General features: G+C 47.1%; 54 protein-coding genes, 1 pseudogene and 1 riboswitch (1 of these 56 running past the window's edge). Of the genes and pseudogenes, 11 read left to right on the top strand and 44 right to left on the bottom strand.

The genetic code is table 11. The annotated features are described in order from the left end of the window. Nucleotides 1-113 precede the first annotated feature (113 nt). From H525_RS0116080 to H525_RS0116105, 6 genes are all read right to left on the bottom strand, one after another. The gene (locus tag H525_RS0116080) at nt 114-311 is read right to left on the bottom strand and encodes a YezD family protein (protein ID WP_027417010.1); all 198 of its coding nucleotides are present in this window, start codon (nt 309-311) and stop codon (nt 114-116) included. Continuing rightward, complete coding sequence (locus tag H525_RS0116085; protein ID WP_027417011.1) at nt 304-747, bottom strand: RrF2 family transcriptional regulator; 444 nt, start codon at nt 745-747, stop codon at nt 304-306. The genes H525_RS0116080 and H525_RS0116085 overlap by 8 nt, the downstream gene beginning before the upstream one ends. Before the next feature lie 335 nt (nt 748-1,082). Further along, complete coding sequence (locus tag H525_RS0116090) at nt 1,083-2,957, bottom strand: bifunctional homocysteine S-methyltransferase/methylenetetrahydrofolate reductase (RefSeq protein WP_027417012.1); 1,875 nt, start codon at nt 2,955-2,957, stop codon at nt 1,083-1,085. Nucleotides 2,958-2,977: 20 nt separating this feature from the next. Further along, complete coding sequence (metH, locus tag H525_RS0116095) at nt 2,978-6,406, bottom strand: methionine synthase (protein WP_027417013.1); 3,429 nt, start codon at nt 6,404-6,406, stop codon at nt 2,978-2,980. Nucleotides 6,407-6,562: 156 nt separating this feature from the next. Continuing rightward, nucleotides 6,563-6,670: riboswitch (SAM riboswitch) on the bottom strand. Between the two features lie 155 nt (nt 6,671-6,825). Then, complete coding sequence (locus tag H525_RS0116100; protein WP_027417014.1) at nt 6,826-7,140, bottom strand: hypothetical protein; 315 nt, start codon at nt 7,138-7,140, stop codon at nt 6,826-6,828. Between the two features lie 56 nt (nt 7,141-7,196). After that, nucleotides 7,197-7,949: an IclR family transcriptional regulator gene (locus H525_RS0116105; protein ID WP_035101596.1), complete on the bottom strand. Its 753-nt coding sequence runs from the start codon at nt 7,947-7,949 to the stop codon at nt 7,197-7,199. A 223-nt stretch (nt 7,950-8,172) separates the two neighbouring features. Here H525_RS0116105 and acnA point away from each other — a divergent pair, with 223 nt between their 5' ends. Next, nucleotides 8,173-10,896 (top strand): aconitate hydratase AcnA, encoded by a 2,724-nt coding sequence (gene acnA / locus H525_RS0116110; RefSeq protein ID WP_027417016.1) that lies wholly within the window; start codon nt 8,173-8,175, stop codon nt 10,894-10,896. Nucleotides 10,897-11,274: 378 nt separating this feature from the next. Here acnA and H525_RS0116115 read toward each other — a convergent pair whose 3' ends face one another. Then, a complete protein-coding gene (locus H525_RS0116115; RefSeq protein WP_155837362.1) occupies nt 11,275-11,754 on the bottom strand; it encodes a hypothetical protein in 480 nt (159 codons plus the stop codon). Nucleotides 11,755-11,856: 102 nt separating this feature from the next. Between H525_RS0116115 and H525_RS0116120 the strand changes: the two genes are divergently transcribed. Continuing rightward, complete coding sequence (locus H525_RS0116120) at nt 11,857-12,837, top strand: NAD(P)H-quinone oxidoreductase (RefSeq protein ID WP_027417018.1); 981 nt, start codon at nt 11,857-11,859, stop codon at nt 12,835-12,837. Between the two features lie 94 nt (nt 12,838-12,931). Here the strand turns inward: H525_RS0116120 and H525_RS0116125 are convergent, their stop codons facing one another. Continuing rightward, the gene (locus H525_RS0116125) at nt 12,932-13,135 is read right to left on the bottom strand and encodes a hypothetical protein (RefSeq protein WP_027417019.1); all 204 of its coding nucleotides are present in this window, start codon (nt 13,133-13,135) and stop codon (nt 12,932-12,934) included. Between the two features lie 177 nt (nt 13,136-13,312). Continuing rightward, nucleotides 13,313-14,752, bottom strand: coding sequence for an NAD-dependent malic enzyme (locus H525_RS24455; protein WP_051331102.1), 1,440 nt, complete (start codon nt 14,750-14,752; stop codon nt 13,313-13,315). 230 nt (nt 14,753-14,982) lie between these two features. Here H525_RS24455 and dapD point away from each other — a divergent pair, with 230 nt between their 5' ends. Next, nucleotides 14,983-15,693, top strand: a complete 711-nt coding sequence (gene dapD / locus H525_RS0116135; protein WP_027417020.1) for a 2,3,4,5-tetrahydropyridine-2,6-dicarboxylate N-acetyltransferase — start codon at nt 14,983-14,985, stop codon at nt 15,691-15,693. Nucleotides 15,694-15,701: 8 nt separating this feature from the next. After that, a complete protein-coding gene (locus tag H525_RS0116140) occupies nt 15,702-16,838 on the top strand; it encodes an N-acetyldiaminopimelate deacetylase (RefSeq protein ID WP_027417021.1) in 1,137 nt (378 codons plus the stop codon). A gap of 369 nt (nt 16,839-17,207) precedes the next feature. On the opposite strand, the gene H525_RS25760 is transcribed toward H525_RS0116140, so the two are convergent. Further along, nucleotides 17,208-19,610 (bottom strand): 5'-nucleotidase C-terminal domain-containing protein, encoded by a 2,403-nt coding sequence (locus H525_RS25760; protein ID WP_051331103.1) that lies wholly within the window; start codon nt 19,608-19,610, stop codon nt 17,208-17,210. 227 nt (nt 19,611-19,837) lie between these two features. On the opposite strand from H525_RS25760, the gene H525_RS0116150 reads away from it, so the two are divergent. After that, entirely contained in the window at nt 19,838-20,995 is a 1,158-nt protein-coding gene (locus H525_RS0116150) for an aminotransferase A (RefSeq protein WP_027417022.1), read from the top strand. 183 nt (nt 20,996-21,178) lie between these two features. After that, nucleotides 21,179-21,313: a hypothetical protein gene (locus tag H525_RS29055; RefSeq protein ID WP_281172630.1), complete on the top strand. Its 135-nt coding sequence runs from the start codon at nt 21,179-21,181 to the stop codon at nt 21,311-21,313. A 170-nt stretch (nt 21,314-21,483) separates the two neighbouring features. On the opposite strand, the gene H525_RS0116155 is transcribed toward H525_RS29055, so the two are convergent. The 4 genes and pseudogenes from H525_RS0116155 to H525_RS29195 all read right to left on the bottom strand — a co-directional run. Beyond that, entirely contained in the window at nt 21,484-22,953 is a 1,470-nt protein-coding gene (locus tag H525_RS0116155) for an alkaline phosphatase family protein (protein WP_027417023.1), read from the bottom strand. Nucleotides 22,954-23,196: 243 nt separating this feature from the next. Continuing rightward, entirely contained in the window at nt 23,197-24,834 is a 1,638-nt protein-coding gene (locus H525_RS0116160; RefSeq protein WP_035101599.1) for a 2-hydroxyglutaryl-CoA dehydratase, read from the bottom strand. Nucleotides 24,835-24,876: 42 nt separating this feature from the next. Beyond that, the gene (locus H525_RS0116165; protein WP_027417025.1) at nt 24,877-28,371 is read right to left on the bottom strand and encodes a BadF/BadG/BcrA/BcrD ATPase family protein; all 3,495 of its coding nucleotides are present in this window, start codon (nt 28,369-28,371) and stop codon (nt 24,877-24,879) included. Nucleotides 28,372-28,466: 95 nt separating this feature from the next. Continuing rightward, a pseudogene (locus H525_RS29195) lies at nt 28,467-29,153 on the bottom strand (sensor histidine kinase); the annotation flags it as partial. 323 nt (nt 29,154-29,476) lie between these two features. On the opposite strand from H525_RS29195, the gene H525_RS0116175 reads away from it, so the two are divergent. Further along, nucleotides 29,477-29,758 carry a hypothetical protein gene (locus H525_RS0116175; protein ID WP_027417027.1) on the top strand — a complete coding sequence of 94 codons (282 nt, stop codon included), beginning with the start codon at nt 29,477-29,479 and terminating at the stop codon, nt 29,756-29,758. 80 nt (nt 29,759-29,838) lie between these two features. On the opposite strand, the gene H525_RS0116180 is transcribed toward H525_RS0116175, so the two are convergent. The 6 genes from H525_RS0116180 to paaX form a co-directional block, all read right to left on the bottom strand. Beyond that, a complete protein-coding gene (locus H525_RS0116180; protein ID WP_027417028.1) occupies nt 29,839-31,281 on the bottom strand; it encodes an NAD-dependent succinate-semialdehyde dehydrogenase in 1,443 nt (480 codons plus the stop codon). Nucleotides 31,282-31,317: 36 nt separating this feature from the next. After that, a complete protein-coding gene (gene paaD, locus H525_RS0116185; protein ID WP_245590501.1) occupies nt 31,318-31,809 on the bottom strand; it encodes a 1,2-phenylacetyl-CoA epoxidase subunit PaaD in 492 nt (163 codons plus the stop codon). 16 nt (nt 31,810-31,825) lie between these two features. Beyond that, nucleotides 31,826-32,653: a 1,2-phenylacetyl-CoA epoxidase subunit PaaC gene (gene paaC / locus H525_RS0116190; RefSeq protein WP_027417030.1), complete on the bottom strand. Its 828-nt coding sequence runs from the start codon at nt 32,651-32,653 to the stop codon at nt 31,826-31,828. Nucleotides 32,654-32,669: 16 nt separating this feature from the next. Next, a complete protein-coding gene (gene paaB, locus H525_RS0116195) occupies nt 32,670-33,002 on the bottom strand; it encodes a 1,2-phenylacetyl-CoA epoxidase subunit PaaB (protein WP_027417031.1) in 333 nt (110 codons plus the stop codon). 12 nt (nt 33,003-33,014) lie between these two features. Next, complete coding sequence (gene paaA, locus H525_RS0116200) at nt 33,015-33,953, bottom strand: 1,2-phenylacetyl-CoA epoxidase subunit PaaA (RefSeq protein WP_035101686.1); 939 nt, start codon at nt 33,951-33,953, stop codon at nt 33,015-33,017. Nucleotides 33,954-34,372: 419 nt separating this feature from the next. Then, nucleotides 34,373-35,200, bottom strand: coding sequence for a phenylacetic acid degradation operon negative regulatory protein PaaX (paaX, locus tag H525_RS0116205; protein ID WP_027417033.1), 828 nt, complete (start codon nt 35,198-35,200; stop codon nt 34,373-34,375). 199 nt (nt 35,201-35,399) lie between these two features. Here paaX and H525_RS0116210 point away from each other — a divergent pair, with 199 nt between their 5' ends. Beyond that, on the top strand, nt 35,400-35,702 hold the full coding sequence (locus H525_RS0116210) for a hypothetical protein (protein WP_027417034.1): 303 nt from the start codon (nt 35,400-35,402) through the stop codon (nt 35,700-35,702). A gap of 101 nt (nt 35,703-35,803) precedes the next feature. Continuing rightward, nucleotides 35,804-35,938, top strand: coding sequence for a hypothetical protein (locus H525_RS29060; RefSeq protein WP_281172632.1), 135 nt, complete (start codon nt 35,804-35,806; stop codon nt 35,936-35,938). A 121-nt stretch (nt 35,939-36,059) separates the two neighbouring features. Here the strand turns inward: H525_RS29060 and H525_RS0116215 are convergent, their stop codons facing one another. The 19 genes from H525_RS0116215 to H525_RS29205 all read right to left on the bottom strand — a co-directional run bounded on the left by H525_RS0116215 (nt 36,060) and on the right by H525_RS29205 (nt 50,677). Continuing rightward, nucleotides 36,060-36,473, bottom strand: coding sequence for a thioesterase family protein (locus tag H525_RS0116215; RefSeq protein WP_027417035.1), 414 nt, complete (start codon nt 36,471-36,473; stop codon nt 36,060-36,062). 4 nt (nt 36,474-36,477) lie between these two features. Continuing rightward, entirely contained in the window at nt 36,478-37,677 is a 1,200-nt protein-coding gene (locus tag H525_RS0116220; RefSeq protein WP_027417036.1) for a thiolase family protein, read from the bottom strand. A 21-nt stretch (nt 37,678-37,698) separates the two neighbouring features. Further along, nucleotides 37,699-38,898 (bottom strand): thiolase family protein, encoded by a 1,200-nt coding sequence (locus tag H525_RS0116225; RefSeq protein ID WP_027417037.1) that lies wholly within the window; start codon nt 38,896-38,898, stop codon nt 37,699-37,701. Further along, the gene (locus H525_RS0116230; RefSeq protein ID WP_027417038.1) at nt 38,895-39,650 is read right to left on the bottom strand and encodes a 3-hydroxyacyl-CoA dehydrogenase family protein; all 756 of its coding nucleotides are present in this window, start codon (nt 39,648-39,650) and stop codon (nt 38,895-38,897) included. The genes H525_RS0116225 and H525_RS0116230 overlap by 4 nt, the downstream gene beginning before the upstream one ends. Next, entirely contained in the window at nt 39,634-40,491 is an 858-nt protein-coding gene (locus H525_RS0116235; protein WP_027417039.1) for a 3-hydroxyacyl-CoA dehydrogenase family protein, read from the bottom strand. Before H525_RS0116235 ends, H525_RS0116230 begins: the two co-directional genes overlap by 17 nt. 15 nt (nt 40,492-40,506) lie before the next feature. Next, complete coding sequence (locus H525_RS0116240; RefSeq protein ID WP_027417040.1) at nt 40,507-41,289, bottom strand: enoyl-CoA hydratase-related protein; 783 nt, start codon at nt 41,287-41,289, stop codon at nt 40,507-40,509. 11 nt (nt 41,290-41,300) lie between these two features. Continuing rightward, nucleotides 41,301-42,074, bottom strand: a complete 774-nt coding sequence (locus tag H525_RS0116245; protein WP_027417041.1) for an enoyl-CoA hydratase-related protein — start codon at nt 42,072-42,074, stop codon at nt 41,301-41,303. 23 nt (nt 42,075-42,097) lie between these two features. Next, on the bottom strand, nt 42,098-43,423 hold the full coding sequence (gene paaK, locus H525_RS0116250) for a phenylacetate--CoA ligase PaaK (protein WP_027417042.1): 1,326 nt from the start codon (nt 43,421-43,423) through the stop codon (nt 42,098-42,100). 44 nt (nt 43,424-43,467) lie between these two features. Further along, a complete protein-coding gene (locus tag H525_RS0116255; RefSeq protein ID WP_027417043.1) occupies nt 43,468-44,253 on the bottom strand; it encodes an enoyl-CoA hydratase-related protein in 786 nt (261 codons plus the stop codon). Between the two features lie 26 nt (nt 44,254-44,279). After that, a complete protein-coding gene (locus H525_RS0116260) occupies nt 44,280-44,672 on the bottom strand; it encodes a PaaI family thioesterase (RefSeq protein ID WP_027417044.1) in 393 nt (130 codons plus the stop codon). Between the two features lie 83 nt (nt 44,673-44,755). Beyond that, nucleotides 44,756-45,205: a hotdog fold thioesterase gene (locus H525_RS0116265; protein ID WP_027417045.1), complete on the bottom strand. Its 450-nt coding sequence runs from the start codon at nt 45,203-45,205 to the stop codon at nt 44,756-44,758. A 9-nt stretch (nt 45,206-45,214) separates the two neighbouring features. Continuing rightward, nucleotides 45,215-45,514, bottom strand: a complete 300-nt coding sequence (locus tag H525_RS0116270; protein WP_027417046.1) for an EthD family reductase — start codon at nt 45,512-45,514, stop codon at nt 45,215-45,217. A 289-nt stretch (nt 45,515-45,803) separates the two neighbouring features. Continuing rightward, nucleotides 45,804-47,246, bottom strand: coding sequence for an NAD-dependent succinate-semialdehyde dehydrogenase (locus H525_RS0116275; protein ID WP_027417047.1), 1,443 nt, complete (start codon nt 47,244-47,246; stop codon nt 45,804-45,806). A 67-nt stretch (nt 47,247-47,313) separates the two neighbouring features. Further along, nucleotides 47,314-47,802, bottom strand: a complete 489-nt coding sequence (paaD, locus tag H525_RS0116280; RefSeq protein WP_027417048.1) for a 1,2-phenylacetyl-CoA epoxidase subunit PaaD — start codon at nt 47,800-47,802, stop codon at nt 47,314-47,316. A 15-nt stretch (nt 47,803-47,817) separates the two neighbouring features. Continuing rightward, a complete protein-coding gene (gene paaC, locus H525_RS0116285; RefSeq protein ID WP_035101608.1) occupies nt 47,818-48,645 on the bottom strand; it encodes a 1,2-phenylacetyl-CoA epoxidase subunit PaaC in 828 nt (275 codons plus the stop codon). A 26-nt stretch (nt 48,646-48,671) separates the two neighbouring features. Continuing rightward, complete coding sequence (locus tag H525_RS0116290; protein WP_027417050.1) at nt 48,672-48,992, bottom strand: phenylacetate-CoA oxygenase; 321 nt, start codon at nt 48,990-48,992, stop codon at nt 48,672-48,674. A 3-nt stretch (nt 48,993-48,995) separates the two neighbouring features. After that, nucleotides 48,996-49,979: a 1,2-phenylacetyl-CoA epoxidase subunit PaaA gene (gene paaA, locus H525_RS0116295; protein WP_027417051.1), complete on the bottom strand. Its 984-nt coding sequence runs from the start codon at nt 49,977-49,979 to the stop codon at nt 48,996-48,998. 71 nt (nt 49,980-50,050) lie between these two features. Then, nucleotides 50,051-50,350, bottom strand: a complete 300-nt coding sequence (locus tag H525_RS29200) for a hypothetical protein (protein ID WP_027417052.1) — start codon at nt 50,348-50,350, stop codon at nt 50,051-50,053. A gap of 51 nt (nt 50,351-50,401) precedes the next feature. Continuing rightward, complete coding sequence (locus H525_RS29205) at nt 50,402-50,677, bottom strand: hypothetical protein (protein WP_342664295.1); 276 nt, start codon at nt 50,675-50,677, stop codon at nt 50,402-50,404. 84 nt (nt 50,678-50,761) lie between these two features. On the opposite strand from H525_RS29205, the gene H525_RS29670 reads away from it, so the two are divergent. Together H525_RS29670 and H525_RS0116315 are read left to right on the top strand one after the other, a co-directional pair. Beyond that, the gene (locus H525_RS29670; protein WP_155837364.1) at nt 50,762-50,911 is read left to right on the top strand and encodes a hypothetical protein; all 150 of its coding nucleotides are present in this window, start codon (nt 50,762-50,764) and stop codon (nt 50,909-50,911) included. Continuing rightward, nucleotides 50,893-51,219, top strand: coding sequence for a hypothetical protein (locus H525_RS0116315; protein ID WP_027417054.1), 327 nt, complete (start codon nt 50,893-50,895; stop codon nt 51,217-51,219). Before H525_RS29670 ends, H525_RS0116315 begins: the two co-directional genes overlap by 19 nt. Here H525_RS0116315 and H525_RS0116320 read toward each other — a convergent pair. The 5 genes from H525_RS0116320 to H525_RS24465 form a co-directional block, all read right to left on the bottom strand. Next, complete coding sequence (locus H525_RS0116320) at nt 51,191-52,375, bottom strand: MFS transporter (protein ID WP_027417055.1); 1,185 nt, start codon at nt 52,373-52,375, stop codon at nt 51,191-51,193. The genes H525_RS0116315 and H525_RS0116320 overlap by 29 nt on opposite strands. Before the next feature lie 133 nt (nt 52,376-52,508). After that, entirely contained in the window at nt 52,509-53,984 is a 1,476-nt protein-coding gene (locus H525_RS0116325) for an aldehyde dehydrogenase family protein (RefSeq protein WP_027417056.1), read from the bottom strand. 131 nt (nt 53,985-54,115) lie between these two features. After that, complete coding sequence (gene speB, locus H525_RS0116330; protein WP_027417057.1) at nt 54,116-55,105, bottom strand: agmatinase; 990 nt, start codon at nt 55,103-55,105, stop codon at nt 54,116-54,118. Between the two features lie 214 nt (nt 55,106-55,319). Next, a complete protein-coding gene (locus H525_RS0116335) occupies nt 55,320-56,741 on the bottom strand; it encodes a sigma-54 interaction domain-containing protein (protein ID WP_027417058.1) in 1,422 nt (473 codons plus the stop codon). Nucleotides 56,742-56,858: 117 nt separating this feature from the next. Further along, nucleotides 56,859-57,671, bottom strand: the 3' portion of a protein-coding gene (locus H525_RS24465; protein ID WP_051331105.1) for a carbon-nitrogen hydrolase family protein. 12 nt of this gene lie beyond the right edge of the window; only the last 813 of its 825 coding nucleotides appear in the window; its start codon lies beyond the right edge, outside the window; the stop codon is at nt 56,859-56,861.

Below are 57,671 nucleotides of genomic sequence, written 5' to 3' on the forward strand. Positions count from 1 at the left end.
ACTGTAAAGCAACATATACTTTCTTTAACGATAAAAAAGGCTCCAGGTTCATCCGTATACCTGAAAGGTATACAAACAAACGTGGAGCCTTCGGCTGTCCGATCGGCTTCTTCTTATTTTTTCTTTTGGGACGGGAACGATGAAATCCGGGATGAAGGAGTTTTGGCTTCCAATGGGAACCGGCTTTTTACCGTTTTTTCCATCTGGGTAATTTTCGAATCGTGAATGGTTATAACCAGCGATCCATATTGGATGTCCTCCAATGCTTCCAGAATCATTTGAACTTCCGGATCATCCCGATGTTTACACATACGTAACTCCTCCAATCCTTTGCATTTCCAGATTTCCCGTTAATAAATCCCCCAGTGTGGTATTATCCAGCACTTGTGCGATGGTATCGCGTATTAAACCCCACAGAGGTTTGAGTAAACAGTTCTGTTCCAGGGGACAAGATTCATAAGAGGTTAAACTAACACATCCCATCGGTGCAAGCGGACCTTCCAGCTTACGGACTACTTCCCCAATGCAAATTTCCTCGGGCTGCTTACGCAAGGTGTATCCGCCTTGTGCACCACGCTTACTTTTGACAAAGCCGTGCATCTTTAACTGGAGAAGGATTTGTTCAAGATAATGAACAGGAACTAAAGTCTGTGCTGCAATCTCACTAATGGGAATGACCTGGTCATTATGCCGGCCCAATACGATGAGAGCACGCAGCGAATACTCCCCTCTGCTTGAAATCTTCATCATTCTCCCCCCTTCTCGACAATCTTGAGTGGTTTACTCAACAACACTCGACTATGCTTTAGCCTATGCCATAAGCATTGATTCTGTTCCTCGGTTTTTTCAAAATTAAGTTTAATAAAATCCTAACTAAACCACTCGGGAATGTCAACAAAAAATTCAAAAAATAAAACACTATAAAAACCATCAACCAGGCAGTTTGAATGTCTCTCCAAATTTATATAAATTGAAAACAGCAGTTGAACGAAAACCGATCGTCCCATCATGAAAAGCAGCATCCTGAATAGTCCCACACAGGAATGCTGCTTTTTACTCGTGCTTTCTCTTCTCCCTCTTCTCTACCGCGCGATGGACGCATGTAAAGACACGGCTGATCTCTCGTGTACATAGCGGGTTAATTCAGCCGTCATCTCATAATATGAGAATGGGGTAATTAAATAGATGCCTTTAAAATATTCCATGGCTGCGTCAAGAAGCTCCCGGGCAATGGCTACCCCTTCCGCGCGGGCCGCGGGGCCGCTTCCTACTTCACGCATGCGGGCACGCGCCATATCGGACAGTTTGATGCCAGGAACTTCATTATGGAGAAACTCCGCATTTCGCAAACCTGTTAATGGCATGATTCCGATAAAAATCGGAATAGAAAGATGCCGTGTCCCCTGATAAATCTGCTCAATCGTTTCCTCATCGTAGACAGGCTGGGTCATAATAAAATCTGCGCCGGCCTCCACTTTCTTCTCCAGACGCCGAATCGCCGCGTCGAATTGGCGGACATGCGGGTTAAATGCTGCGCCGACGATAAAATTCGCCCGCTGTTTGAGAGGTTTTCCCGAGAAGGTAAATCCCTCATTCAATTGCTTGATCATCCGGATTAAATCAAAGGAAGACACATCAAACACCGAACTGGCCCCGGGCAAATCACCGAACCGTGCCGGGTCTCCCGTAACGACCAGCACCTGATGCATACCGAGCGCGTGAAGCCCCATCAGGTGGGATTGCTGCCCGATTAAATTGCGGTCGCGGCAGGCGATATGGAGCAGCGGTTCCACACCCAATCGATTTTTGATGATGGAGCCGAGGGCCATGTTGCTCATCCGCGTGGTGGCTAGTGAATTGTCAGCCATTGTCACGGCATCCGCACCTGCCTCCTGCAGAGCGGCCGAACCCCTGACAAAATTCTCAATATCCAGCTCTTTCGGCGGATCAAATTCGACAATCACCGTATGGCGTTGGGCAACGGTATCGAGAATCCCCCGGTTCTCCATTTCCCGTTCAGAAACGGCAAGCGGAACGGAAATCGTCTCCTGTATTTCGCCTTCTTCCGGGTTGATCCGTGGCAGCGGATCCAGCCCTTCAAGCGCATCCGCCATGGCCCGAATATGGGCGGGTGTCGTCCCGCAGCAGCCGCCAATCAGGCGTGCTCCTTGTTCGCGAAAATGGAGAGCGGAGTCCGCAAAATATTGCGGAATGGATTTATACGCATATTCCCCATCCGACAGCCCGAGGCGGCCCGCGTTGGGGAAGACGGACAGCGGAATGTCTTCCGGAACGACAACGTTCTCAATTGAGCGCAAAATCTCCGTCGGTCCCATCCGACAATTCATGCCAACAACATCTGCACCGGCTTCCTGTAATGCCTTAAACGCCTGGCTTAACGTATAGCCGTCACGTGTACGCCCGACATCAATCGCGGCAATCTGGGCTACGATTGGAATATCAGAAAGCGGGCGGATCACCTGAAGCGCCAGCAGCAGTTCATCGAGGTCCAGAAAAGTCTCCAGGAGAATCGCATCAGGGTTCGCACTAAGCAAACCGAGCGCCTGTTCTTCAAATTGTTCACGATAGCCGTTCATTTTACTATCGCGGACTCTTCCTGCGTTAATCGAGCCGATGCCTCCAACGATATAAGCATCTTCTCCTACTGCGCGCCGCGCGATTTGTACGGCTGCCCGGTTGATGCGTGCGGTTTTATCTTCAAGCCCGTGCTTGGCAAGCGCCTGGCGGTGAGCGCCAAACGTATTCGTCTGGATGAAGCGGGCGCCGGCTTTGTAATAGCTTCGATGGACGGAGGCGATTAAATCCGGATTCGATAGATTTAATTCTTCATAACAGATTCCAATCGGTACTCCTTGCTGATACAGCCAGGTTGCCATCGCGCCATCGCCGATCACCAGGTGGTCGGCAAGGTATGCTTTTAAATTTTCCTTTTTCATTTTCACTCCCCCTGACTCTATCAATCCGCGTTAAAATATCTTGCTTCCGGATGAGAGAATACCATAGCGGATACAGAGGCTTCCGGTTCCATCATGCAGCCCTCTGTCAGTACGACTCCGATATCTTCCGGATTCATCAGGCTAAACAGCAGCTCCTGATCCTCCAGGTTCGGGCATGCCGGGTAGCCAAACGATACCCGTATTCCCTGATAGCGCGCGCCAAATCGTTCGAGCATGGTCATGTCAGCCGGATCCGGGAATCCCCATCCATCCCGAATCATATGGTGGATGCGTTCCGCATAAGCTTCCGCCAGTTCAAGCGCCAGAGCCTGCAGCACGTGGGACCGGAGATAATCCCCTTTGTTCTTCCATTCTTCCGCTTTCTCACGGATTCCCTGCCCTGCAGTGACAACGAGAAAAGCAATATAGTCCATAACGCCGCTGTCAATCGGCTTGACAAAGTCGGCGAGGCAGAGATAAGGTTCCTCTTTCTGACGCGGGAATGTAAAAGTTTTAATAATTTTGCTGTGGTCGTTCGGATCATAAATATATACATCGTTATCTTTGGACTGGGCCGGGAAGAAGCGGTACATGCCGTGGGCTTTAATTAAACCGGTCGTTTTCGCTTCCTCAATCAATCCATCAATAACTTCTTTAAGTTCAACTGTTTTCGGATCTCCTTCTGCGAGAAGTTTATCGACATTTCCGCGTACACCAAGGTGTTTGCCAATCAGCATCCGCAGATTTAAATACGGCTGCAGATACGAAAGCGGGTAATCGGTAAAAATATGGCGTTCCAAATCGGGCGCTATATATAACGGTGTATCAACGCTTATCGCAGAGCGCTTCGATTTGGATGAAGCGGTTTCCTTTTCATCCTCCGCCTTTGTCTTTGCCTCCAGCTGTGCCTGACGGATTTCCTGCAGCTTCTGTACGAGCCGTTCATTTTCCTCCGGATTCGTAATCTTATTTGCCAGATCCAGGCCGTCCATCGCATCTTTCGCATAGAGCACCAGCCCCTCATATTCAGGCGTAATGCGGGTTTCAGTAAATTTACGAGTGAGGGCCGCACCTCCGACCATAATCGGAGCCTCAATTCCTGCCGCGCGTAAGTCCTGCGCCGTTGTCACCATCTGCTGGGCTGATTTAACGAGAAGCCCTGACAATCCGATCATATCCGGCTTTTCTTCGCGGTAAGCCTGAATAAGCTGTTCCGGCGGCACTTTAATGCCGAGGTTAATAATTTTATAGCCGTTGTTCGAGAGAATGATTTCAACCAGATTTTTTCCGATATCGTGCACGTCGCCTTTTACCGTGGCCAGAAGAACCTTTCCTTTTGTGGCGGTTTCCGTCTTTTCCATAAACGTTTCCAGGTAAGCGACAGATGCTTTCATGACTTCCGCACTTTGCAGCACTTCGGCCACGATCAGCTGGTTATCGTTGAAAAGGCGCCCAACCTCGGCCATGCCGTCCATCAGCGGACCGTTGATGATTTCAAGTGGGGAATATTTCTCGAGCGCCAACTGCAGGTCGGGAATCAACCCCTCCTTCGTGCCTTCCACAACATAATAACCAAGGCGTTCCTCCAGCGTGAGGTTAAGCACTTCTTCCGATTTCTTTTCTACTTTTTTCTCGCGGTAAAAGGCTGTAAAGGAAGCGAGATTTTCATCATTCGTATGAAACAGGAGATCCTCGGCCATCTTCTTCTCTTCGTCAGGGATCGATGCGTAACGCTCTAATTTCTCCGTGTTTACAATCGCGTAGTCGAGGCCGGCCTTTGTACAATGGTACAAGTAGACGGCATTGAGCACTTCACGGCCCGTCGCAGGCAACCCGAATGAAACGTTGCTGACACCGAGAATCGTCTGGCACTGCGGGAACTCTTCCTTAATCAGTCGGATGCCTTCCACCGTTTCCTTGGCTGAACCGATATAAGCTTCATCCCCTGTTCCTACCGGGAACACAAGCGGGTCAAAAATAATATCATGCGGGTCAAGCTTGTGTTTGTTGACGAGTAAATCATAGGAACGTTTGGCTATCTCAAGCTTGCGTTCCGCGGTTACACCCATTCCTGCTTCATCGATTGTTCCGACGACAACGGCGCTGCCGAACCGCTTAATCAACGGCAGCACTTCTTCAAACCGCTTTTCCCCGTCTTCGAGATTAATTGAATTGATAATGGCTTTGCCCTGGGAATACGTAAGAGCAAGTTCGATGACCGATGCGTCGGTCGAATCAATCATGAGCGGCACTTTTACCTTTTTCGCAACAAACTTTAAAAACTCTTCCATATCCTTTTTTTCGTCGCGATCCGGGTCGGCAAGGCATATATCAATCACGTGGGCCCCCCGTTTAACCTGGGCGCGCGCAATTTCAGATGCTTCTTCATACTGACCGTCCGCAATCAACGTCCGGAATTTTTTGGAACCGATAACGTTCGTCCTCTCTCCAACAAATAACGGGCGGTTATCCTTTTCCAAATAAACCGGTTCAATCCCCGATACTGCATGGCCATGCTGTTCGGCTGACTGGCGGGGTGGGATATCTTTTAACGCCTCGCTTATCGCCCGGATATGGTCAGGCGTCGTACCGCAGCATCCGCCGGCAATATTAATCCAGCCTTTTTCTGCGAATGCTGCTAATTTCACGGCAAGCCCCTGCGGCGATTCATGGTAATGCCCGTCTTCGTCCGGCAGACCTGCATTCGGATAGCAGCTAACGGCACAGGAGGCCAACCCGGAAAGAGTGCGTATATGGTCGCGCATAAATTCCGGCCCGGTCGCGCAATTGAGCCCGATCGAAATCGGTTTCAGATGTTCCAGAGAAAGGTAGAAAGCTTCTATGTTTTGCCCGGCAAGGGTCGTTCCCATCGGTTCAATCGTGCCTGAAATCATCACCGGAACCTTGCGGCCAAGCTTCTCAAACGCTTTGTTGATACCGATTCCCCCCGCTTTTACATTCAGCGTATCCTGCGAGGTTTCAAGGAGAAGCACGTCGACTCCCCCCTCAATAAGCCCTACTGCCTGTTCATAGTAGGACTCAACCAGTTCTGTGAACGTTGTCCCACCGGTGACAGACAATGTTTTCGTTGTAGGTCCCATTGATCCGGCAACATAGCGGGGCCATTCTTCCGTAGAATACTTGTCGGCCGCTTCCCGTGCCAGGCGGGCCGCCTCTCTGTTGATTTCCAGTGCTTTATCCTGCAGGTCATATTCAGCGAGAACAATCGATGTGGCACCAAAGGTGTTTGTTTCAATAATGTCGGAGCCTGCCTCCAGGTAGGTTTCATGAATGCTTCGGATTACATCGGGGCGTGTAAGGTTTAACATTTCATTGCACCCTTCATACTGCTCGCCGCCAAAATCTTCAGCCGTTAAATTGGCCTGCTGGAGCATCGTCCCCATCGCGCCGTCCAATACGAGGATTTTTTTCTGTAATTGTGTCTCCATGGGAGTTTTTATAAAGGTTGCGGTTTCGCTCATCTGTTTCGTTCCCTTCCTGGCTGTTACGCCCTTTTCTTTCACATATAAATTTCTTGCGTATAAGTATAAAAGGCCTTCCCTTATCAGGAAGGCCTTATCATCGAGGTAAGACTGTAGCACACGATCTTATCTCTCAGGAAAACCTTCTCCTGCTGGAATTGGCACCGTTGCATGTGTATGCCGGTTGCCGGGCGTCATCGGGCCAGTCCCTCAGCCTGCTCTTGATAAGAAAAATAATTCTTTTATTTTTTATAATTATTAATCATCCGACCTGCATAGTCAATAGGAAGTTCTCCATAAAAGTGTCCGAAAATTTTTTACCGTATATCTGAGCAAGCAGCTTCCGGCTGCACAGGAAAGCCTCTCATTTGAATTGAACGAGAAAGTCACTGCTCGGCAAATTCATCAAATTTTACATGGTAGATAAAATTCATCCCACTTGCGGAATGTTTGATTTCCACCTCGGATACATCTTCGACTGCCGGTTTTAAATCGATCAAAACTTCACTTTTTTCCTGTATTTTTTTCTCTTCGTACAAGTGAATCAGCCATGCGAGTGCTTCTTCCGTCAAAGGCAGCCCGACAACCTGGTTGCCATCAGCCGGAACATGTACGAGCTTTTGATTATCCACAAAGGAACGTACGGTGTCTTGAAGCACATCCAGCTGTGCCGGAGATAAATAAATTTTGTATTCAGCCATGCCTATCGATCCTCTCTGCTCTCAAGTGTTCTTCCTTATTGCGGTTCCCGCTTGCATCACTTAATCATTTTGCCCATTCTTTTTGCAGCTTCCATTACCTCGGGAGCAATTTCCTTCATTTTATCCTGGGTTAAACGATTGTAAGGTCCGGATACGGAAAGAGCTGCCACTAACTCCCCTCTCCTGTTAAAAAGCGGAACGGAAACAGCGGCGGCTCCTTCTTCCCGTTCTCCTATACTGGTTGCATAGCCATTACTCCTAATTTCCTCCAGCTGGTCGATATACGTCTGCCGGTCAATATAAGGAGGCCATTCCGGGTCGTCCAACACCTTTTCCCTCACTTGCGCATCCGCATAAGCAACAAGTACTTTACTGGACGCCCCTACGTATAACGGAAGCCTGGCTCCGATGGGCGCCACCCTCCGAATGGTCTGGGTACTCTCAGCCGCCTGAATGCGTACACGTTCATTTCCATTACGGATATACAGACTAATTGTTTCACCCAATAGGTCACGCAGGCGAATCATCTCCGGCAGCAGCAGTGTAGCCGGGTCATCTTCCTGCGTTAAATTCGCCGATAACTCCCATACTCGAAAACCAAGGCGGTATTTTTCTGTTTCCGGATGGCGGGTTAAGAAGCCTCGTCCTTCCAGGGAAGCGAGCAGGCGGTATACCGTGCTTTTATTCAATCCTACTTTTTGTGAAATGGCTGTCAGCGTCAACTCTTTCGCATCTGTAAAGCAGAGCAGAATATCCAGGGCCCTGTCAACTGCCCGCACTGTATTTTTATTTTCTGAGTTATCTGTCATTACCATCACCCTCTGTGGAAAACTTGGCTAGTATTTCATTGTGTGAAACCAAGTTGCAGTATTTCACATTATACCTCCTTTAAAGCTATCAGTAAACATGGACCCGACTTTTAAAAAAAACAAAAAATCTATTGAACGTTTACTGCTAAAGGAAGTATAATAGTATCGAGAAGAGAAACTGAGTTTCACTCAATGAAACAATAACTGTACGGGAGGGTACCATATGGCTAAGAAAGATGCTTATTCAGTGCGCTCCAACCTGAAAGTTGGAGATAAATCTTACGCGTACTATTCATTGAAAAGCCTCGAGGATAAAGGACTAGGCCCGATTTCAAAGCTGCCTTTTTCTATTAAAGTGTTGCTTGAAGCCGCCGTTCGCCAGTTTGATGGCGTGGCCGTTACAGAAGAACATGTAAAACAACTGGCAACATGGTCAGAAGGCCGTGATGCAAACCAGGAAGTGCCTTTCACTCCTGCGCGTATCGTCCTGCAAGACTTCACCGGTGTACCTGCAGTCGTTGACCTTGCTGCAATGCGCCTTGCGATGAAGAGCATGGGTGGAAACCCTGAGCGGATTAACCCGCTTGTTCCGGTTGACCTCGTCATTGACCACTCTGTCATGGTTGATGATTACGGCAACCCTAACGCGCTTGAAAACAACATGAAGCTGGAATTCCAGCGCAATGAAGAACGCTATCGTTTCCTTCGCTGGGCACAAACCGCTTTTGATAACTTCCGTGCCGTTCCGCCGGATACAGGTATCGTTCACCAGGTAAACCTTGAGTACCTTGCCTCCGTTGCCGCAACAAAAGAAGTTGACGGAGAAACCGTCGTATTCCCGGATTCTCTGGTAGGTACGGACTCACACACTACGATGATTAACGGGATTGGTGTTGTCGGATGGGGAGTTGGCGGTATCGAAGCCGAAGCCGGAATGCTTGGACAGCCTCTCTACTTCGTAACACCTGAAGTTGTCGGTTTCAAATTAACCGGAAAACTCACTGAAGGGGCAACGGCAACCGACCTCGCGCTGACTGTTGTAAACATTCTTCGCAAAAAAGGTGTAGTCGGCAAATTCGTAGAATTCTTTGGCCCCGGACTTTCCGCTATCACGGTTGAAGACCGTGCCACAGTAGCTAACATGGCTCCTGAATACGGCGCAACTATGGGCTTCTTCCCTGTTGACAGCGAAACGCTGAACTTCCTCCGTGCTACAGGCCGCAGCGAAGAACAGGTTGCTCTTGTTGAAGCGTACTATAAAACACAGGGGATCTTCCGTGAAGACAACACGCCGGATCCTGTGTTCTCTGAAACAATCGAACTCGATCTTTCTACCGTTGTTCCAACGCTTGCCGGCCCGAAACGCCCGCAGGATCGCATCGAACTTACTTCTATGAAAAAAGTCTTTAACGATGCGCTTCGCATTCCGGTCGACAAAAACGGATTCGGCTTAACGGATGAACAAATCGAGAAAAAAGTTCCGATTGCCCATAAAAACGGTAAAAAATCCGAACTTTCGACAGGTGCCGTTGTCATCGCAGCTATCACAAGCTGTACAAACACTTCCAATCCAAGTGTAATGCTTGGCGCAGGACTGGTGGCAAAGAAAGCCGTTGAAAAAGGACTTGTTAAACCTGAATATGTAAAAACAAGCTTGACTCCTGGTTCCCGTGTCGTAACCCAGTACCTGCAAGACGCCGGGTTAATCGAATCGCTTGAAAAATTAGGCTTCTACGTAGCCGGTTACGGTTGTGCTACATGTATCGGTAACAGCGGTCCGCTTCCTGAAGAAGTAGGAAACGCCATTACTGAGAATGATATGACTGTTGCAGCGGTTCTGAGCGGAAATCGTAACTTCGAAGGCCGTGTCCACCCATTAGTGAAAGCCAACTACCTGGCTTCTCCGCCGCTCGTTGTTGCTTACGCGCTGGCTGGTACGGTGAATATTGACCTGACAACAGAGCCAATCGGCTATGATCAAAGTAATCAGCCGGTATATCTGAAAGATATCTGGCCGACCAACGAAGAAATTAAACAAGCGATCGCCAAAGCGCTTCGTCCTGAAGTGTTCGCTAAAGAATATGGCAATGTATTGACTTCCAACCCGCGCTGGAATGCGATTCAATTCCCGGAAGGACAGCTTTATGAGTGGGATGAAAAATCAACTTATATCGCCGAACCTCCATTCTTCAGCGGCCTGACAGCTGAAGCGGGCAACATTAAAGAAATTGAAGGCGCAAAAACACTTGCATACCTCGGAGATTCCGTAACAACCGACCACATCTCCCCTGCAGGTAACATTGCTCCAACAAGCCCGGCAGGCCTGTACCTTACAGAACACGGCGTAGCACGTGCCGACTTCAACTCGTACGGTTCCCGCCGTGGTAACCATGAAGTTATGATGCGCGGTACATTTGCGAATATTCGTATCCGCAACAAGATGGCTCCTGGTACAGAAGGCGGCGTAACCACTTACCTGCCGACAGGTGAAATAATGCCAATCTATGATGCAGCGATGAAGTATCAAGAGTCCGGCACACCTCTCGTGATTATTGCGGGTAAAGAATACGGTACCGGAAGCTCCCGTGACTGGGCTGCGAAAGGAACATTCCTCCTTGGAGTGAAAGCCGTTATCGCTGAAAGCTTTGAACGTATCCACCGCAGCAACCTTGTAGGTATGGGTGTACTCCCGCTGCAATTTGTGGAAGGTACAAACGGGGAAACGCTTGGTATCACAGGTACCGAAACATTTGATATCTTCGGTTTAAGCAACGATATTAAACCGGGGCAAACAACGAAAGTAACCGCAACCCGTCCAGACGGTTCCACATTTGAATTCGATGTCATCATTCGCCTTGACAGTGTTGTTGACGTGGAATACTATCGCAATGGTGGTATCCTGCAAACTGTGCTCCGCCAGCTTGCCTCTGAAAAAGCTGGAGTATAATATAACTCGGTATAACATGTGACATAATTTTAAGATGGGGCTGTCTCAAAGTAGTTTTTTTACTGGGGGACAGCCCCTTGCACTTATTTTAGCAGGACTATCGAATAATATACAGGTATGACGCCGACCAGGACACGGTAAGAGTTGATAGTATCGGACCGCGGATAAAAGAGAGACCTCGGCCCGACCATGACCCGTATAGCAAGGCGGAAAAGCGAATAATTCAGCGTCAATAAGAAAAGAAGGAATCTGTCCCAATCCCCCATGATTAGAAAATGGCTTTTGGCACCGCCTCATCTTTTTTTCAATTAATGCTCTATTTACGAAGAACAACTATCAAACGACTGTCTTTACAGGCTTAATATTGGAGAATTGAATTTATCTTCGTTCCTCCCACACCTCATCGATTTTCTTCAACAAATTACGGATGGTCTCATCATCAAACTTCTGCTCTTTTTTAAAGTTGCTTACCAGGGAAAGGAAAGCTTGCCGTTTTTCGTCGTCTTCCTCTTCCTCCTCCACAGCAGCCGGATCAAACCAGACATACGGGTCCATATTACTCCCGCGCAAATACGTATGCTTCCAGTTGTCAGGATATGCGTATTCCTTTTCACCCAGAATGATGGCCAATACATCATCATTATCAACCGGCAGGAAATGGTCAAACACTTCTTCCACCCCGCCTTCCATTAGATGAATATGCCGCTGTGTATAGCGAACAAAATGCTCTCCCGTTGTCGCATCCTTTACCACCGCATACATTTCGTTTTCATCTTCCTGTAACGGTTTAACCTGTTCGATCCTTTTCTCAATTTCTTCATGTGGGACTATCTTCAGTTCAGTAATTGAAGTATTCATGTTTGTCGTCCTTTCTTTCATCCTTCTCCTTAATACGATATCATAATAAAGAAGAATCATCGAATTTTAAAGCGTGCCACACGTGACAGGAGGTAAAAAAACTTGAAAGCTGTACTTGTCGAGGAAGCAACAAAAACGCTTTATATTGGGGAAGCGGAAATCCCTGCGCCGGGAGAAGATGAACTGCTGGTCGATGTCAGGGCCACCGCATTAAACCGGGCTGACTTATTACAAAAACGAGGCCTGTATCCTCCTCCGGCAGGCGCGTCATCCATTATCGGCCTCGAAATGGCTGGGATGGTAGCCGCCGTGGGAAACAAGGTTCAAGGGTGGAAAAAAGGCGATCGGATTTGCGCGCTGCTCCCCGGCGGCGGCTATGCCGAGCGTGTAACGATTCCTGCCCAGATGGCCATTCCCATCCCTGAAAATTTATCATTTGAAGAAGCGGCTGCGATTCCAGAAGTATTTCTCACCGCCTATCTAAACCTGTTTGTTCTCGGGGGGTTAAAACCGGAACACACGGTTCTCATTCACGCGGGAGCAAGCGGGGTTGGCACAGCGGCTATTCAACTTGTCCGGGAAGCAGGGGCGCGTTCCATCGTCACGGCTGGTTCAGAAGAAAAAAGAAAGAAGTGTCTCGAATTAGGCGCTGACATCACGATCGACTACAAGGAAGGGCCTTTTGCGCCAAAAGTAAAGGAAGCAACAAATGGAACGGGTGTCAATATTATTCTGGATTTTATCGGGGCGAGCTACTGGGAGCAGAATATTTCTTCGCTCGCTACTGATGGAAGGTTAATTATTATCGGAACGATGGGAGGGGCCAAAGCGGAGTCGATAAATCTTGGGCTTCTGCTCTCCCGACGCCTGCAGGTTATCGGGACGGCGCTTCGCACCAGGTCGGTGGAGGATAAAATTAAGCTAACGAAAGAATTTAGCGAATTTGCTCTTCCGCGTTTTGCCGACGGGCGGTTGAAGCCTGTGATCGATTCTGTGTTTGACTGGGAACATGTAAACGATGCGCATGCCTATATGGAGCAAAACAAGAATATAGGAAAAATTGTTCTCCGTGTACACAACTAGGCAAAACGACGGAAAGGGGGCACAGCCCCCTCCCCCTGATTACGGTCCACTCTTGCATATCCTGCTCAGTTTGCATATTAGATGATTGATGGTTTTACATGACTTTAATCTCTTGACGAATAGCCGTTTGGGGTGTAGCGATAACGAGAGAATCGAGAACACGAATCCAGCCTTGTTCCGCACAAACATTGGCTTCTGTCATAATAATTTCTGCAGGTGCATTCATTAAAACAGCAAGTTCCTCCATGTCGACTCTTCCTTTTTCCCAGATAACGCTCAAGAATTGTGTTCTAAACATGTCGCTCCCCCTTCGCTTATTACGAGATAAAATCATTATACACCGATTTGAAAGAATATTTTGTCTATTTAAGTCGACAATCTAATAAAATTATTGTAGATTCGCCGTACATTCTTTCTTTTTTAGAACAAAGACAGCCGTTCCACAATTTCGAAACGACTGTCTTATCATTATCCTTTACAACCACTCGTTGTCGTCCGCCTCTTTTCGGTTGCGGGGAACTTTACGTGCAACGCCCGATTTGACGGCAGCCTTAATAACGGCTTCCTTCACCCGTTTCACTACCTGGTTGTTAAATACGCTCGGGATTATGTACTGCTCATTCAATTGGCTATCTGTAATAATCGAAGCGATCGCATGCGCAGCCGCTACTTTCATTTCTTCATTAATATCGGTTGCCCGGCAATCAAAAGCTCCGCGGAAGATCCCCGGAAAACAGAGCACATTGTTAATCTGATTCGGGTAATCCGACCTTCCTGTGGCAAGCACACGTACAACACCTATCGCCTCTTCCGGATCAATTTCCGGTTGAGGATTCGCCATGGCAAAAACAATCGGGTCTTTTGCCATGGTACGGATACTGTCCCTTGTTAAAATGTTCCCCCTGGAAACGCCGATAAACACATCCGCATCCACCAAGGCATCCTCAAGAGGGCCTTCGATATTATCCGGATTTGTAATCGAAGCAATTTCCTGCCAAACGGGATTTGTATAGGTCTGGGAACGTGAAAGAATTCCGTCTTTATCTGTCCCAATCACATGCCGCGCTCCGGCACTTAACAGAATTTTTGTGCATGCCACCCCGGCCGCACCCATTCCGGTTACGACAATTTTACATTCTTCAATTTTTTTGCCGACAATTTTCAACGCATTGAGCAGACCCGCCAGAATGACGACTGCTGTGCCGTGCTGGTCATCATGGAAAACGGGGATGTCGAGCCGCTCACGCAGCGCTCTTTCAATCTCAAAACAGCGCGGCGCCGAAATATCTTCAAGGTTAATTCCGCCAAAACCGGGAGCCAAACGAACAATCGTATCGATAATTTCCTGCGTATCTTTCGTATCCAGGCAGATCGGGAAGGCATCCACATTCGCTAACTGCTTAAATAGCATGGCTTTCCCCTCCATAACCGGCATGGCAGCATAAGGACCAATATCACCCAATCCCAACACGGCTGTCCCATCGCTGATAATGGCTACCGTATTTCGCTTAATCGTTAATTTATAAGCGTTCTCTCGTTCCTCAGCAATGGCCTCACATATCCGTGCAACACCCGGCGTGTATACGCGTGAAAGGTCATCGCGGTTCTGAATCGGCCGTTTGGATTTAATTTCAACTTTTCCACCAATATGTACCAAGAACGTTCGGTCAGATACCGTAAGTACTTTTACGCCTGGTATCCTGCCGATATTTTTTATAATTTCGTCAGTCTGGCTCTGATTTCTCGCATTAATCGTAATGTCCCGGACTGAGATTTCATTGGATGATTCAATGACGTCGATGGCTACGATATCGCCTTCCGCCTCACTTACCGCCGCAGCAATATCAACAAAGTTCGCCTGCTGCGTTTCCATTTCCAATCGCAGAATCACACTAATACCCGAAGATGTTTTCATAACAGTACCTCTCTTTATTAAAAAATAATATAATTATGCTGACTATATAAATATTTATAATTATACCTTATCACTTTTGATTACAAAAAGGCAGATACACACATAAAAAGAATATACATGATTTTAACCGGTAACGCTAACTTTGAGCTTTCATGATTCAACTGCGGGGCAACGAATGATATAATGCAATCATGAGCACTTTAGTGTAGTAATGAAGGGAGAAAACATCAATGAATCAAATGAATGCCAATCAAATTATTGAATTTATTCAAAAAAGCGAAAAGAAAACCCCGGTGAAAGTACATATTAAAGGGAACATTGAGGGAATAGAATTTGGCGCGAATACAAAATCCTTTGTTACCGGCAATGTCGGCATACTGTTCGGTGACTGGAAAGAAATCCAGCCCGTTCTTGAAGCAAACCGGGATAAAATTGAAGATTTTGTCTTAGAAAATGACCGTAGAAATTCCGCCATTCCCCTTTTAGATATGACAAATATTCAAGCCCGCATCGAGCCAGGCGCGATTATTCGTGATCAGGTAACGATTGGAAACAATGCCGTCATTATGATGGGGGCCATGATTAATATCGGAGCCGTGATTGGTGAAGGCACAATGATTGATATGAACGCAGTAGTAGGCGGACGCGGCACAATCGGCAAGAATTGCCACATCGGCGCCGGCGCAGTCGTAGCAGGTGTCATTGAACCGCCATCAGCCACCCCGGTCATCATCGAAGACGATGTGGTCGTTGGAGCTAATGCCGTCATCCTCGAAGGTATTCGTGTAGGCAAAGGTTCAGTTGTCGCTGCCGGTGCTGTCGTCATTGAAGACGTTCCGGAAAATGTCGTCGTTGCCGGTACACCTGCCCGCATTATTAAAAGAATTGATGAGAAGACAAAGTCGAAAACGGAAATTAAACAAGAGCTCCGTCAATTATAAGGTGTCTTATGACAGAAACCGTGAACCATTCTTTTGTTGAAATTCGCCGAAGTCTGCACCAGATTCCTGAGCCTGGCTTTGCCGAGTTTAAAACCCAGCAGTTCCTTCTGGATTATCTCGCTTCCCTGCCACAGGAACGAATGGAGATTAAAACATGGCGCACAGGAATTCTTGTAAAAATCAAGGGAACTGACCCACGCAAACGTATCGGATATCGGGCGGATATGGACGGGCTTCCCATCAATGAAGAAACCACGTACGATTTCAGGTCCGCCCATCCGGGCTATATGCACGCTTGCGGACATGACATGCACATGGCCATCGGTCTTGGCGTGCTCACTTATTTTGTGGAAAACAAGGTGAAAGATGACCTTATTTTCATTTTCCAACCCGCTGAGGAAGGCCCGGGCGGTGCCCTTCCGATGATGCAGAGCGAGGAATTTGCTTCCTGGAAACCGGACTGTATCTTTGCCCTTCATGTGGCACCGGAATATCCGGTAGGTACGATTGCAACAAGGCCAGGCATCTTATTTGCTAATACATCCGAGCTGTTTATCGATTTAACCGGCAAAGGAGGCCATGCAGCCTTTCCGCACACAGCAAACGATATGATTGTGGCCGCCGCGCATCTGGCTACCCAGCTTCAAAGTATTGTTTCACGCAATATCGACCCGCTGGATTCAGGCGTAGTAACCATTGGAAAAATTGAAGCCGGGACGAAACAAAATATCATTGCTGAAAAGGCTCGTTTGGAAGGCACAATCCGTACCCTTTCAGCCGAGTCTATGCAAAAAATTAAATCCCGGATCGAAGCGCTTGTCCACGGCATTGAAACGGGTTTTGAATGCAGTGCGGTGATTGATTACGGCTCGAATTACTGCCAAGTTTATAATGAAGAGACCTTAACGGGCGAATTTATGAATTGGGTGCGGGAAAACAATGTTGTGAATCTAATCGAGTGCAAAGAAGCGATGACCGGGGAAGACTTCGGATATTTCCTTGCTGACATTCCCGGCTTTATGTTCTGGTTAGGCGTAGACACTCCGTACGGGCTGCACCACGCAAAGATTGAGCCGAGCGAGCAGGCCATTCCCGTGGCCATTGATTTACTAACCCGTTATCTGTCGTGGAAGGCTAATTCGTAACTTGTAAAAAAGTAAACACAAAACAAAAGGGCGCGAGATGCATCGAATCGGTTTATATTTGCAAAGTTTCCCTTGCAGGAAGCAGAGGTGTCCGTGCTCCTCTTTTTTGTTAAGCTGGATCGGTGCCCTGCTCGCCTCGTTTATTATTAGTATTGTAAAGAAAACTTGGCTAGCACCAAGCCAAAGGCGCAGACGATAGCCTTAGTTGCCCTTATGCGTGTAAGAAAGTTATGCTTTCTTATACGTTAAAAAATGCAGGTAAACTTCTGTAAAAACTTTGACTTCGTGGTATCCCTCAAAAAAATTAACGAACGAGAGGCTGCCCTCCAGTATGAAAAATTAATTTTTCGAAATTCTTTTTCGGATTTCCTACTGAGAAACTTTTTGAAATCGATTTTGACCGGACGGATATAGCGGACTGTGCGCTTTGACGTAATCGATGAACGCATCGAGGTCAAGTACGCCGCTGTCTACTTTTTTCAATCCTTTAAGCGAGGCAAATCCGTCTCCGCCTCCCCGGCAGAAATCGTTCACCGCAATCGTGTACGCTTCATCATCGTGAATGGGCGTTCCATTCTGTTTTTTCATGTCTATTACCTTTTGGCCGATTGGCTTACTGTCATCATACGCGTACGTAAAGCCCGCAATCTGGCCGATGCGTGTCATTCCGTTTGCCTGCCACTGCTGATTGAGAAGTGCGCGCAGGTCTTTCCCGGTTAATGACAATTTTACAAGAATGTTGCCAAAAGGCTGAACACTAAAGAGCTTTCCATACGTTATATCTCCCGCTTTGATATCGTCGCGAATTCCACCGCTGTTCATAAAAGCGAAATCCGCATTCATTCCTTCTTTCATCGCGTCAGCAATCACATCGCCTAATGCGGATTCACCATTCTCGTTTACCGTTCTGGTGATATCGGCAGCCGCCGTTCCGATTTTTGCATTGCTGATCGGCGCGATTTTCTCCACGTATCCATTTACCATTCTCGCCACTTCTGCATCCGGTGTCATTCCCTCATGCTTCACATCTACGATAGTAGCCGTCACGCTGACGGCATCGTCTGTTTTTTTGTTGATTTTTACGTCCACATCATCAAACGCAGTTCCATATGAGTATGCCTCCACCACTTTAATCTTCTTTTTAGGGTTCTGATTATTTTGTACGTCAACGTTTAAAAGACCGTGGTTGTGACCGCCAAAAATGACATCCACCTCGGGATCAACGGCCTTTGCAAGGTCGATCACTTCCCCGCTTGCGGTATCACCTGAACCATAACCCGGATCGTGGGCCAGTACAACAATCGTGTAAACCCCCTGTTTTTTAAGCTCGTCTACGGCTTTGTTAACGGCTGGAGCCTGGTCAACAAATTTTAGTCCTTTAATGCCTTCCTGCTTGACAATGTTCGGCGTTTCATTCGTCATCACACCGATAAAGCCGATTTTCGTGCCATGGATTTCTTTTACTACATAAGGAGGAAGAAATGGCTTGCCTGTCGCTTCGTCAATTACGTTCGCACATACATAAGGGAAAGGGGCGCCGCCAAACTTTTCACCTGTTTTCGGGTTGACACCTCCTTGAATAAGTCGAAGGGCTTCATCTTTGCCATGGTCAAACTCATGGTTTCCTAACGTACCAACGGCAAAGCCCATCTTGTTTAAAAATTCAATGGTAGGTTCATCCTGCAGTAGGGAGGATTCCAGATTGCTTGCCCCTACGGCATCACCCGCGTGAACGAGCAGCGTATTCGGATTTTGTTGGGCGAGCTGTTTTAAATAGGCCGCAAGGTAGCTTGCACCGCCAACGACGGAACCGTCTTTATTTGTTTTGCTGTAATCCAGATGACCGTGAAAATCGTTAATGCCAAGCAATTGAACGTCAACGGTGTCTTCCTTTATATCCTTCTTTGCTTCCGTTTTCCCTTCATATTTCGTACCCTTGATTTGCTGTTCGGCATACCATTTCTGTGCGTTCGTCACAATTTGAATCGAAGGGTCATCCTGTACAAGGGCGAAAAAGCTATTGATCGGTGCTGTTGTCTTGCCAACCGGACCTCGAATATATTGCAACGTAGCTTCATGTTCGGCTTTTACCGCGTTCAGCACATCCGCGTCAGGCGTTACCAGAGCTTTTTTGGAAGTGCTATCATACACCGGAAGCACGTTTGACCGGGAAGCCGCAACCTTCCAATTTCCGTTTTCCTTTTTCAACGTTAAATCAATGACACCGAGCGCTTTTCCGAAAGAAGCGGCTTCAACAGCAGCTACTCCATTAACGGTTCCCTTGGCAGAATCCACACCAGGCGCCTGAAAAGTCGGGTCGGCAGACGGAAACGTTAAATGAGCATGCCCAAAAAGAATGGCGTCAATCCCGGGAACCTGGCTTAAATAATAAGCGGTATTCTCATCCATACCTTTTCGGTCCGTCTTATCAAACCCTGAATGGTCAAGAGCAATGATAAGATCTGCGCCTTTCGCCTTCATTTCAGGTATATATTTCTTTGCTGTCTCAACAATATCTTTTGCCGTGACTTTCCCTTCCAGATTAGCTTTGTCCCACTGCATAATTTGCGGAGGTACGAATCCGATGACACCAATTTTAAGAGTTTGTTCCTGTCCATTTTCATCTTTAAAAGTCTTCGTAATCATCTTGTAAGGTTCCCATCGATTCTGGTCCGCATAGACGAAAGAAATAGCAGCCGGAGAAAAAAACAGACCGAAAGCAAGGGAAGAAGCAAGCAATTGATTTAACGTCTTACGAAAGGAATCATTCATGACAACACCGACCCTTCTTACTAAGATTCATATCCACTATTTACTACTTTAGGTAAGATTTATTGATTTCATGTTAATAAATGTTTATGTACATGTAAAGATTACTTTTGGACATTTACAGTAAAATCTACGTGACGATGTTTTAGCTCGTATTTTTAAAATTTAATAGTAAAATAGGTGAGAAAGAATAGCTGTTGACTAGATAGCAGGAAAGGATGAGAGGCAGAATGGAGCATCTGATCAACCCTAATGTTCGCACGATACAAGTTTCTGGGATCCGAAAGTTTTTTAATATGGTATCCCATTATCCGGATGCGATTTCCTTAACGATTGGCCAGCCGGATTTCCCAACGCCGGAACATATTAAACAATACGCAAAAGAAGCGATTGACAGCAACAGGACGACCTATACGCCAAACGCAGGCCTGATGGAATTGCGGCAGGCTGCTGCAAATTTTGTCTCACAAAAATATTGCCTGTCCTATCGTCCTGAAGACGAAATCATCACGACAAACGGTGCGAGTGAAGCCATTGATATTGCCCTGCGAACAATCCTGACGGAAGGGTGCGAGGTTCTGCTGCCGGGACCGGTCTATCCTGGATATGAACCCATTATTAAACTATGCGGCGCTGTGCCGGTCTACGTGGACACGAGAGAAACCAATTTCAAAATTAGCGCTGAATTGCTTGCAAAGTACATAACGGAGAAAACACGCTGTATTATTCTCCCTTATCCGTCCAATCCTACCGGCTGTACGCTTGACCGCCAGGACATCACGGCTATCGCAGCCTTGTTGAAAGGCAAAGAAATCTTCGTGATCTCGGACGAAATTTACAGTGAACTCATATATGACGGAGAGCATGTTTCCATTGCTTCGATTCCGGATATGAGAGAAAAGACGATCGTGATTAACGGCCTGTCTAAGTCACACTCGATGACCGGCTGGCGTATCGGCTTTACATTTGCCCCTGCGTATATTACAAACCAGATGGTCAAGGTTCACCAGTATAACGCCACCTGCGCGAGTTCCATCAGCCAGTATGCGGCCATTGAGGCTTTGACAGCAGGCATCAATGACGCGGAAAAAATGCGGGAAGAGTACAGAAAAAGAAGAGATTATGTGTATAACCGGCTGCTCGCCATAGGCATGGATGTGGTAAAGCCAAGCGGAGCCTTCTACCTGTTTCCATCGATTAAAAAATGGAACCGGAAATCTTTTGAATTTGCTTTGCAGCTTCTCGAAACAGAACGGGTGGCTGTCGTTCCCGGCGATGCCTTCTCGGAGTATGGGGAAGGATATCTTCGCATTTCGTATGCGTATTCGATGGAAGTTTTGGAGGAAGGGCTCAATCGGATAGAACGCTTCCTGAAAGCAGGGGTGTAAAAAAGAGCGTGTGAGATGCATCGGGTCGTTCTTTTTTGCAGAGTTTTCCCTTGTGTGGAAGCGTCAACTGTCCGTGTTATGTAAGAAAAACTCGCGGGCGTTGCCGCTCGTCCTTTTTCTGCAGGGAAGCGAACGGCCGCTTAGTGACCGGAAGTCGGACCGACAAAACATCCGGGTACCTCAATGATGGAGACAATTGTCGGTCTGATCGACCTTCCGGCCACACGCTCCACATCGAAAAAGCAACGTTCGGCACACTCCCGCGAGTTTTTCTCAGGTGACCCATGGAGGAAAGTATATGTTGCTTTAACACTGTAAAGCAACATATACTTTCTTTAATGCCAAAAAAAGGGGTACCTGTACGAAACATCCAGGCAGCTCGAAAAGGGAGACAATCGGACAGGAAAGACGTCCCCCTTTTCGTCTTAACATTAGGTCGGAAAGAAAACGAAAACTATGTCGGAGCAGCAAGTTCAAAACACCACAGCTTATTTCTTCCCTGTTTCAAAAAGCTTAATAATGTACTCTTTCAAATCAACTAAACGCGGAGGTTCGTTTACAGGATATTCTGTTCCGGCCACAATCAGAGGAATCAGTGAATCATATTTGTGTAAAGAGCCATGGCTCCCGCCGTTCAAATGAACGGGATAGTGTCGGCTTTTAAATTCATATCTTGGACGGGCAGTAACGACAATTACGGGAATGTCTTGAGAATACAGTGCTCCGTATAATCTGGAAAGTACGTCGGGATAATCCCCGTAATGTATAATTCCTTCATCAACCTTTACATCCAGTGTAGCCCATTCTCCAGTAATGTTCCATGCTGTCCCATAGATATCAATATTTGATCCACCCGGCTCAAAATAAACCTTTCTCCCCGATCCCCCTTCTCTTACTGATACTCCTCTATCTTCCTTCCAGGCGATAAGATCAATTCGCGAATCTAACAGTAGCTGTTGCATAATTTGCTGTTGCTTATCCGGTTTTAATGGATATATATAAGCCATCCGTTCATTATTACAGACTACAAGATCATGAACGCTCACATCCTCTCCCAATTGAAGAACACGAAATGGTTCCAGCAGCTTATCAAGATCGATATTGAACTCTTTTTCTTTTCCAATATGTGTCTGCCCATGATCACTAGTGACAATAAACACACATTGATTCAATGCATCATCCCAGGAACCGAAAACGTTTAAAATTTCCTGTATGCGCTGGTCTACTTTAATCAAAGATTCCCCCGCATAAGTGGGACCCTTTTTATGTATCTCATGGTCGTTATCCGGAAGATATACCAGCATAAAATCCGGTTGAAAATTGGACTCTATAAGCTGTTTTGCTACATTTACAGCGTATTTGTCGTTAATTCCAAACCGACGTCTATATCCTTGTATATTTAAGGGAATTTTTTGTTTTAAATTCGTTTGAACCATAGCCCCTAGTGTTAATACATCTGGGCCAGAGATATCTCCACGAAAGCGAAACCCGGTTGCCAGCTTTATTAAAAAGGGAAGCTGAACGCAATGCTTTTTGCTTCCCCGATGGACAATCGCATTGATGGAGGCTGATGTTTTCCCCCTGCATTCCAATTCTTCAAACAGCGTCGTAACTTTTTTACTTAGTTGTTTTTCATTAAGGTTATAAAGAACATTCTGTGCACAAGCAGAGAGCCCCAGCTTTATGACACACTTCCATCCGTTAAGGTAATTTATGATTGCTTTTTCCTCAGGGTTATACCAGATAAGCCCGGGAATCCGATGAACATTAGGATAAACACCCGTTACTAATGAACTATCAACAGAAGCCGTCATGGTTGGAAAAACGGTAACACAATTGGGCCAATATCTTCCCCGATCCTTTAAAAACTGAAGTGCCGGAACAGTTTTTTCCCGCATACAATCTTCCAATATATTTGGCATTAATGAATCAACAAGAAGTAAAATTACCTTTTTCATCTCACTTATCCTTCACTTTATTTAACACAACCCTATAATTGAAAGACATTTATAGACCGTTGAGCGTTCGCCTTTTATTTCTTACCATTTCTTCTGCATGTTATGCAGGAAACATCTAGACAGCGAGAACATGCAATTAATGGTCCACCTCAACGAAGAAGGCTGTTGAAATTTTCTCAACAGCCTTCGTATAGTCATAAGGATGGGGTCTTGCCGCAGATTTGCCTTCCAACTTTTTTTGCTTTAGCCCTCCCTAACTTCTGCTCTTTTTCGTGGAAAAGAAAACCAATTGGAAAATCGCCGAATATTATACACTACATTTGCTGACGTACAAGCAACAACATGACGACTTGTTCGCAATGGATGATTTATTTTCGTACATGCCTTATATTTCTCTAAGCCTTCTGCAGTAATCCTTTTTTCAACTAAGGCTTCCTCGAATTCCTTCTGAGCAGCCTGTTTTGCCTTAAACAGCATCATTTGCACCCGGCTGTATACATTAATTGCTCCATCTCCTGTCGTTTCAATCGGAAGAAAGATGGCATCAGGATATTTCTCGGTGATCAATGATTGAACTCCGTCGGATACACCGGAAGACGGCATGCACCCGAACGGCTTGACAGAAATGGTCATATTTACTTTCCGCTTTGCCACGTTAAGAATCAGTTTCCCCACTTCCATATGTCCTTCTCCGCCGCGCAAATGGTTATTGTAATGATCATGGGCAACCCGGGCAATCTCATCCATATCGGGCAAATGATAATCATGTAGGCCAAGTGTCTTGGCATACGTTTGGAAAATGACCCGAACGGCACGCTCAGCCAATCCAAACATGCGCAGGAGCACGACAGGATTTTTTCCTTCTAATCCGTGACCTCCCGAGTCGGCTTTCCTTAAATTCATTCTTCTAAGGGTATCGTAGCGACCTTCCCAAATGAGGTACAGGATCCAAGCCGTCACCGATTGTACTTCGACCTCCGCTCCTTCATTTTCTAGAAAGCGCTGTAATTGATAGTTGCCATCTCCCTCCGTTGTCATAGCCCAAAACTCACCTATGATACTTGCTTTTGGTTTCACCCGGGTCCGGTCAACCCGAACTGCTTGCAACTCCTTACGGCATGTAAGCAACGTCGGGATCAGCCATTTTCTGTGGTGTAAGGCATTATACAAATACTGTTTACAGCGGGTTAAGGCAGCATCCGTTGAACCTGCTTCCACTTCATAGGGGCGAATACGATAACCTAACGCATTCAAAATATCCCCCAACAGAATAGCTTTTAGAAAACTAATAAAAAACGAAGTATCTAATTTAAGGGCCGATTCCCCTCCAGTTACCTGTTTTAGACCACTTTGCTGTTGGAACAAGAGAACTCGAAAACCATCAAACCCTGCATCGCGCAGAGCCTTACGGTACTCCGTGACATACGTTCCGAAGCGACAAGGACCACAAGAACCGGCGGTAATGAAAAGATAATTACGGATAATTTCATCCTTTGACTTTCCTTCCACATCGCGAAGGTAATGCAGATGTTTGATTAAATTTCCTACCGTGAAATATGTCGGGTTGCACTGCCCACGGTTGCCAAATTCCTTGCCATATCGAAGCGACTCGGTATCCGGACAGTCCAAATGCTTCACCTGATATCCCAGCCCTTTCAGTGCTCCCTCTACCAGATAATCGTGCGCCATGGTTAGCCCCGCAAAAAGAATGGTCGTGGTCGCTCGATCTTTAGCTAAAAACTGACGGGGGACGGGATCAAACCACTGATCCTTTTTCTCCTGATTTAAACCCAGGGCTTTTTCCTGATCCGCCTGAAATAAGATCAACTCGTCCTCAAGGGAATGATCACGGGGTGGTTCTTCGTTTTTGATGATAGACATGATGTGTTTGCACTCCTTGTTTTGATGAAAGATAGACATTTGTTAATTTCCTGTCTGAGAAATGCTAATGTTGTCATACAATCCAACTTGTTCGTTTTGTTGACGGCGTAGCAGGTCGGCGCGTTTTTGCTCAAGACGCTGCTGCAATTCCGCTTTTTTTTGAGCCAAGTCCTGTAAACGTTCTTCATGAAGACCCAGGCTATGAGCATACGTTTTTACACGTATTTTTATAGAACCGCTTGGTTTGTTGGCATCAATATCATGCAATGCCGAATAAGGAGTACCTGCGGTTGAAATAATCGAATCAATCAGTCCATAGGTGGGAGCGTCATGTCCGCATTTGAAACTGGACAGATCCAATATAGCCACATGGGGATGACGCGCAGCAAATTTAGCTGCCCAGACCTTTTGTACACTGTTGGAACTGAAGTTTTCCGGCCACACATCGCTTACTTCTAATGCATACTCCACACGTCCACTTTTCAAATCGTCGCTGAAAAAGCGACTCAACCACGTCTCATCTTTAGGAATGGAGCGCATGGACAAAATGGGATAACCCAAGACCTGAAACTCTTCTAATACACCGTGATTAAGACCTGGATCAGAGTGATAGGGACGTCCAATCATTAGAATGGCGATGCGATTTTCCTTTTCCACCTGCTCAAGGATCAGTCGACCCCTCTCCTGCATTTCAGCGTCAAAAAGGTGCATCGCTTTCCAACCCTGATCGACCGCAAAGTCACTTTCATCCTCGGTGATCTCAAGCTTTTCCTTAAATTCCTCAAACAACTGCTTCTTCATCAGGTTGAGTTCTGTAAAGGTGACCGCCGGATCAAGGTAGGTAACGCCTTTTGTCTCAAAAAAGTTGATTTCTTTTGTAAAGGCGGCCCTGATCACATTCGGAGCACCAGCCACAATGGGACAGCTGGCCGAATCCATCACGTTATGCAGATGGGTCGGAATATGCGTGATACAAGGAAAAAAAATATAATCAAGAGGCTTTTTCTCATGGTGTTTAAACAACAAGTTGTGAACATGAGCTTGGGCGACTTTGGAAGGGTAACAAGGATCAATTGATCCGTATTTCCCTCCTTCCTGCCACATTTCTTCACTAGTGTGATCGCTAAAAACAATATTCCGTTGATCGATACCAAGCGTCTCAAAATACGTGCGCCAAAAGGGGGCCGTAGACCAAATGTTAAGCACCCTGGGAATCCCGATACGAATCTTTTTACGCCGTTCCATTGTTTCGATAGGTGAACGTTCAAAATAACGCTGATAAGGAGTTTTTCTCAACCCGAACCAACTACGCTGTATCCGAACATCATCCACTAGCACATCAGGCTCAGGCAAGCCTTGAGGGTCATAGAAGTGCTGGAACATGCGGCGTGCCTCATATTCCACCAAGTTAGGATAATGTTTTTTAAGTTCCTGTCGCTCTCTGGTCAGTTTGATCACGGCTTCCTTATCTTCAACCGTTCCCTTTTCGCAGCTAAAACCAGAGATATAACGGGCCATTTGTCCGTCCGGTGTCTGAGAATCAATAAAAGTTCGGCTGCAGTGGTTCGGACAGAATGTGCAGCGGGTGGATTCATCGTTACGGGTGATATAGTACAGATTAATGGCTGCATCCAGACCCAAGAACGTTGAATATCCTCGACGCTTTACAACACGCAAGGTTTCCATAGCGGCCCCGATCGCTCCTGCTTCTCCAGGATGGGGATGAACGTAAACTTCCGCATCAGGAACCCGCTGTTTAATGTAATCCACCTGAGCCTTCACAGCAGCCAAGTTATATTGCGTTCCTCCCTGTAAGATGAACTTGCGACCGAGTTCCGCCATACGTGGAATCTGCACCACATACTGCCATACATTCTTTGGCAAGACCAGAGCCAAACCAGCCAACAATTCCTCTTTAGAATAACCCTCTTTCTGAAAATTAACCCGATCTGCATCGAGAAATACGGCGCAACCATAGGAAAATTTAGGAGAAAGAGCTGCCCTGAGGGCCGTATCCGCATATTCCTGGATTGGAATACCAAACTGGTCCGCCATCGCTTGCAGTAACATTCCGTTCCCAGCGGAACATTGATTAGACAGCCTGAAGTTACGGATATCCCCGTTTTTAAGAAAGAGTACTTTGATGTCCTGGCCGCCGATATCACAAATTACATCGATATCGCCAAATTGGTGAACCGCACTCATCATATGGGCAACGGTCTCCACAATATTTACGTCCGCCTTTAAAGTTTTTTCTAAAACATCCGCCGCATATCCCGTGGCACCAAAACCGATGATCTCTAAATCGGCTCCCTCACCATTCACCTTATCCCGGATCCGCTTCAACATTTCTTTCGTATCTTCGATCGGATTTCCCTTGGAAAGCTGGTATTCCTTAAGTAAAATATTTCCGTTTTCATCCACCAAAACGGCTTTGGACGACGTAGAACCGCCGTCAAGGCCGATCACGGCCCTCACCTTCTGACCCGGCACGAAAGTAGTCGGTGTAAATCGAGGAATACGATAACTCTCGCTAAATTCTTGAAGTTCTTTTTCGCTGCTTACCAGTGGTGGGCCTGCATTTTCTCCCAATTTTGCTTTCCGACCATGATCAATAAATTCCTTTAGTCCTTCCAGTCCTGTGTAGGTACCTACACCCATGGGTTCATGCATACCGTACAAGACGGCACCGTAAGCTGCATAGTACTGCGAATTTCCGGGCACAAAAATCAATTCATGAACGGGGATATCTTTGGGATAATCGTACCCTCGTTCTTGCCAAGTTTCAGGAATACGCTTTCGCCAACATTCTTGCAGGAAAGGCAAGTATGTATTAGGACCACCCAGTAAAAGAACACGATGCCGCAGTGTGTTTCCACGGGTTAGAACGGAAAGGTTCTGCATGACAATGGCATCTGCTAAAGAACACATGATTTCAGTGGAGGGAATTCCGCTTTTCACCAGATTGACAATATCGGTTTCCGCAAACACCCCACACTTGGCGGCCACATGGTGCAATTTACTGTCATCAAAGTGCAATTGGCCGACTTCTTCCATAGGCATTCCTACTTTAATCATGCACTTGTCAATGGTGGCACCGGTGCCGGATGCACACTTGTCATTCATGGAAGTCAGAGCTTGCTTATTCCCTGTTTCCTCGTTTACCTTAAAAATGATAATTTTGGCATCCTGTCCTCCCAGTTCAATCACACTCCCCACATCGGGGTGAAGATGTTCCACCGCCATCGTGACGGCATTTACTTCTTGAACAAATTTCCCTCCAATGTGCTCAGCAATGGGGCCGCTGCCGGAGCCCGTCAAAAATACGCGAATGTTTTCTTGTTTAATATGGGGAAATTCATTTCCAATAATAATTAAGAATTCTAAGACCTTTTCCGCCTGCTTCGTATTGTGGCGTTGATAGTCTGACCAAAGAATTTCTTTACTTATTGGATTCACCACTGTTGCTTTCACGGTCGTTGAACCGACGTCAATCCCTATTATTAAAGAGTCTAACTTTTGGTTTTTGTGTCCCATGAAATTACTCCTTGTTAAATGAAATACAATGTTATTATTTGAATAAATTAAACAACATATACATAGTGAAAACACCGCCCTTTGAATGGACCTTCTTAGACTGGAATGTAATTTAGTGAAAAAAGCGCTTCTTTCTGCGATAGTTTGCTGAAAGAACCCGCATATTGGAGGATCTTTTTTGGGGACCCGCTAAAAAAGCACAGGGACATACAGCTTTTACTGGTACAAAAGAAAAACAGCACCTTTACGATGCTGCTTACAATTCTTAGTGTTACTTTTGCATTGGCTCTCATAACTGAAGAGCAATTTTTTTCTAAGCTTGATATTGCGGATGTACTGCCGAAATTTCTCCACATCGGAGAGGTCCGACGGGAGCTGCCTACGCCGTCGTCCTCAATGACGAACCGGATATATCTGTCTCTGTCGGTGACAGACAACGAAACAGTTCCCGCTCCCTCTTTCTCAAACAAACCGTGGCGGATCGCATTCTCCACGAACGGCTGAATGTATAACGATGGAATCTCCAGCTCTTCCAGTCCTTCGTCAACATAGAGCCGGAATCCGAAGCGATCCCCGAAGCGGACTTTCTCGATTTCTTCATACGCCCAGATCAGCTCCAATTCCTGCTGAAGCGGTACAAACAAAGAAGTGCGATCCCGATCGAACACAAAGCGTAAATACTTACTCAACATGGATAATAAATAAGCCGCTTTGTCGCCGTCTGTATAACAGAAGGAAATAATGCTGCTGATCGCATTGTAGAGAAAGTGAGGCTTAATCTGGGCATGAAGAAATAATAATCAGAAAGAATACTTTGCGCCCAATGTCTGATTCTGTCCAATTAAGGTAGTAAAAAACGGAACGTAAACGGAATAGGGAAGGAAAACAACCCCGATCAAATAAAGGATCACAGGTGACAAAAGTCCCCACCAGCCTCTTATGAATATTACTTTATTAAAAACTATACCATTCCGCGCTCACAAAAAACTCACAAATCTGTATGGTTTTTTGTGAATTCTCATCTCTTCTTAATCTTTTTGACCTAAAGCGGACATAATTGTCACGTATAATAGTCCTGACTAAATTAAGAAGGGAGTCCTTGCCAATGAATATTTCAAGCACATCATTTACCCAGCCGAAATTTACAAACTATTCAAATCTCCAAAACAACACAACAGGACAAGCTCAGCCGCAAACAGATGCTGCACAAGCCAATGAAAGCAGCGGAGTAAAAAAAGGTCATCACGGGCATCATGCGCATCATGCACAGGGGACAGAGTCAAAGCAGCAAGTTCAAAACACCTCAGCTTATTCAGCTACACCAGGCCAACAGCCACAAAGCACCTCTCCTGTTGTTCAAAGCAGCACGATTGATTTTACTGCGTAAATTAACAGAAAGAGCCTGCGAATCTTCAGACAACTGAAAATTCACAGGCTTTTTCTACGTTATGCCTCTTTAAATCGATACTAAATTTGGAAGGATACAAACTTTGTCTCTAAGAATTCTTCCATGGCGTAGCGGCCGCCTTCACGTCCAATTCCACTCTCTTTAAAGCCTCCGAAAGGCGCCTGTGTCTGGGTAGGTGCCCCGTCATTAATTCCGACAATTCCATATTCCAATGCTTCAGACATGCGGAAGCAGCGGGAATTGTCTTTCGTATACACATACGCAGCGAGGCCATAATCCGTATCGTTTGCCAGTTCAATGACTTCGGCCTCCTCCCTAAATGCAACGACCGGTACAACGGGACCGAATGTTTCTTCATTATAGATCTTCATTTCTTTTGTAACATCCAGTACAACCGTAGGTTCACAGAAGAAACCTTTTCCGTATTCCCCGTCTGTTAGGCGGTTTCCACCAAAGACGATCTTTCCGCCCTTTTTCTTCGCATCATCAATGTGGTCTAACACCTTTTGCAGGCCGCGCTCGTTAACAAGCGGACCGATTTCCGTTGCTTTATCGCGGCCGTCGCCAACCTTTGCGTTCTTTAAGCGCTCAACTAGTTTCTCGGTAAACGCGCTGACAATTGACTCCTGCACATACAAGCGGTTCGTACAAATGCACTGCTGGCCGGTATTGCGAAACTTGCTTTCAAACAAGCCGGCTACTGCGGCATCCAAATCCGCATCCTCAAATACGATGAAAGGTGCGTGCCCGCCCAGTTCAAGGCTCACACGCTTCACAGTTTTGGCTGCGGCTTCCATTAACAATTTGCCTACGCGGGTCGAACCGGTAAAACCGACCTTGCGCACTTTCTTGTTTCCTGTAAATTCTTGACCAACCGATTCAGGTTCCCCAATGACGAGATTGACGACGCCTTTCGGGAAGCCGGCCTGTTCGATTAGTTCGAAGAGACGAATCGCGCTTAAAGGCGTACTTTCAGCCGGCTTGAGTACAACAGTACAGCCGGCTGCGAGAGCCGGAGCAATTTTACGTGCTACCATATTTACCGGGAAATTCCACGGAGTAATCGCTGCAACGACGCCAACCGGCTGCTTATTTACCATAATCCGCTTGTTTGGAACAGAAGAAGGCACGGTTTCCCCGTATACGCGCTTCGCTTCTTCAGCATACCACATAAAATTATCAGCAGTACCGAGTACTTCCCCTTTTGCTTCACGCAGAGGCTTACCCATTTCTGCGGAGACGATGCCTGCCAGCTGATCGCGATCGTTGCGGACGAGTTCGTACAGGTTATATAAGTATTTCGAGCGTTCACGTGCCGTTAGTTTGGACCAGCTTTTAAAAGCGACATCTGCCGCGTCAATTGCTTTTTGGGCATCCCGGCTGTCGCCAAAGGTAACGATGCCTACTGTTTCACCGGTAGAAGGGTTGATGACCTCAAGCTTGTCTCCGCCTTCTGCTTCTACCCATTCCCCGTTAATATACATCTTCTTTAGTTCTGCCATGGAGAACACTCCTCTGCTTAAATTTTTCTCTCTTTACTAAACCGGCTTAAGCGCCTCAAACGGATTTTTGCAGTGTTTACAATACAGAATGCTTCGGCATGCTGTTGGGCCAAATAAATTATCCAGCGTGGTATAAGGAGACCCGCAGTATGGACAATCTACCACCCACGGATCACCCGGCTGATGGTTACGAGGAGGGGGAGCAATGCCGAACGACTTTAACTTTTCCCGTCCCTCTTCTGAAATCCGATCTGATGTCCAATGTGGGTTAAAAACGAAGTGAACCTGAATTGCCGGGACCTCCTCAAGTGTTTGCAGCTGCTGGATGATCGCTTTTCTCATCATCTCGATCGCGGGACAGCCGACGAAAGTTGGCAGTACATCAACCCGAATGCTTTCAGCCGTCACCAGTACCCGATGGATCATTCCCATTTCCACCATGCTGATTGACGGAATTTCCGGGTCCTTTACCTCGCGCAGTAATTCCCAGACCACTTCTTCTGTAATGGCTTTTTCAGGTTGAACCAAAATCCTCACCTCTCGATTACCAGTTTGCAGCAGGATTCAGACGGTACACCTCAGATAGAGTCGCAACAGCTTCAACCAGGTCCGCTGTGTGCTCTCCGGCCCGGCCGTTTACCTCGCTTTTTTGTGGTTTGCCTAACGAAATGACTTTGGTTTCGAAGGCCTGGCGCGCTTTTTCCAACCAGCGCTGCAGCAGAACCTCTTCGTCCTCAATCAGTCCGAGCTCAACGATTTCTTTCGCTTTTGGTCCAAGATCGAATAAGCCGGCCGCATCCTGCCATACTTTTTCCATCGCTTTCGTCATCCTCATGCTGGCTTCTTCCGTACTATTCACCAATTGATTGAACCAAACTTGCCAGTGATAGAGATGATAGCGAAGTTCGGCAAGCATCTTTTTCGAAGCAAAGGCCAACGGTTGGTAGGATGAGCGCGCAAGGGATTCCAATCGCACAAGCTTAAATAATTCGTAAGCATAAAACCTCGCGATCGCATATGCCCAATCATAGTGCGGGTCTTCCTTATAATTTCCACTGCCGTTCGGGCGTTCGACAAAAACCGCGTTCTTAAATTCTTCCGGTTTTCTCAGCTGAGCCAAGTCGTCTGCTCGGCCCGCTCCCAGCTCCTCCAACATTTCATAAAACATAACCGCATGGCCCATCGTATCCTGGGAAATGGACGAGAAAGCTACATCCTCTTCAATATGCGGGGCTAAACCTAACCATTCTGAACCACGATAAGCCAGGATAAAATCATCGTCCGCCATCTGGAAAAGCAATTCAGTCAATGCAGCAAGATATTCCTGCTTTTCGCCCGCTTCTTTCGCTGTCGCAACTGTTAAATCTTGCACTGTATTTCCCTCCGTTCTACTTCGCCGATAAATTTTTCTCGTACTGCTCTTTATGATGGCGCCACTTGGATGGAACGTCGCCGTACCCTTTCGTCTCTCTGTACGATTTATTATCCAAACGTTCCAGGTAAGGCCGTTCTTCAGGCGGAAGGACGTATATGTCATCCCGCTTTACCACCCAGATGTTGACACAGGCTTCCCGGCGCAGAAAGTTTTCTCTGGCCATCGTCATCGCAATCTCATGATTTGGCGCTAATAAGCTGAATTGATGAGTAAAGCTCGATGTAGGCGTCTTCTGGCTGAATACTTCAAATACAGCAAACGTTTGATTATCATTTTGCTGGTCCATGTTTATCACCCCTTATACAATCTCACGCGTTTTTCCCAGCAGCGCTTCCCGGACCCACTTCGCCTCTTCATAGGATACTTTTCTCAGCTGCAATCTTTCTTTCGAACACGGGCCGTTTCCTTTTACGATTTGCTTGAAGGATTCCCAATCGGGCTGCTGGTAGTACCATTTGCCTTCCTGCTCGTTGTAGTGGATCGTCTCGTCCGGAAGGGTCAAACCTAAATGGAAGATGCGCGGTACGTATTTATTGAAAAATTCCTGGCGCAGTTCTTCATTCGTTTGCGAACGGATTTGATAGCGTATATTCAGCCGCTGGTTGCTCGAAATGTTTTCGTCTTCAGGCGGACCGAAGAACATCAGCAGAGCCGGCCACCAGCGGTTAACCGCATCCTGCAGCATTTGACGCTGCTCGGCTGTTCCTTCCGCAAGGGCCAAAACGATGCTTTCTCCATGCTGGGCATGAAATTTCTCCTCCGCACAAATACGGTGAAGAGCACGGGAATAAGGAGCATAAGATGTGTCAAGCGACATCGTCTGCGTAATGATCGCGGCACCATCTACCAGCCAGCCAATCACTCCCGCGTCCGCCCATGTAGGCGCTTCCATATGAAATACGTTGTGAAACTTTAATTTCCCAGTAAACAGGTCGTTTAAAATATCCTCACGCGTCTTCCCAAGGGGTGCGAGCAAATCCTCGGCTACACGCAGAAGAAGCTGGCCATGCCCCATCTCGTCCTGCACTTTTGCCATGATTGCCAGCTTTCTGCGAAGAGAAGGCGCTTTTGGTACCCATTCCTTTTCTGGAAGCGCTCCCATAATTTCGCTAATTCCATGCATAGAAATAAGCTTAATTAATTGGCTTCGATAGTCATCCGGCATCCAGTCGTCCGCTTCAATTTTCTCACCACGGTCAATTCGCGCCAAGAACTCCTGCAGCTTTTCATTCTCCATATCGTTAATAGTAACAACTTGTTGACCTACCACTTCAGGTCCTCCTTTCAGAATCGTTACTCATGTTTCCACTATAAAAATTTTATAAAACGTTTTTATAACGTTATAATAACATATCGTCATATAAATGTGTCAATAGGGTGATTCAGGATTATCGGCCAAATTGAATTTTATTAGAGCTATTTATACTAATGAACAGCATAAGGATGGAATAAATGGGGGCGTAAGCATTACTGGAACAGGCCTTTCATTTTTGTGTGAGAAATTTGGGAGAACGTCTTGCTATAATAGAACGCGAATGTTAAACGGGAACATTAGTAGTATACAAAAAGTCGATTTTCACCACATTAAGGTGTTATCGACTTTTTGTGTATCCATCCTCATTTACTTCCTATTGCATCATTACGCAAGTTTGCCGATTATGCATTTGCTTCAACCGGAGGCGGCTCATATGCTTCTTCAAAGAAACGAACGGCGCCTGGATGAAGAAGATTATAATAATTCCGGAAAAGAACATCGGCTTCTTTTCCAAGCCATACATCAGGGAGCAGTTCCTCTGGCAGATCCGGGTCGATGAACAGGAACTTGCGATAATGGTGAACCAGCTTTGTCTTTTCAACAAAGCATTCACTGTCCTGCACATTCTGTTCATTTGCCAGAAAGGATTCATGCTGCGGCCGGTACAGATCAATAAATTCCTGATACGCCCGATTGATGGTGTAAAGGTCCCAGCATTTTTCTACGAGACGTTTCGAATCGCTCCAGCCCAAGTGCTCGGCTGTAAAAATCTCTACATGATTTTGCAGTTGATAGGTCTCCGTTAGTTCTTTTACTCGATCTGCCAGGTCATTGGGGCTGATCCAGGTGCTCGTCGTGAGCATGCCGAATCCTAAGAAGCTAAGCTCTTTACGGAGCTGGTCACGAAGATTGCGGTTCTCCTCGGGAATGTTGTAGCTGGCCATGCACCATTTGCCGTTCCAGTCGGATGCCTCTACCTTATAAATTCTCTCGGCCGCCTCATCCAGGCGTTTTTTGCCCCGTTCGGACATTGAATAATAGCTTCTGTTTCCGACTTTGCGCGACTCCAGCCACCCTTGTTTGAGCATGCGTGAGATCGCGGCACGGACCGCCTGTTCTGACAGCCCAAATTGACCCATTAGCTTGGTCAGGCTTCCTACCCAGATTTCATTTCCATAATGTCGGACGTATTCGCCGTAAATCGTAAACAGCATGGATTGGGGTTTCAATAGTGTACCTCCTACTCTCCATCTTGATTTCTCTACTTTCCATCCATTTGTGAATTTTTTCGCACAAACATGACGGGTTCTTCATATTCCGAATTAAAAACGTTATTATATTATAGAGAAAAAGAGAATAGCGGTCAATTTTTTTGTTTACATGTTTTAGATTGTTAGATAATTTTAACGAAATGAAAGGTGATTAACGATGACAGTCGTCTCTGAACGCGTTCCACAGGTCCTTGAATCCTATTTTGTACCAAAAATAAACGTCGCTTATCCCGAGTTCATTCAGGATCGAGAATGGGATCCTGCCGGGGGCAGCGAATCGATTAGCTGGCAGTTTGAAAATCAAGCAAAAGTTACACTGCGGTTTTATTCCGAAGATACAGCCAAAATTCAATCGATGCCTGCAAGCCTCGTCCTTCCGGAAGAAGGCGAAGACGGATGGTTTTATACCGCGCAAGAAATTCACCTGTTCTTAACCAAAATTAAACGTTCTTTCTGCTGAGAAAAACTCGCGGGCGTTGCCGCTCGTCCTTTTTCTGCAGGGAAGCAAAACGGCCGCTTAGTGACCGGAAGGTCGGACCGACAAAACATCCGGGTACCTCAATGATGGAGACAATTGTCGGTCTGATCGACCTTCCGGCCACACGCTCCACATCGAAAAAGCAACGTCCGGCACACTCCCGCGAGTTTTTCTCAGCTGACCCATGGAGGAAAGTATATGTTGCTTTAACACTGTAAAGCAACATATACTTTCTTTAACGTTAAAGAAAACTTGGCTAACGCCAAGCCGAAGGCGCAGGCAATAGCCTTAGTTGCACTTATGTGTATAGGAAAGCCACGACGGCGAATGTCGTGGCTTTCAGGATCCGATTCGGATTTGCTCCTGGATTCGCTCAATCCGTTTGGCCATATCCGTTTTTTTAAAGAACGCCTGGATAAAGGAACCTTGCCCCACTATGTTTAGATTGGTATGCGCGGTCACTTCGCAGACGACCCTTTTCTCATTGACTTCCGTACATACGGCTTTAAAACGGACGACCTGCCCAACGACAGCCGGTCCGATATGCTTGATATCGATAGAAAAGCCCGCCCCTTCCTCATCGTCCTCAAGATACGGCAGGATAACATAGCGGCCGGCTTTCTCCATGTAATAAATCATCGAAACCGTTGAAAGAACGGGATGGACAACTTCCCCATCGAATGCCGGCATCATCGATTCTTCAACGATGATTGAAAAATCCGCTGTTATCCCTGGTACGAGCCCTTCTTTCATCCTATCACACTCTTTCTATAATCGTTGCAATCCCCTGTCCTACACCGATACACATCGTCGCCAAACCATAGCGAACCTCTCTGCGCTCCATCTCATATAATAATGTGGTCAAAATCCGGGCTCCGCTGCAGCCGAGTGGATGGCCGAGCGCAATAGCACCACCGTTCACATTAACCTTATTCGCATCCATGTTTAACTGTTGAATGCAGGCAAGCGATTGAGCGGCAAACGCTTCGTTAAGTTCAATTAAGTCGATGTCTTCGATGGATAATCCTGCTTGTTTTAACGCCTTCCGGGTAGCCGGAACAGGGCCCATTCCCATTATCGACGGATCTACGCCAGCCACCGCCGATGCGATGATTTTTGCTTTCGGCTTTAAGCCTAATTCGTTAGCTGTCTCCATTTCAGTCAAGAGAAGCGCCGCTGCGCCGTCGTTAATACCGGATGAATTGCCGGCCGTAACGGTACCTCCTTCTTTAAAGGCGGGCTTCAGACGGGATAGCTGTTCCAATGTCGTGTTCGGGCGGGGGTGTTCATCCATATCGACAACCGTCACATCTCCTTTGCGCCCTTTTATTTCTACCGGGACGATTTCCACAGAGAATTTTCCTTCCGCGTTTGCCCTTGCATACTTCTGCTGGCTGTTGTAGGCAAACTCGTCCTGCGCTGCCCGCGAGATTCCATACTGCTCAGCCACGTTTTCCGCCGTTTCTCCTAAAGAGATCGGTGGATACATTGCTGCCAAACCAGGATTTACAAGTCTCCAGCCAAGCGTTGTATCAAAAAGCTGCTGGTTTCCTCTTTGATAAGTGGTCGTAGGTTTCATCATAACAAGCGGAGCACGAGTCATGCTCTCTGTACCGCCTGCAAGATAAATTTCGCCCCTGCCTGCAAGGATCGCATTGGCAGACTGATTCACCGCTTCAAGTCCCGAACCGCACAGCCGATTCACCGTCACACCTGGAATTTGCACAGGCAAGCCGGCCAATAATAGCGACATGCGGGCCACGTTACGATTATCTTCTCCAGCTTGATTCGCACAGCCAAAGATAACGTCCTCAATCCGCTCCGGATCCAACGAATTTCGTTCCAGCAATTTACGTATAACAAGGGCCCCCAGATCATCCGGGCGCACATCCTTCAGTGCCCCGCCATGACGGCCAATCGGCGTTCTTACCGCATCAATAATTACCGGTGTTTTCATCGTATGTTTTCCTTTCTCCTATTATAGCGCTTCGACGAGCGTGGCAAGCCCCTGTCCGCCGCCAATGCAAAGAGACACAACGCCATAACGAAGCTGGCGGCGGCGCAGTTCATAGAGAATGGTGCCAAGCAGGCGGGCTCCGCTGCACCCGAGAGGATGACCAAGAGCAATAGCGCCTCCGTTTACATTCGTTTTTTCCATGGGAAGGCCAAGTTCCCGCATACATGCCAGCGATTGGGAAGCAAACGCCTCATTCAGTTCAAAAAGATCAATATCCTCAACGGTCATGCCCACATCCGCGAGCAGCTTGCGAATCGCCACAACCGGCCCGATTCCCATCAACCGCGGATCGACGCCGCCGACGGCAAAATGAACGATTCTTCCCAGCGGTGCCGCCTGCGCTTGCTTCATTCTTTCCTCAGACAAGAGAAGCACAGCAGCCGCACCATCGTTGATCCCGGATGAGTTCCCCGCTGTAACGGTCCCATTCTTGCGGAAGGCGGGCTTTAGTTTTCCTAATGTGTCAAGCGTTGCGTCACGGCGCGGGTGTTCATCCTGATCAAATACCTTTGTCTCGCCTTTTTTGCCGGGAATAAGCACCGGAATAATTTCTTCCCGGAAAAGGCCGCCATCGATGGCTTGAATAGCCCGCCGTTGGCTCTCTAAAGCAAAGCGATCCTGATCGTCCCGGCTAATCCCGAATTTCTCCGCGACGTTTTCCGCCGTATCTCCCATCGTCAAATCCCCATACAGGGACACAGGGGCCGAGCGCGGTCCTCCGAAAGATTCCATTAAGGTTTGCGAACCCCGCTGGTACGGCTGTGCAAACTTCTCCATGATATACGGAGAACGGGTGAGATTTTCCACGCCTCCTGCTACCACGGATTCCGCGTGGCCTGCTTGAATGCTCTGGGCGCCGAGATTAATCGCTTCCAATCCTGAGGCACATACCCGGTTAACGGTGAGCCCGGGCACAGATTCCGGGAAACCCGCCTTCAGCAGCCCTACTCGGGCAATATTTATGAAAGGACCTGCTGAAATAACGTTGCCCATGATGACGCTATCAATCTGGTCCTTGGACACTTCCGCCCGATCCGCTACACCCTGCATCACGGCTGCAGACAGATCATCAATCGGTACATCCTTTAAGCTGCCGCCCAGCTTACCGATGGCCGTCCGGACACTTGCTACAACATAAACTTCTCTCTTTTGCTCCATCATTTTACTCCCGCCTCTTGTGCGGTATACGTGTAAAACCCCTGCCCTGTACGTTCTCCCAGCCGCTTCGCCAGCACCATCTTGCGAAGCAGCGGGGCAGGGCGGTAGCGTTCTTCGCCAAGATTTTGATACATCCCTCTTATAATGGAAAATACTTCATCCAATCCGATGCGATCCGCCCATTCCAGCGGGCCGTACGGATAGTTCGTTCCCTTCTTCATCGCAACATCAATATCTTCAGGGGTTGCCGTTCCTTCCATCACGGCGAATACCGCTTCGTTGATAATTAATGAAAGGATACGCGGAAAGACCAATCCCACTTCATCCTCTACAAGGGCCATTTCCTTCCCAAGCGTTTGAAACAGTGCAGCCACTGTCTCCATTGCCGCCGGCCCGGTTTGCAACGCTGGAGCCATTTCAATTAATTGACGTTCGCACAGCGGGACGAGCGTGCCAAAGCCGCATACCCGTTCGGGGAAATCTGCCCACGAGGCGATTTCCGTTGCCGTTATTGCCAAAGAGGTAGAGGTAATCGGCACTTGCGGGGGCAGCAGTTGATCCAGCTTTTGAATAATTGATTTCTTTTCATCGAGGTCGAGATTGCTTACTTCAATTGCCAGGTCCACCGGATGATGACCCTCTTCAAGTTCATCGACCGTGATAACAGAATAACCGTGTTGAACCAGCAGTTGCTTCAACTCACCGAACAGAGGGCTTTGACCGGCCAGCACAACGGCTTTACTCGCTGTATTCATAAAAACCCTCCCCTGTTTTCCGGCCGAGCGATCCTGCCTGCACCATTCGCTGTTGGATTCGGCTTGGTTTAAACCGGCCCTCGTGGAAGAAATTCGTATAGACCGATTCTGTTGTTGCGTAATTAATGTCGATGCCAATCATGTCCTGCAGTTCGAACGGTCCCATTTTAAAACCGCCGGCTTTCTTCATAATGTCATCGATTTGTTCTACGGTACTAATGCGGTCACCGAGTATACGTAAAGCTTCATTATAATAAGGGCGTGCGACACGATTGACGATAAATCCGGGCGAGTCACTGACCAGAACAGGCGTTTTGCCTAAATCCTTAGCGAATTGATAAGCCCTTTCCACGTTTTCTACACTTGATTTTTTTCCCTTAATGATCTCAATGAGCGGCATAACGGGAGCCGGATTAAAGAAATGAAAGCCGAGAATTCGCTCCTGATGCTTTAATCCTCCGGCAATTTCTGTAATAGAGATAGACGATGTGTTGGATAAAAGCAGTGCATCCTCACGAAGCGTATCCGCAAGGGTAGAAAAAATCGTTTTTTTTAAGTCGAGCCGTTCCGGAACCGCCTCGATCGCGATGTCGCAATCACGAAGAGACTTAAGTTTGGTTTCCGCTGTGACTCGTCCCGTGATTTCTTCCTTCTGCTGTTCAGTGATTCTGCCTTTTTGTATATCTCTATTTAATATCGACGCAATGTAACTTTGTGCCCGTTCCAATGCATCGGGGTTAGCATCCACTAAAGAGACGCGGTGTCCGGATCGAGCGCAGACAAGCGTAATGCCTGCTCCCATCGTACCTGCGCCAATGACTCCTACCTGATAAGGCGTCATATGATGGACCCTCCTTTATTTACCTGTGAAAACAGGCTTTCTTTTTTCAAAGAATGCTTGCACGCCTTCTTTATGGTCCGCCGTAGCTCCGGCGATTTCCTGGGCAAACGCTTCATATTCCAGCGTTTCTTCCAGGCTCATATCAAATCCTTTGTACACGACCCGCTTGATGAGCCCGATTCCTTTTGTCGGCAAACTGGCTAATCTAGCCGCATAGTCTTGTACTTCCTGCTCGAAATTTTCTGCGGAACAAATCTTGTTCACCAATCCAATTCGATAGGCTTCTTCGACTGATACCTTATCGCCTGTAAAGGCCAGTTCAAGAGCCCTTCCGATTCCTACAATCCTCGGCAGATAATAACAGCCACCGGAATCAGGCACCAGCCCGATGTTTATAAATACGTTGGCAAAGGAAGCCTTTTCTGATGCAAGGCGAATGTCACAGGCTAAAGCCAGGCTCATTCCTGCTCCCGCTGCTACACCGTTTACAGCTGCGATGATCGGTTTTTCTATTTTCTGCAGCTGCATAATCAGGGGATTGTAGCGTTCCCTAAGAAAAGATCCGAAATCAACATCTTTTCCCTGCACTTCAGCCAGGTCCTGACCCGCGTTAAACGCTTTACCCGCACCAGTAATGACAAGGCAGCGAACCTCCGCATCTTTTTCCGCTTTCTTCAGCGCATCCAAAAATTCGCGATGCATTTGCTCAGTAAAAGCGTTGAATTTGTCCGGACGATTCATCGTCACTTTGGCTACGCCGTCTTCCTTCTCAACAAGAATGGTTTCATATCCGTACATTGCCTCTCCCCCTAGCGACCCGTAAATTTGGCCTTACGCTTTTCGATAAAAGCCTTCATCCCTTCGGACTTATCTTCGCTCGCAAATAGCAAATAAAAGGCGTTTCGTTCATAGTCCATTCCTTCATCCAGCGGAACATCCAGCGCCTTGCCCACCGTTTTTTTAATCAGACGTACCGCAATAGGCGGCTGCTCCGCAATTTTCTTCGCAAGTTTTAAAGCCTCTTCGAAGTATAATTCAACCGGAACAACCCGGTTGATTAAACCGAAGTCAAGCGCTTCTTGCGCAGTAATTGACTCACCGGTCAAAAGCATTTCCATCGCCTTTACTTTCCCAACCACCTTCGTTAAGCGCTGCGTTCCACCGGCACCCGGCATTACGCCAAGCTTAATTTCAGGCTGGCCAATCCGGGTTGTCTCGGAAGCGACGATGATGTCGCAATTCATCATCAGCTCACATCCGCCGCCAAGCACGAATCCGCTTACCGCTGCAACGATTGGCTTGTTAATCTTTGCGATTCGATCCCAGACAGAGAATTGATCTTTCAGCAGCATCGAAACCGTTGCTTCGTCGGCCATTTCCGCAATATCTGCACCGGCGGCAAATGCTTTATCATTTCCCGTCAAAAGAATGGCCCGGATGGAGTCGTCCCCGTCCATCCGCTCCAGCTCTGCCACAAGTTCGTCGATGATCTTAAGATTTAAGGCATTCAAGACGTGGGGCCGGTTGAGCTGAATGATGCCCACGTCGCCGTCCTTTGAAGCCAGAATGTGTTCGTACGTCATCGTTATCCCCCCAGCCATGCTTTCTATATGAGAACGTTATTGCGCTTATCTACGATACGAATCGCTTTCCCTTCACTGCGTCCAATCATATTCGGCTTACCCACGCGCAGTATGACGGATACCCCCAGCGCATTCTTCATTTCATGGCTGATCGCTTTTACCAGCTTCGCCACTTCGCTGCTGCTTTCCAGTTCACCCACCTGCGCCAGGAAGTCCTGCTTCACTTCACAATGCACTTCAAAACGATCCAGCGCCCCGTCCCGTTCAATGACGACCTGGTAATGAGGGGCGAGCTCTTTAAATCCAAGCAGAACGGATTCAATCTCTGTAGGGAAGACATTGACTCCCCGAATAATGAGCATATCATCGACCCGGCCTTTGATGCGGGACATTCGCATGGTTGTGCGGCCGCACTTACACTTCTCAGGATTGAGGGAAGCGATATCACCTGTACGATAGCGGATGACAGGGAAGGCCTCCTTTGTTAGAGAGGTAAAGACCAACTCCCCCTCCTGCCCGTATGGGAGCACTTCCCCAGTCTTCGGATCGATGATTTCCGGATAGAAGTGATCTTCTGCAATATGGAGGCCATCCTGCACTTCGTGACATTCAATGGAAACCCCGGGTCCCATAACCTCACTCAGGCCGTAAATATCTACTGCTTTAATATTGAGTGATTCCTCCAACTGAACCCGCATCTCTTCCGACCATGGTTCAGCGCCAAAAATTCCGTACTGCAGACTTGTTTTTCGCGGATCAAGCCCCATCCGCTCCATCTCTTCCGAAATATTCAGAATATAAGACGGCGTACCGGCAATTCCGCGTGGCTGGAAATCCTCAATCAGCGTAATCTGGCGCGGCGTATTCCCACCTGAGATGGGAACGGCAACCGCCCCTAAATATTCAATTCCGTAATGCAAACCAAGTCCGCCGGTAAACAGTCCGTATCCATAGGCGTTATGAAAAATATCGCCGGGCAGGCCGCCCGCACAACAAATAGCCCTGGCTACGATTTCGGACCAATTTTCAATGTCTTTTTTCGTATACCCTACAACTGTTGGCTTCCCCTTCGTTCCGGACGAACCGTGGATCCGTACAATTTCATGCTGTGTAGCTGCAAAGAGGCCAAAAGGATAATTTTCCCGTAAATCGGTCTTTTTCATAAAAGGCAGTTTCTCAATATCTTCTAGCGACTGAATATCTTCAGGCTTAATCCCTGCGTGATCAAAAGCTTCCTTATGAAAAGGAACTTTCTCATATACTCGTTTCACCGTCTCTTGAAGCCGCGCAAGCTGAAGTTTACCCATCTGTTCCCGTGACAACGTTTCCATTTCAGAATTGAATATCATAGCTATCCTCCTACACACAGACTCTTATTATATTACGTGTTTGGCTACTCACCGCGGAAAACCGGTTTTCTTTTTTCTCTAAACGCTTCGAGGGCTTCTACACGATCCTTTGTCGGAATAATGACTTCGTAAGCTTTGGCTTCAATATCCAGCCCTGTTTGCAGATCGACCCCGATTCCTTTATCAATCGCATATTTCGCCTGGTTGACAGCCAGAGGAGCATTCTGCAAAATTTCCTCAGCTAAGGAATAAGCCCGCCGGTGAAGTTCCTGTAAATTATCAGTCACGCCATTTAAAATCCCTTTTTCCCACGCTTCCTCAGCTGAAATTTTCCGCGCCGTAAGAATAAGCTCTTTCGCCTGTGAAGGGCCGATTAAGCGGGTTAACCGCTGGGTTCCACCGGCTCCTGGAATGATACCCAGGCTCACCTCCGTGAGGCCCATTTTGGCGTCACGGACAGCAAAGCGAAAATCACATGCTAGCGCTAGTTCAAATCCGCCGCCAAATGCATAGCCGTTAATTGCGGCAATCGTAGGCTGTGGAATTCTTTCTAATGCCGTGAACACATCCCTGATTTTTCTCACATTGCGCCGCACCTGCTGCTCTGTAAGCGTGCGTCTTTCTTTCAGGTCTGCCCCTGCACTGAATGCACGTCCTTCAGCTGTGACGATAACAGCCCGAATGTTTTTTGGGTCCTGCCGGATTTCTTCAATAATCTCCTGCAAACGGACAAGCGTCTCATAATTAAACGCATTCAGTTCGTTTGGCCGATTCAGGGTAATCGTCGCCATATGATTTTCACATGTAAACAAAACCGTTTCCCGGTCCATACCTAACGTCCTTTCCTCATCATACTTTATCGATCCGTGCTGATCCGCGCATACGTTCCTGTCGCTACGGCTACCAGCGTACCGTCTACCGTCCTTACTTTTGCTTCCATGATAATCATCCGTTTGCCTCTTTTGATTACACTCGATTCAGCAATCAGCCGCTCTCCTCTTGCCGGTGCCAGATAGTTAATCTTGCTCTCCACGGTTACACACTGCTGCACCCCGTTAACATGGGGTGCGGCTGCATAGCCCATGACCACGTCGGCTAACGTACTCGTAACCCCGCCATGTACGACTCCTTCGATGCTGTTGTATAACTCTGGCCTGATTTTGAGACTGGCTTTGCATCCGTTTTCATTTAACTCATCAATTTCTATACCTAAGTAATGATTAAATCTATTTTTCGATCCATCGATCATGATCGCTCCACTCCAAACAAAAGAAAATGGCAGAAGGCCTACTTTCCAAAGCATCCAGCACGGTAAGCTTAACGCGTAAAACTTTACTCTTTCGGCACTGGAATAAAATATTCGTTTTTTCGATAGGCTAATGCATCCAGAATCGCCACAGTCTCCTTTTCACTCTCCACACGTATGCGGTACCATGCCGTACGGTGGTTCCTTTTTTCCTCGACAGCCGTTGCTCTGAGAAGAGAACCTCCAAAGCTTGCAGCAAGAAACCCAATATTCATAGAAAGTGCGACCGACGTTTTTCCATAGGAATTGGAGGCAACAGCAAAAACCGTATCGGCAAGTGCAAAAATAACGGCTCCATGGGTAGTAGAGTGGGCATTGAGCATCGTTGGCTTCACTTCTAACTCCGCGGCGGCCGTGCCTGCCCCGACTTCGGTTATCCGAATACCTAAGAATTGGGCAAACGGGTCGCGTTCTAATTTTTCAACAATTTCTTTATAATAAGTAGCATGGAGTTCTTGATCCGTTTGTGTTCGCATGAGGACCACCTACAATACTTCCGCAAAATGCATGGATACGAGCTTGCCGGCAAAGCCCATTAAGTCTTTTCCAGCCGCTTTTCCTTCCGGAGATGACAACGCTTGCAAAATAGCTTCTTTGCTTTCAAAGAACATTTCAGCAATCAGGTGCAGATCGCTTTCTCCCATCGGAGTGCCTACTACTTTATTGACTTCTAATTTAATAAGGCCAGGCATTTTTTCAGCAAGAGGCCCATGCACATTAAAATAGTGCTGGTCGAATTCCTCAATATTTTCCGGTTTACGGTAGATCGCGATTAATTTATGCATTTTCATCCTCCTCTTTATAACTTTCCTATATGACGGTTTACTTATATGACGTTATTATAACGTATTTAATATTTTAAGTATATTAATAATGATAAATCTTCGTCAAGATTTATTTTTTAGAATTAATTAGCCGCTGAACAAAAAAAATAAGAAACACTCGCGGGGCATTGCCTCTTGTTATTCCCCCACACAGGAATCAAACAGCCGCTTTGTGGCACGGTGGACGCTCCACAGGGAAAAAGCAACGTTTGACTCATACTTCGCGAGTATTTCTTCGCTTACAAATAGATTAAAGGCCAAACGATACAAATTTTATTTCTAAAAATTCTTCTAGCGCGTAGCGACCGCCTTCCCGTCCGATTCCGCTTTCTTTGAATCCCCCAAATGGCGCCTGGGTTTGTGTCGGCGAGCCGTCGTTTATACCTACAATGCCGTATTCAAGTGCTTCTGACATCCTGAAGCAACGGCTGTTGTTTTGTGTGTAGACATATGCTGCCAGTCCATAATCTGTATCATTCGCCAACTCTACAACTTCGGCCTCTTCTTTAAATGTAAGAATCGGAACAACAGGCCCGAAAGTTTCTTCCGTATAAATCTTCATATCAGGCGTTACATCCGTAATTACAGTTGGCTCACAGTAGAAGCCTTTGCTATATTCGCCATCTGTCAGACGGTTTCCGCCGTATACAATATTCCCGCCTCTTTCCCGCGCATCGTCGATATGATCCAACACTTTGTTTAAACCGTTTTCATTCACCAATGGCCCGATTTCTGTATCCATGTTTCTTCCGTCGCCGACCTTCGCTTTTGTCAACCTCTCAACCAGCTTGTTTGTAAATTCCTCTACGACAGACTCATGAACGTACAATCTATTTGTGCAAATACACATCTGTCCGGAATTAAAGAATTTACTTTCAAATAAACCCGTCACTGCAGCATCAAGATCCGCATCGTCAAAAACAATGAATGGCGCATGGCCGCCTAATTCAAGGCTCACTCGTTTTACTGTTTTCGCTGCGCCCTCCATTAATAGCTTCCCTACACGTGTAGAACCGGTGAAAGCAATCTTGCGCACTTTTTTATTGTCTGTAAACTCTTTGCCAATGGATTCCGGATTTCCAATGACAAGATTGACAACGCCTTTCGGGAATCCTGCCTGTTCAATTAATTCAAACAAACGAATGGCGCTAAGCGGAGTTCCTTCCGCCGGTTTTAACACAACCGTACATCCGGCTGCCAATGCAGGAGCAATTTTACGCGCTACCATATTCACAGGAAAATTCCATGGAGTAATCGCGGCAACAACTCCTACAGGGTGTTTCGTTACCATAATACGTTTATTCGGAATAGTGGAAGGCACAGTCTCTCCATAAACTCGTTTCGCCTCTTCTGCATACCACATAAAGTTATCCGCAGCCCCAAGTACTTCACCTTTCGCCTCACGGAGGGGTTTTCCCATTTCGGCACAGATAATGCCAGCCAATTCATCGCGATGAGTACGAACCAGTTCATAGAGATTATTTAAGTATTTGGATCTTTCTCTTGCCGTTGCCTGAGCCCAGCTTTTAAACGCTGCATCTGCTGCAGCGATCGCTTTTGCCGCATCACGGCTATCACCAAAACTAACGCTTCCTACCGATTCACCTGTTGCCGGATTGATGACTTCTTGTGTTTCTCCGCTTTCTGCCTCTATCCATTCACCATTGATATACATTTTTTTGCTATCTGTCATATCGTATAATTCTCCTCCAGTTGTAAAGGAAATTTTACTCATTCGTCTGTTAATGTCCTGCTGTCTCCTACACCGGTTTAATCGCTTCGAATGGATTTTTGCATTTGTTGCAGTAGAAAATACTGCGGCATGCTGTTGGCCCGAATAGGTTATCTAGCACCACGCGGGGTGAACTGCAATACGGACATTCAACCTCCCAGACGCCTTCCTGCTTTGATTCAAGCGGCGGGGGGGCGATGCCGAACTCTTTTAACTTTTCTCTTCCTTCCGCCGTAATCCGATCAGAAGTCCAGATAGGATTTTTTACAAGAATGACGTTCACTTCATCAATCTCTTCGATGGTGGATACCGACGTAATCACATCATTTTCCATCATGTGGAGCGCAGGACAGCCGACATATGTCGGAAGCAGCTTTACGGTCACTTTGCCACCATCTACTTCCACACCGTCAATCATTCCCATCTCAACCAAGCTAACAGAAGTGATTTCCGGATCAGTCACCTCTTGTAATTTATCCCATACCTTTTGTTCAAGAAAAATGCAAGCTTCTTGCATCGCCGTCCCCTCCCTTTACCAATTAGCCTGCGGAGCGAGTTTATACACTTCGCTTAAGTGGTTGATAGCATCCACAAATTCCGTAGAATGCAGTCCGTCCCTTCCGGTTGCCTCCAATGATGCAGGCTCACCCGGCCAGAGTAAACTATAGTTTTCGAGTTTTTCTTTCATTACGCTCATAAATGTTTCCCGCAATGTTTCTCCAGGTGGCGTAAGGCCAAATCGGACAAATTCTTCAGCCTTCGGTCCCAAATCAAACAAGGAGTTTACATCTTCCCACGTTTTCTTAATCGCTGCATTTAAACGTCTTTGCGCTTCATCCGTACTGTGGGCCAATTGATCAATCCAGATTTCCCAGTGATAGAGGTGGTAGAACTGCTCTCTTTTGATCTTTTTCGCTGTATCTGCAAGCGGGATATAGGAACACTGCTCCAGAGCGTCAAGTCGGACTTTTTTGAACACTTCATACGTATAATTACGGATAATTGCGTATCCCCAGTCGTAGTCCGGATTCTCCATATAATGCCCCTCACCGTTTACACGTTCAGTAAGCGTTGCATTCTTATATTCCTCTGGCTCCCTTAAATGGGCAAGGTTATCTGCTTTTCCTACCCCAAGTTCTTCCAGCATTTGATAATATATTGCGGAGTGGCCCATAGTATCCTGTGTAATTGAAGAAAAGGCAACGTCTTCTTCAATATGGGGGCATAAACCGAGCCATTCAGAACCACGGTGGCTCATTAACAAATCGTCATCGGCCAGTTGGCAGATAAGCTCAACAAGTGCTTCATGGAACTGCTGATCCTGCTTCGCTTCTTCCGGTGTGTTGTATTTTTTCGTCATTGTCAATCCCTCCTCCGCTATATAGGTTAGTTAGATGAATTTTTTGCTGCGAGTTCTCTCCATCTCGCAGGAATGTATCCATAATAAGACGGTTGGCGATAATCCTTGTTATCAACCCGTAGAAGTGTCTGCCGTTTTTCTGGTGATAGAAAATGAATATTCTCTCTTTTAACGACAAAGATATTAGATGGAATGTCTTCTCTGCGCATAAAGTTTTCCTGTGCCATACTTAAAGCGATTTCAGGAGTTGGAGCCAGAAGACTAAATTGGCTCTCGAATTTCGATGTAAGGTCCTTTTGGCTGAACACTTCATACACATCGTAGTCTTGCACGTTGTTGTTATTCATCGTTTACACCCCGCTTTCGTTAACTGCTTTTTGCTTGTGAAGCAAAGCTTCTCTAACCCAGGCGTTATTTTCAAACCCTATTCTCCGTAATTTCAGGCGGTTCTGTGAACGCGGTCCCTGGTTCTTTCCAATCACATTTTTCAAATAATTGTAGTCCGGGTGGGTATATACCCATTGCTCTTTCTCCTTATCGTAATAAATGTTATCATCCGGAACTTTAAGTCCAAGCGCCCTAATTTGCGGGACGTATTTGTCAATGAATTCCTGTCTTAATTCTTCGTTTGTTTTGCTTCTAATTCTATAGCGCATATTTACTGTTTGATTGCTCTGAATTTCCCCGTTTTCCGGTGGCCCAAAGAACATCATCAACGCAGGCCACCAGCGATTAAGCGCGTCCTGCATCATTTCACGCTGGAGTTCTGTACCATCCCCAAGAGCAATGACCATATCTTCGCCGTGATAGGCATGAAAGCGTTCTTCAAGAATGATTCTCTTAAGTGCGCGCGCATACGGAGCGTAGGAAGTATGCGCCAGCATTTTTTGTGTAACGATAGCGGCTCCATCGACGAGCCATCCAATGAGTGCGGCATCGGCCCAACTTGGCGTTGGCATATGGAATACATTATGAAATTTCAAGCGTCCGGCATAAAGATCCTGCAGTATGTCTTCCCTCGTTTTTCCTAGAGGCTTCATCAAGTCTTCGGCAACACGGAGCAGCAACTGCCCATGTCCGACTTCATCTTGTACCTTGGCCATTAACGAAAGCTTTCTTTTTAGTGTCGGTGTTCTCGGAACCCACTCTTTCTCCGGGAACGCCCCCATGATCTCACTTATACCGTGCATAGCAATAAGCTTAATTAATTGCTTCCGGTAGTCCTCAGGCATCCAATCATCCGCTTCAATCTTTTCCCCCCGTTCGATACGATTCACGAATTCTTCTAATTTCTTAGTCTCACCTTTTTCATAAAGAGCGGATTGGTTTATCATGCGCAAACCCCCTATAAATTTATATTACGTTTTTATAACGTTATACTAACATATCGTTATATATATAACAATCATAAAAAAGTAAATTTTCTGTTATCATTTGCACCAAGATTCGTAACCCAATCTTGCACTAAGCGAACAGCTTCATCCATGAAGAGTTTCTGTCCGATGCTCACATTCATTCCCCGGCGTCTCGCTTCCTCTGCGGTGATCCCTACACCTGCGATCTGCGGATCGGAGAAAATGACATACGGAACAAACGTTGAATCTACCGCACTTGGCAACCCCTCTATCACCTCAGCGGCTACCGCACCCTGCTTGGCGGCGCGATGGGCTAAAGCCGGGCCAGACGTGATATCCCCGTCCGGCATTCAGCATCAATAGAGATGTATCCCTGCTCATCCACATTCACGCCAATCTCTTCAAGACCGATTCCACGGGCGTTGGGTAAGCGGCACGATGCTCTGCTTCCATTCCTGCCACACAGGAAGGTCGAACGCAGCCTCTCCCTTAGGAAGGCGGACCCCCATCCTGTTGATATCGGCGACATTGTAATACTGGTTAGCCGCATGAATGAGAGCTTCCGAAGGAATACACCCGCGGTTCAGGCATACGCCGCCAAGCCGGCCCTTTTCAACCAGGACAACGGATTTCCCCAGGTGCTTGAAAAGCTGGAACATTTGTCGAATCAATTCCAACGGCTTAGTTTAACCTCTGCCGGTGTAAACCAGATTCTTAAGCTGCTTTCTTCAAGCATCCACACACAGGTCTTTTATTAACGGATGGATAAGCAGCAATTAATGGATGGCTCCGAAGTAAAACATAAGCACCCGAAAAAAGTAAAAGAGTTTATTCACCAGAGAGTAAAAGAGATAGGGGAAAAAGAGCCGAATGGTGAGGCCTATTTCTACGAATGGGAGGAAAAAAACTGATTTTAAAAACGGTGGGTACGAGTGCGGCCTATTTAGCCTGCGTTGCGCTACTTAACAGGGATCCTGTTAATCAGTTTCAACTGTTGGCGCTTGACTCTGCTGTTCTTTCCATTTCGCAGCTCCTCCTACGGGAACGTTATCAAAAGGAAAGAAAATTTCATTTCGAAAACTTATGGCTCCTGGGAGCCCTGATTAAATACGACAAAAATAAAGGCAGCCAGCTGCTGCAAACCCTGCGTGTCTATTTAGAATGTGAGGTTTCCCGTCTTGTTGATAAACTCACGCTGACTGCAAAGATGCGAGCTTAATGGATAATGGGAAAGCTAATGCAAGTAAAATTACAATCAGACCAACGACTCCGGACCAGCCAAACTGAGTCCAGAATACGCCTCCTACTGTTCCGGCGACGCTCGACCCAAGGTAATAAAAAAACAAATAAAGAGAAGAAGCCTGAGCTTTTTCTGTTTTTGCCCGTCTGCCCACCCAGCTGCTGGCGATGGAATGGGAGCCGAAAAATCCAAAGGTGAAGACCGCAATACCGGCTATTTTTATCACCAGGTTATCGCCAAGTGTCAAAACAGCTCCCGCCAGCATAATGCTGAGTCCGATCCACAGCCCTTTGCGCCTCCCAATTCGATCGGCCAGCCGTCCCATCCAGGTGGAACTAAACGTTCCGGTTACATACACAATAAAAATCCAGCCGACAATCGTTTGACTGAGTCCATACGGCGGCTCGATCAATTGATAGCCGATGTAGTTATACAGTGTGACGAAACTCCCCATAACAATAAAAGAAATGCCATATAAACATAAAAGCCCCGGGTCTTTTAAGTGGTGCAGCATAGAGAATACTAAATTTTTTAGCCTCAGCGGACGCGGGGTAAAATGGGTCGAGGGAGGAAGGTTTCTCCAGAACCATGCACTCAGCAAAAGGCTGATTATTCCTATACTTCCCATGGCGACCCGCCAAGAGAAAAAATCCGTGATCGAGCCGGTCAGAATCCGCCCGGCCATGCCTCCAATTGAATTACCGCTAATATAAAGCCCCATCGCAATTCCCAGGCTGGTGGGGTCTACTTCCTCACCCAAATAAGCCATGGCAATGGCAGGCAATCCTGCAAGAACGATCCCCTGAGCTACCCGGAAACCAAGCAAGGACATAAAAGTAGGACTGAATGCTGTCAGAATAACAAACAGTGAAGAAATCAGTAATGAAACCGCCATAATCGGTTTCCGCCCCCATGCCTCAGAGAGCGACCCGATAATAAGCATGGAAATAGCCAGGGCCGCAGTTGTCACCGAAAGCGACAAACTCCCTACGGTCGGCGATACGTGGAACTCTTTGGAAAACACCGGCATTAATGGCTGAACATCATAAAGAATCGCAAACGTGACAAATCCTCCGGCAAACAACGAAATATTTGCCTTCCGAAATGCAGGGGTCCCCTGCCGCAAATAACTCACACCTACTCACACCTAACCCTTCTTTTTCTTTAGAGAGCACTCCCCCTTTTTTATGTTACCGTTCTCTACCGGGAAACTCAACCGAAATGCCCGGAAAATACAAGCCTGCCTTCGACTCTGATTTTCTTACTAGTTACCTTGCAGCAAACCAGCCAATCGACTCCGGCTTATCTTTGATGTTCGTGTGTTTAATTTCGAGATAGGCTTCCAACCCATGAATGCCCAGTTCGCGGCCAATCCCGCTTTGCTTATACCCTCCCCACGGGGCATCCACATAAGGAGTATGGTAGGAATTGATCCAAATCATTCCCGCACGGAGGCGGCGCGCGACTCTTTCTGCCCGTTCCCTATCCTCCGACAAAACACCGGCTGCCAGCCCGAATGCCGTTCCGTTGGCAAGCCTGATGGCTTCCGCTTCATCTTCAAACTTCTGGATGACAAGAATCGGACCGAAAATTTCCTCCTGCGCAATCCTCATGTCGAGAGTCACGTCGGTAAACGCAGTGGGAAGGAAATAATAACCTTCTTCATGCCCGGGCGCCCGTTTCCCACCACATAGAAGACGTGCTCCTTCCTTCAAACCGATGGCAACATATTGTTCTGTTCGCTCCAGCTGTTGTTTTGAAATCAGCGGGCCCATCTCAGTCTCTGCGACCAGCCCGTTTCCAATGGTGATTTGTTGCGCCCGTTCAGCGAACCTTCTCGTGAATTCATCATACAGGGGTGCATGCACAATAGCACGGGAACCTGCCACGCAAACTTGTCCTTGATTGAAATACATCGCATATAACGCGGTATCCACCGCTGTTTCCACATCAACATCCTCAAAAATAACAAGCGGTGATTTTCCGCCAAGCTCAAGCGAGATGTTTTTCATATTGCCGGCAGCGGCCCGCATGACGGATCGGCCCGTTTTGGTTCCGCCTGTAAAAGCGATTTTGTCGACGAGCGGACTTTCGGCTAACACGCTGCCCACATGGTTGCCGTCACCAAGCAAGAGATTAACGACCCCCGGCGGGAAACCAACCTGATCGATCAGCGAGAACAGCTTAATCGCCGTCAGCGGTGTCAATTCTGACGGCTTAAACACACACGTATTACCTGCCGCCAAGGCCGGGGCCAGTTTCCATGCAGCCATCAGCAGGGGGAAATTCCATGGGACGATTTGCGCACAAACCCCTACAGGTTCACGGGTAATCACACTTGTTGTTCCGTCCTCCCGCGAAATCGTTTCTACGGTTATTTTTTTGCAGGCAAGGTCGGCGAAATACCGAAAAGCGGCCACCGCATCAGCGACGTCCAGTTCGCTTTCACGCAGGGGTTTTCCTGTATTTAGCGTCTCAAGCCGGGCGAATTCGTCCGCGGATGCTTCCAGCAAATCAGCAAGCTTTCGCAGATAATCCCTTCTTTTTTCAACCGGGGTTTCAGGCCATTCCCCGGAATCAAACGCCCGCCTGGCCGCCTTGATGGCCGCTTCGGCATCCTCTATGACTCCATCTCCCACCATACCCATGACTTCTTCAGTTGCCGGATTAAGAATGGAGCGTATTTTTGTGCTCGCCCCATTCGTCCATCGGCCATCGATATACATTTTATGAATTACAGTCATATTTACTCGTTCTCCCTAATGAATTGAATAGCGACTGAACGTACCGATGCACCATCGTCGCTGCGGGTGTAAAAGACTGAACTGGATCCCCGCGATACACCTGTGTATGACTATCTACGGTTTGCGACAAATCAATAATTTTCTGTATGGCTGGCATGGACGAGAGCCTCTTCTTTCTTTTTCTTCTGCATAGCCAGGAGTGTAATGAACTCAAAGATGACATTGGACGCGATATTGGCCGTAACCTGTCCATGGTCAAACGATGGGAGAACTTCCACCAGGTCGAAAGCGACAAAATTCAGGCCTTCTAAGCCGCGCACAAGCTGGAGAGCCTCTGTGCTGGTTGCGCCCGCCACTTCAGGCGTACCGGTCCCCGGCGCAAAAGACGGGTCAAGAAAGTCGATATCAAACGACAAGAACAGCGGCCCATCTCCCGCACGCCTGCGAATTCGTTCAATCACCGTCGGGATTCCCATGGCCTGCACTTCGCTCATCGGAACAACATCAAACCCCATCTGCCGCGCATCGTCAAGATCTGCCGGTTCATACAATCCCCCCCTCATCCCTACCTGGATGCAGCGGTTCATGTCCAGCAGCCCTTCTTCGTACGCCCGGCGGAACGATGTGCCATGGTTATATTTTTGGTTAAAGTAGGAGTCCCACGTATCGCTGTGAGCGTCAAAGTGGACCAGCCCAACCGGGCCGTATTTTTTTGCAACCGCACGCAATTCCGCAAGCGTAATCGAATGGTCACCTCCGATCGTAATAGGGACAACGCCTTTCTCAAGAACCGGTGCCAGCCCCTCTTCGATTTTCTTATAGGATTCTTCGATAAAACCGGGAACTACCGGGAAATCCCCATAGTCTACACCAGAAAGATAATCATACACGTTGATTTTCTGTTCAGGATTATAGGGCCGCAGCAAAATAGAAAAATCACGAACAGCACCCGGGCCGAAGCGTGCCCCTACCCGAAAGGAAGCCCCCGTATCAAACGGAGCACCCGCGATTACGAAGTCCACGTTGTCCGTCGTCTGTACATAAGGCAATCGCATAAAAGTCCGAACCCCGCAAAAGCGTGGAGATTCGAATGAATTGGCCGGCTGGTATTTTTTCGTCATGAGTAATCCTCCATTCTGTTTTTCTATAGCTCTTGAATACCCTTTTACTAAGCAATTTTTATGCCATATAGAAAATAAGTGTTCAAGCGTCCTGGATCACTTGACAAACGTAGTAAACCCTGTAAGCTAGCGCCAAACCGCTGGCGATGACCTTAGTTGCACTTATGCAGATGAGAAAAAGGCTGTTTTATTCAAAACTGAATAAAACAGCCGCTTACTCATTCAAACTTGAATTGCCTTTGTATTTTTGCAGGCGCCGCACGACAGAAGGCTGGCTAATACCGAGTAAGTCCGCCATTTGTTGGGTGGTCCGGCATTGTTCGTACGCTTTCAGTATAACTTTTGCTTCCACCTCTTCCAGGATATCCTTTAACTTTCTCTGCGGGTGAATTTCCACATCCAAATCTGTTTCATCCCGATCATGTAGCTGCAGGATATCAGGCAGTTGAAATTTTGTAATAACACTCCCGTCCGTTGTCACGACGAGCCGTTCTATCAAATTTTCCAGTTCCCGCACATTCCCCGGCCAGGAGTATTCCAGTAAAGAACGGGTCGCCGATTCATCTATCCGCTTCTCCATATCGTATTTCTCCGTAAACTTCTGGAGAAACACCTGAATCAGAGGCAAAACATCTTCTTTTCGCTGTCGCAAGGGAGGGATCAGGATAGGGACCACGTTTAATCGAAAATATAAATCCTCGCGAAACTTCCCCTGTCTTACCATTTCCTCCAGATTCTTATTCGTCGCGGCAATTAACCTAAAATTTACCTTTTTCATTTTTGTCGCACCCACGGGTGTAAATTCCTTTTCCTGAATTACTTTTAACAGTTTCGCTTGAAGGGACAAAGGCATCTCGCCAATCTCATCAAGAAATAGCGTCCCTTCATCGGATAACTCGATAATGCCAGGCTTGCCCGATTTATTTGCACCTGTGAAGGAACCCGCTTCATACCCGAATAATTCAGACTCCAGCAGCCCCTCAGGAATCGCGCCGCAGTTCACCTCAATAAAAGGACCGTTCTTTCGTTCACTTTTCCGATGAATGGCGTGGGCAATGACATTCTTCCCTACGCCGGATTCCCCTAATAAAAGCACCGTCGCATCCACTTTGGATACACGCTGCACGAGTTCCATCACCCGCTTCATGCCGGGGCTCGCCGAAATTACACCATCGATGCGCGTCTCTTTATCCCGCAATTCTTCCAGTTCCGTTTCGTATCGCCTGATCTGTTCCGTCAGCCGTTCGTAATTCTCTTTGAGCGACATAATTTCCGTCATATCATGGGAATAACTGATAACACGGACGATTTTTCCTGACCCGTCATATACCGGATAAGCGGTAGCCATCACAAACTTGCCTGTCTTTGTATGTTGAATAATCTGCTGCTTCTTTTTTTCCTTTAAAACCTTCTTCGTAACAGACGGAGAGAAAATCGCCCTTTTTTCAAGGTCAAACACATTACTCCCGATTAAATCTTCAGGTGGAATGCCATATATTTCATGGCAGTTGGCACTCACACGCAGAACTTTTCCTTCACCGTCCGTGACTACAATATTATCTTTCGACGTATGAATAATTGCATTTAGTTCCATCATCACTTCGTCCAATTGCTTTTGTTCATCAGTCTTACCCATACCGTCAGCCCCTTAGCCCACTCTTGTTTCTATTATACATGAGAAACCTTCGCCTGCATAAATTCATGCAACGCCAGAAGCTATGCTTTCCTATACGCCAAAAAAGGAACACACCTGCTATACAGGTGTGTTGATGTGGCCGGTTGACGATACATAAAGATCCGGCCGGCGTTCGTTAAGCATCGTGTAAAAGAATTGGCGGTGCTGTTTTGTCAGATTCGGGTCAATTTCCGCATAAATATACCCTTCATCTTCGCCTATCGCTTCCAGTTCGCTGCCTGTTGCATCATATATCCGGCTGTGCCCGAAAAATTCCACATTCTCATTCTTTCCGGTATGATTGCACGTTATAAGCGGCACCGTGTTGTCGAGCGCCCTCGCCATGCTAAACTGGAGATACGGCCTTTCGTAAGGCTTTTCCCATGCAGCCGGACATATAAGCAAATCCACTCCCTGGAGAGCGCACGTACGTGCAGCTTCGGGAAAGGCCATATCCCAGCAAATTAATACCCCGACCGTCCCAAGGTCTGTCTTGACTACAGAAAAGCGGTCCCCCGGCTGATAACAGGGAGTTTCAAATTCTGTTAGATGAACTTTGCGATAGGTGTGAACGAGGGAACCATCCGGTCCAATCATCCAGACTGTATTATACGGTTTATCACCGGATGGATTACGTTCAAGCCCACCATACACCAAATAGATTCCATGTTTCTTTGCTTCGGCGGCAAGAATGTGAAACGTTTCCCCTTCAACCGGCTCCGCCAGGGGATGCATATGCAATCCACAATCGTAACCGGTGACCGACAGTTCAGGAAAGACAACAAGATTGCAATCCGGGTGTTTGATAACAATGGTTTCAATCCAATCTGTGATCCTTCTGCGATTCGCCTGCTTATCGCCCACTATGCTAGAGAGCTGAACGGCTGCTGC

Source organism: Aneurinibacillus terranovensis DSM 18919, from assembly GCF_000430625.1.
Classification (GTDB): Bacteria; Bacillota; Bacilli; order Aneurinibacillales; family Aneurinibacillaceae; genus Aneurinibacillus_B; species Aneurinibacillus_B terranovensis.

What these genes read in the sequence shown, in the direction of transcription:
- H525_RS0116080 (WP_027417010.1), bottom strand. Translation starts at nt 311, where the DNA reads ATGTGTAAACATCGGGATGATCCGGAAGTTCAAATGATTCTGGAAGCA.
- H525_RS0116085 (WP_027417011.1), bottom strand. Translation starts at nt 747, where the DNA reads ATGAAGATTTCAAGCAGAGGGGAGTATTCGCTGCGTGCTCTCATCGTA.
- H525_RS0116090 (WP_027417012.1), bottom strand. Translation starts at nt 2,957, where the DNA reads ATGAAAAAGGAAAATTTAAAAGCATACCTTGCCGACCACCTGGTGATC.
- metH (WP_027417013.1), bottom strand. Translation starts at nt 6,406, where the DNA reads ATGGAGACACAATTACAGAAAAAAATCCTCGTATTGGACGGCGCGATG.
- H525_RS0116100 (WP_027417014.1), bottom strand. Translation starts at nt 7,140, where the DNA reads ATGGCTGAATACAAAATTTATTTATCTCCGGCACAGCTGGATGTGCTT.
- H525_RS0116105 (WP_035101596.1), bottom strand. Translation starts at nt 7,949, where the DNA reads ATGACAGATAACTCAGAAAATAAAAATACAGTGCGGGCAGTTGACAGG.
- acnA (WP_027417016.1), top strand. Translation starts at nt 8,173, where the DNA reads ATGGCTAAGAAAGATGCTTATTCAGTGCGCTCCAACCTGAAAGTTGGA.
- H525_RS0116115 (WP_155837362.1), bottom strand. Translation starts at nt 11,754, where the DNA reads ATGAATACTTCAATTACTGAACTGAAGATAGTCCCACATGAAGAAATT.
- H525_RS0116125 (WP_027417019.1), bottom strand. Translation starts at nt 13,135, where the DNA reads ATGTTTAGAACACAATTCTTGAGCGTTATCTGGGAAAAAGGAAGAGTC.
- H525_RS24455 (WP_051331102.1), bottom strand. Translation starts at nt 14,752, where the DNA reads ATGAAAACATCTTCGGGTATTAGTGTGATTCTGCGATTGGAAATGGAA.
- dapD (WP_027417020.1), top strand. Translation starts at nt 14,983, where the DNA reads ATGAATCAAATGAATGCCAATCAAATTATTGAATTTATTCAAAAAAGC.
- H525_RS0116140 (WP_027417021.1), top strand. Translation starts at nt 15,702, where the DNA reads ATGACAGAAACCGTGAACCATTCTTTTGTTGAAATTCGCCGAAGTCTG.
- H525_RS25760 (WP_051331103.1), bottom strand. Translation starts at nt 19,610, where the DNA reads ATGAATGATTCCTTTCGTAAGACGTTAAATCAATTGCTTGCTTCTTCC.
- H525_RS0116150 (WP_027417022.1), top strand. Translation starts at nt 19,838, where the DNA reads ATGGAGCATCTGATCAACCCTAATGTTCGCACGATACAAGTTTCTGGG.
- H525_RS29055 (WP_281172630.1), top strand. Translation starts at nt 21,179, where the DNA reads ATGATGGAGACAATTGTCGGTCTGATCGACCTTCCGGCCACACGCTCC.
- H525_RS0116155 (WP_027417023.1), bottom strand. Translation starts at nt 22,953, where the DNA reads ATGAAAAAGGTAATTTTACTTCTTGTTGATTCATTAATGCCAAATATA.
- H525_RS0116160 (WP_035101599.1), bottom strand. Translation starts at nt 24,834, where the DNA reads ATGTCTATCATCAAAAACGAAGAACCACCCCGTGATCATTCCCTTGAG.
- H525_RS0116165 (WP_027417025.1), bottom strand. Translation starts at nt 28,371, where the DNA reads ATGGGACACAAAAACCAAAAGTTAGACTCTTTAATAATAGGGATTGAC.
- H525_RS0116175 (WP_027417027.1), top strand. Translation starts at nt 29,477, where the DNA reads ATGAATATTTCAAGCACATCATTTACCCAGCCGAAATTTACAAACTAT.
- H525_RS0116180 (WP_027417028.1), bottom strand. Translation starts at nt 31,281, where the DNA reads ATGGCAGAACTAAAGAAGATGTATATTAACGGGGAATGGGTAGAAGCA.
- paaB (WP_027417031.1), bottom strand. Translation starts at nt 33,002, where the DNA reads ATGGACCAGCAAAATGATAATCAAACGTTTGCTGTATTTGAAGTATTC.
- paaA (WP_035101686.1), bottom strand. Translation starts at nt 33,953, where the DNA reads ATGGAGAATGAAAAGCTGCAGGAGTTCTTGGCGCGAATTGACCGTGGT.
- H525_RS0116210 (WP_027417034.1), top strand. Translation starts at nt 35,400, where the DNA reads ATGACAGTCGTCTCTGAACGCGTTCCACAGGTCCTTGAATCCTATTTT.
- H525_RS29060 (WP_281172632.1), top strand. Translation starts at nt 35,804, where the DNA reads ATGATGGAGACAATTGTCGGTCTGATCGACCTTCCGGCCACACGCTCC.
- H525_RS0116215 (WP_027417035.1), bottom strand. Translation starts at nt 36,473, where the DNA reads ATGAAAGAAGGGCTCGTACCAGGGATAACAGCGGATTTTTCAATCATC.
- H525_RS0116220 (WP_027417036.1), bottom strand. Translation starts at nt 37,677, where the DNA reads ATGAAAACACCGGTAATTATTGATGCGGTAAGAACGCCGATTGGCCGT.
- H525_RS0116225 (WP_027417037.1), bottom strand. Translation starts at nt 38,898, where the DNA reads ATGATGGAGCAAAAGAGAGAAGTTTATGTTGTAGCAAGTGTCCGGACG.
- H525_RS0116230 (WP_027417038.1), bottom strand. Translation starts at nt 39,650, where the DNA reads ATGAATACAGCGAGTAAAGCCGTTGTGCTGGCCGGTCAAAGCCCTCTG.
- H525_RS0116235 (WP_027417039.1), bottom strand. Translation starts at nt 40,491, where the DNA reads ATGACGCCTTATCAGGTAGGAGTCATTGGCGCAGGTACGATGGGAGCA.
- H525_RS0116240 (WP_027417040.1), bottom strand. Translation starts at nt 41,289, where the DNA reads ATGTACGGATATGAAACCATTCTTGTTGAGAAGGAAGACGGCGTAGCC.
- H525_RS0116245 (WP_027417041.1), bottom strand. Translation starts at nt 42,074, where the DNA reads ATGACGTACGAACACATTCTGGCTTCAAAGGACGGCGACGTGGGCATC.
- paaK (WP_027417042.1), bottom strand. Translation starts at nt 43,423, where the DNA reads ATGATATTCAATTCTGAAATGGAAACGTTGTCACGGGAACAGATGGGT.
- H525_RS0116255 (WP_027417043.1), bottom strand. Translation starts at nt 44,253, where the DNA reads ATGGACCGGGAAACGGTTTTGTTTACATGTGAAAATCATATGGCGACG.
- H525_RS0116260 (WP_027417044.1), bottom strand. Translation starts at nt 44,672, where the DNA reads ATGATCGATGGATCGAAAAATAGATTTAATCATTACTTAGGTATAGAA.
- H525_RS0116265 (WP_027417045.1), bottom strand. Translation starts at nt 45,205, where the DNA reads ATGCGAACACAAACGGATCAAGAACTCCATGCTACTTATTATAAAGAA.
- H525_RS0116270 (WP_027417046.1), bottom strand. Translation starts at nt 45,514, where the DNA reads ATGCATAAATTAATCGCGATCTACCGTAAACCGGAAAATATTGAGGAA.
- H525_RS0116275 (WP_027417047.1), bottom strand. Translation starts at nt 47,246, where the DNA reads ATGACAGATAGCAAAAAAATGTATATCAATGGTGAATGGATAGAGGCA.
- paaD (WP_027417048.1), bottom strand. Translation starts at nt 47,802, where the DNA reads ATGCAAGAAGCTTGCATTTTTCTTGAACAAAAGGTATGGGATAAATTA.
- paaC (WP_035101608.1), bottom strand. Translation starts at nt 48,645, where the DNA reads ATGACGAAAAAATACAACACACCGGAAGAAGCGAAGCAGGATCAGCAG.
- H525_RS0116290 (WP_027417050.1), bottom strand. Translation starts at nt 48,992, where the DNA reads ATGAATAACAACAACGTGCAAGACTACGATGTGTATGAAGTGTTCAGC.
- paaA (WP_027417051.1), bottom strand. Translation starts at nt 49,979, where the DNA reads ATGATAAACCAATCCGCTCTTTATGAAAAAGGTGAGACTAAGAAATTA.
- H525_RS29200 (WP_027417052.1), bottom strand. Translation starts at nt 50,350, where the DNA reads ATGCCGGACGGGGATATCACGTCTGGCCCGGCTTTAGCCCATCGCGCC.
- H525_RS29670 (WP_155837364.1), top strand. Translation starts at nt 50,762, where the DNA reads ATGGATAAGCAGCAATTAATGGATGGCTCCGAAGTAAAACATAAGCAC.
- H525_RS0116315 (WP_027417054.1), top strand. Translation starts at nt 50,893, where the DNA reads ATGGGAGGAAAAAAACTGATTTTAAAAACGGTGGGTACGAGTGCGGCC.
- H525_RS0116325 (WP_027417056.1), bottom strand. Translation starts at nt 53,984, where the DNA reads ATGACTGTAATTCATAAAATGTATATCGATGGCCGATGGACGAATGGG.
- speB (WP_027417057.1), bottom strand. Translation starts at nt 55,105, where the DNA reads ATGACGAAAAAATACCAGCCGGCCAATTCATTCGAATCTCCACGCTTT.
- H525_RS0116335 (WP_027417058.1), bottom strand. Translation starts at nt 56,741, where the DNA reads ATGGGTAAGACTGATGAACAAAAGCAATTGGACGAAGTGATGATGGAA.